This is a genomic window from Nonomuraea sp. NPDC049750 (genome assembly GCF_040659625.1).
Taxonomy (GTDB): Bacteria; Actinomycetota; Actinomycetes; order Streptosporangiales; family Streptosporangiaceae; genus Nonomuraea.
In genome coordinates, this window is sequence record NZ_JBFANB010000053.1 from 1 (window position 1) to 56,959 (window position 56,959).

Here is a 56,959-nt window from a genome sequence, read left to right on the forward strand (position 1 = left end):
CCCGTTGCGTCGAGAGGCGCACGGCGGGTTCGGCGAGCGGCATGAGGAAACGGGTCGAGAGCAATCCCGATACCGCGCCTCATGCCGACTCAACCGGCCCTGCCCGGGCCGCACGCGCCGCCGACGCGGCACGGGCCGGGCACTCCCGCTTGGGCTCCCGCGCCCGACCCGTCACAACGCCGGTCGGCTGGCGCGGACGAAGGGCAGGGCCGCAAGAGGAGCGCACTACTCGGGTCACGGGGCTGAGCTCATCAGCGCACCTGTTGCCGGCGACAGAGCCGGGGTTAGAACATGCCTCCGGCGGGGCGCTCCGGCTCCGGGGCGGCCAAGATCGCCGCGAACGGTGGATGAGTGGTTGAGGTGAAAGCCTGCCCGTCTACCGTCGTCCCAGGGCAAGCCCTAGCAGACCAGCCGCGGGGCCGCCTCCGCTCCATCACGGCCCTGACGCCGAGCGCGCGACCGGGCAGCCCCGCGGCTGGCCCGCTACCCCTGCGGGTGGGACGACGGCAGACGGGCAGCCAGGGCAGAGCAATTGTGGTCGGCAATATCTCCGACATACCTCAAATATACCGCCCCCTCATACGATCTCATCGTTGATATCTCTCGACGAAAGGCGGGATCATGAGGAAACCGGCTAGCCCAGTCATGCGGCGATTCGCTGTGGGACTTGCAACATCCATGATCGCCATTGGCGGAGTAGCGATTACCCCGCAAGCGGCTGCAGCGTCTCCCGGATTCCTGTACACCAAGTGGGGCGCGACATGCAAGCAGGGGACCGCAAAAAAGACCTACGATACCGGAATCTCGCGGTACAAAGTCGGCGAGCAGCACGTCAGCTTCGCATTTGGAATCCCTACGGGGAAAAGCACCACTCGGGAAAAAGCCTACAATCTCGCGGAAGTCGTTGCAATCTGTACTAAAGGAATCGGGCCTAATCTCTGGAAGTGGAGGATGGACTACTACGGCCTTGAGCGCGGGAAGGTCAGTCGACTGAGGTTCGCGAAGCAGTCGTGCAAGCGGGGCGGAACCTGCAGTGGGAAGTCATACGGCATTACGTACGGCGCGTGGCGGGCGGGCTGGACTCACCTAAAGGCCTGACGAAAGGGTTCTCCGCCACAGGAACGACAGATCTGACGCCCAACCTGAGTGACAAAAGGAATGGCATCGAAGACGCTCACGGAAACCTGCCTATGCCCTACGATGCACATGAATAGGGGGGTTGACCAGGCAAAACGCAAGGTCAGGAGATGTCCCCAAAGCTTCGCATCGAAGAATTCAGGATGGTTGACAGCCCCGACGGAAACGTCTGAAGCATGATTGGCCGAAAGGTTGAAGGGGAGCCAGACCGGGAGGCACCCACGATGAACTCGCCTGGACAGGACTGAACATCACTGACCGACACGACCTCGCGCCTGAACCAGCACGAACTAATCAACATCACGAGATTCTGGTTCGAGTCCCATCACGATGGTTCGGAGGACATGCCTTCTTCGCAGGGCACATCCAGGGCACATCGCACCGCAAGATGATGTCAGGCAACGACAAGTGACCACAATGTTCCTGTAGGTCAGACAGCATTTCGTGTGATCCCGTCGCATGTCACGATCACGCCGAATTAGAACCCGGCTTACAGGCCGACTCGTCTCACATTCCTGGCGTCATTTGGCATCAGCCTTCGGGACGATGGCACGCGCCCATGCGGTGAGTCCGTCCACCAGCTTGAGGACGAACTCACGGCCGCATGCGAAGAACGGCAGCACCAAGAAGGCCGGGGTCATGAGGACAATGATCACGGTCAGCGGCAGGATCAGCCCACCCAACGCCACCCGCTGCCATGCGGCTTGTGTCGATATCACGGCCTGCTCCCTGCTCACCCGTTCGGTCGCTACCAGTATCCGACCGGTAGACCACTTGGCGGCATTTGAGGGATGACGTGCTAAAACGCGCGCATGTCGAGTAGACCACTCACCGTTTCAGGAGGGGCGTGAGCGTGGCTGGTCGTCGGCTCAACGCCGCTCCTTGTCGCCGGCGGTAAGAATGACGATGTCGAGGTCGCGGAGCCGGTCCAGATCGGTGTCTATATCGATGCGGGTGATCTTCTCGTCGTCGATGGTGAACGTGATGACGGCTTTCGGCCGGCCGAGGTGCGACCAGACGGCCGCCGGTACCCCGTCGACCAGAGCGAGCCGGGCGGCCTGAGCTCGACCGGCGAAGAAGGCCGCCACCGCCTGGTCGCCGCGGATCTCGCCGATCACGGCGTCCGGATCGAGCAACTCGAGCAGGGCGGCGAAATCCCCGCGCCGGGAGGCGGCGAGGAAGGCCTCGACGATGTCCCGCTTCGTCGAGCGCGCGGCATCGGATGCCCCGGCCGCTCCTTGTACCCGGCGCCGGGCCCGGCTGGCGAGTTGCCGGGCCGCCACCGGGGAGCGGTCGATGATGGGGCCGATCTCGCCGAACGACACGGCGAAGACGTCGTGCAAGACGAACGCGAGCCGCTCGGCGGGAGTCAGCGTGTCCAGCACCACCATCAGCGCGACCCCGACCGAATCGGCCAGCAGCGCCTCGTCCTCAGGGCCGGCGTGATCTGGAGGGTGGATACCCGCGTCCGGTTCGGGCGGTAGTGCCCCGGCCGAGTCTTCACGCCGGCTTCGGCGTGTTTCGAGCATGTTCAGGCAGACCCGGGCGACGACCGTGGTCAGCCACCCGGCCGGATTCTCCACCTGGCCGGTGTCGGCGCGGCTGACCCGCAGCCACGCCTCCTGCACCGCGTCCTCGGCCTCGTTGGGCGAGCCGAGCATCCGGTACGCCATCGCTTGCAAGCGGTCCTGGTGCTCGGCGAACCGCTGGCTCACCCAGTCCTGCTCAGTCATCCGTCACGTTCCTCCGTCCGGGCCTGTCATACCAATTGACCGGCGAAACCACGCCGATGTGACATCCGGGCCCGGCTCGGATGTTCGGGCAACACGTACACCTGACGTACATAGGGAGACAAGGTATGAAAGCGCACGTCAGCTCGATCCTCCTCGGTGTCCGGGACCTGGACCGGGCCAAGCAGTTCTACACCGACGGGCTCGGCTGGAAGATCAAGAACGACTACGGCATCTCGGTGTTCTTCGAATCGGACGGAGCCTCGCCCGTCGGCTTCTACGGCCGCGACGGCTTGGCCGACCAGGTGGGCACGAGCCCGGAAGGCAGCGGTTTCAGCGGGCTGGTTCTCACCTACGTCGTCCGTAGTGAGGCGCGAGTCGACGAGATCATCGCGGAGGCCGAGAAGGCCGGCGCCACGATCCTCAAGCCCGCCGGCGCTCTGCCTTGGGGTGGGTACGGCGGCTCCTTCGCGGACCCGGACGGCTACATCTGGAGTCTCGGCTACAGCGCCCAGGGAAAGGACCAGCCCTACGCGGAGTAACTGCTGAGCAGCGATGCCTCTGGCGCGTGTGGGTGACGCGGCCATTGCCGGGCACGCCGGCCGGACTCCTCTGAACCGAAGGTCCCTCGGCATGACCGGCATGACCGGCATGACCGGCGTGGCCGGTATCGACGAGTAGGTTCGGCGTCGACGCGGGATCGTATCGACGCCGAACCACTGGGTCGGCGACGCGCCGGGGCATGCCGACCGCGAGCGCCTACGCTCCATCGCCGAAGGCGGCCGTCAGGCCATCGGTATGGAAATCAGCCGTCGGGCTGGCGTGACCGGGGATGGCCGGGCGCGGGTACCGGCCGGGCCTCCGCCCGCGCGATGCGCGCCCTGACGTCGCGGAAGTGCAGCCGCATCGCCTCCTGGGCGGCCTCGGTGTCCCGGGCACGAAGCGCCGCCACGATCCGGCGGTGGTTGACGACGATCTCCGCGCTTCGCTCCTCCGGTGGGCCGAGTGTCGGCTCGACCTCGTGGTAGACGTCCCAGAACAGACCGATCAACTGCAGCACCAATTCGTTGCCGCACAACTCGTACAGCAGCGCGTGGAACGCCCGATCGGCTTCCGGGTCCCGATCCATGCCATTGACCAGGGCGTCCAACGCGGCGAGCCGGGGGGCGCTGGTGCTCTGGGCCACCTGGCCGACCAGCCCGGTCTCGAGCAGTTCGCGGACCTCGACCAGATCCTGCAGCGCGCGGATCCCGCCGCCCGGCCCCGAACGCACCCGGAAGGCAAGCGACGGTGTCAGTACGTCGAGCGACGCGTGCCCGACGAACGTCCCATGACCGTGCCGGATCTCGACGATGCCCAACGCCCGCAGGGCCCGCACGGCCTCGCGGACGCTGTTGCGGCTCGCCCCCAGCAGATCCATCAATTGCACTTCGGTCGGCATCGGTGACCCGGGGACCAGTCCGCGCTCGTGGATCATGGCGACGATGCGCTCCTGAAGCGACGTGCCGTCACGCATACGTATGCTGCCCCCAGGCTCGTCGAAGACCGTATGTCCAAACATCCCACCTCTCGATCTCTGAAGGCCAGGCGGGGCAGGAGATTTTACGTCGACGACACAGACAGGCAACCGGACAGACCTTGCTCGTTCTCGCTCCTCGCCGCCTTCAGCCCGGCCGGCGCCAAGGCACGGCGATGACGCCCACGTGACCACGCGAGCGCCATCGCCTAGCGGTTCGTGTCCTCTCAGCTGACGTGATCGAACGGCAGCCGCAGCCCAAGCTGACCGCCAATCGGGGCGTTGAACCGTCGGATCAGGTCCAGTTCGGTGCTCGCGAGGGCGCGCCGGTAGACGCGTACCTCGTCCAGCGTGCCGCGAAAGCGGTCCACACCGTCCAGCCGCTGTCCGACGTGGATCCCCTCAAGTCCGAACTCCTTGCCGAGGGTCACCGAACCGGCCGGCGCCGCCGCCGACGAGACCTGTACGCCGTCCACCAGGAGCCGGAGCTCGCCACGTACCCGCTGGAGCACCACGAAGTGCCACTGCCCGTCGTTGTACGCGCTCGGCGACTGTACGGTCACGTTGAACCGGTCGACGGAGAGGACCGCCCGGATGCGGTTGCTGGCGGGTTCGGCCCGCAGCCACAGCGCCGGCGGGTTGGTGCCCCTGTTCACCCGGTGGAACCAGAGGATCGTGTGCGCGCCGGTCTGCTCCGAATACCGGATCCAGGAGCTCAGCGTGAAGTCCTTCGCGCCGAGGTCGATGCTGTCGTTGAACGGCACCTCCACCCGGTCGTCCACCCGGTCCAGGGCCAGCCCGCTGCCGAACCGCCCATCGGTGGTCTGCGCACCACCGCGGACATACGCCTGGTTGCGGTAGGGCGAGTTGTCCGGCGTCGTCGGGCCGGGCGCGGGGGGCCCGGGGATGCCGGGCGGGGTGCCGTTCGGCGTCTCCAGGTACGCCTCGTTGAACCGGGTGAACCGGATCTGCTCGTACGGCGTGATGTTGCCGGCCTCGTACATCAGGGCCGCCTCGTCGCCGTCCAGGCGCACCATGTCCGAGTACGCCGACGGCCCCCAGTAGAAGACCTTGCCCTCGTCCCACGTCTCGAAGCGGCGCCCCTCGTCGTAGGACGACCGGATCCCCATCGCCTCCCGGGCGCCCGGGTGCATCGGCGCGGAGAAGAGGATGCGCTTGTCGCTGAACCGCAGCAGCGACGCCTGGATGTCGGTCGTCGCCGGCGCCGGCTTGGTGCGGAACGGCGCGTCCCACGTCTCGCCGCCGTCGCTGCTGGTCGCGTACGCCCGGCTGCCCTCGTCGGTGCCGCGCTCGCGGGCCGAGGCGTAGATCCGCCCATCGGTGAGCTCGATGACGGTGACCTCCTGGGCGATGACCGTGCCGTCGTCGCGGGACGTCTCGGCGCCGATGTTCCAGGTCACCCCGCTGTCATCGCTGTAGAGCAAGTGCGTGCCGTAGACGTGCTTGCCGACCCGGTCCCAGCTTTCGAAACTCGCCCCGACGACCAGCCGGCCGGCGTGCGGGCCGAGCTTGAGCTGGATGCCGTGCATCGGGCCGGTGGCGTACCAGAAGTTCCACTCCGGACGCTTGCCCTCGGTCATCTCCCTGGCAGCCGACCAGGTCGCCCCGTGGTCGTCACTGAACTGCACCCAGGGGTCGCGGTCACAGCCGTTCGGGCACGGCTCCCCACCGTTGTGGGTGCTCACCAGCACGACCCGCCCGGTACGCTCGTCAACGATCGGCACCGGGTTGCCGTGGGTCGTACCGTTGCCCTCCGAGATCACCTGCAGTGGTCCCCAGGTCCGCCCGCCGTCGGCGGAACGGCGCAATACGAGGTCGATGTCCTCGTCGTCGCCGCAGTCCTTCACCCGCCCCTCGGCGAACGCCAAGACCATGCCGTTCGTGGCCCGCACCACGGCGGGGATCCGGAAGCAGCCGTATCCGAAGTCGCCCTGCTTGTAGAGCACCTGCTCGTCCACGAACGGCGCGGTGTCACTCGATGTGTCGGCCTGGACGGTCCCTGCCGGCGCCGCGGTCGCCGGCGCGCCTAACCCGCTGACGAGTAAGCCGGCGAGCACCACTACGGCGCCCGCCCGGCGGCGCCAGGAGCGCCCGGTACGGACCTTTGGGGGGTGACCATCGTGCATGTCCTTGCCCTTCCTGACAGGAGACAGTCATGGATGGGACATCCTACGTCCAACGTTGGATGTTTAACAGATGGTGAATGTGGGATGTTCACGAGTGAGCGAATGTGTCCGCGAGCTGATCGTCCGGCTGGCCCGAGAGAATCCACGGCGGGGACATCGGCGCATTCGCGGTGCCCGATCGGAAACGCGGTTTCGTTCTGTGAGCTGGGCTTTGTTGCGCGATCAGGCCTGTGGGGCTCAAGAACTCGAATCACTTCCAGCGCGGAGCCCCTCGTCCGGTGGAATGGCAGGGGTGAGGGCGCAGGCATGGGACATCCCGCTGGCCGGAGTCGAGGTGCCCGAGCATCGGGCGCATCAGTGGCGATGTGCTTGCGGCCACACGACGGCAGCGGCTATGCCCGCCTCGGCGTCCGGCTCGCCGACCTCCCATGGGCCGCACCTGCGCCCTGTTGACGCTCGGGCATGTGCTGCACGCCGATGGGCGCCGGCGCCTGTCTGGCCGTACGCTCCTACCTCGACACGGCCCGCAAGCGCGGGGTGATCCGCCACCGGCTCTTGCCCCTCTGTTGAGCCAACGGCGAGGGCCGGGCGACGGCCCCGGCGGGTCAGTCAGACCGCTTGCGCGAGGCGCTGCTGGGCGCGTACCCCCTACGGGGTAGCGGCGGAGACGATCTGGGAGATGCGCTGGTGAGACAAGCGCATGGCGCTGCCTGCGTCCCTGGTGCTCCATCCCTGGGCGATGAAGAGGCGGGTGGCCTGGCGAACCGCGTCACGCTCGGCGACGTTGCTCTTCACCTCGGCCCAGCTTGCGCCTTGGGCCTGGACGGTATGTCCGCCGGGCAGGTCGGTGGCTGTGGCGGTCCACCGCTTTCCGGTGCGGCTGGCGGTGGCGTAGTAGGTGGTGGGGTCACCTGCGATGTCTCCAGCGGCAGGTCGGCGCAGGTGGGGGTTGTGTCGGTCGATCATCCCGTGGAGCGCCACGCTGCGCAGGCTCTGTCCTGTAGCTTGGCTCGGCCGTCAGTCGAACTCGCCGTCCTTGGCGCCTCCGATGAAGGCATCCCACTCGCCCGAGGTGAAGGTCAGGATGGGTCCGCCGGGGTTCTTGGAGTCGCGTACGGCCCAGCCTCCGTTGGAAAGCGTCGCGACCTCGACACAGTTCTGCCCCTCTGCCGAGCTGCGGGAGGATTTGCGCCAGATAAGTCCGGAGTGGGGGTGATCCATTACTTCCGCCCCTTACTTAAGGTGTTTTGCCAGATCTTCAATGTACGTCGCCGACGCGTCGGCGCTCAGTGCGGATGCACGCAGGTAGCCGTAGCTTTTCCGATAGTGGGCTACATCCTCCGGCTTCTCCAGAAAGAGGTCGCCGGCGGAGCCCACCTCGACATAGATGATGCTCGGATCCTCAGATGCTTGGTAGTCAAGGATGGTGAACCCGCCGGTCATCGAGGTGTGCGCGCCAGTCGCGTCTTGGAGCACCTGGATGCCGATGTTCCGGTGCTCGGCCATCCGGCGCAGGTGGTGGAGTTGCTCGCGCATCACGTCGACGCCGCCGACCTGCTTGCGTAGTGCGGCCTCGTCGATTATGGCCCAGAGAGTCGGCGGGTCTTCGCGATCCAACATCCGTTGACGGGCCAGGCGCGCTTCGGTGAGGCGTTCGATGTCGTCCCTCTCCATCACGCGTCCGCCTTTGAAAACCGCCTTGGCGTAGTCGGCGGTTTGGAGCAGGCCGGGGATCAGTATCGCCTCGAAGGTCTGGATTTCTGACGCCTCCCATTCCAAGCCAACGAGTGCTCCACCCAGGATGTCCTTGAACTCCTCCTCCCACCATCCGCGTCGACGGCTCTCTCGTGCCAGGGCGATGATGGCCTGCCGTCTGGCCTCATCCGTCACGCCATAGACCTCGAGCAGGTCCATGACGTCGTTAACAGTCGGCCGCCGCCATTCATCCCTTTCGATCCTGGTTATTTTGCTGGGCTGCCACCCGAGTCGTCGAGCAGCCTCTTTGGAATCGAGACCTGCGGTCTCGCGGAACTGGCGTAGAGCGTTGGAAAGGCGCCTTCGCCTGACCGTTGGGCTATATGCCACGTGCAGGGCCTCCTTTGCGTATCGCGGCAAATAGTACATAGCGCATCTATAGGCATTGCCGAATTTAGGTATTGCTAGTTGAGCGCATTCAAAGGCATCATGAGGCTAGCTGCTCCGGTCACAGAGAGTGGGCGCTATAGGACGGAAAGTTGCCACGATGGTCACGCCGGAGCGTTTCTAGACCGGCTTGCCCGGTGCGTGGGCGGCCACGGTCAGCATCAAGTCTTCACGTACTACGCATGCCGCCGATCGATGCGCACGTACCTGCTCGACGCGTATTCGGTGAGCGGAGACAACCCCGGCGTCCTCGGGCGTGGTGACGCAACCACCCGCCCGAGGACTGGATCAGGAATACGGAGCCCCCTGACCTATGAAGAACCCTAGCCTCGTGCCCCCGGCCTCCGTGTGGGACGACAAGAACTCATGCGAGATGCGCTGGGTCCTGCCCGCCGACCCCGAGTCGGTAGGTAAGGCGCGGCAACTCGTACGTGAAGCGCTCGCCGGGTGGGGCCTGTCCGCTCTGGCCGAAGACCTGACCATGGTCGTTTCGGAGGTGGCGACCAACGTGGTCGTGCACGCGAGATCGCCGATGACGCTCTCGCTGCGCCGGTACCGGAGGAGCGTTCGGGGGGAGGTGGCCGATCGCAGCCCTGGATGGCCGACCCTGCTGCCGGCCGGCTTCGATGAGGAGCATGGTCGCGGGCTGGCGATCGTCGCGGCCTACGCGGATCGGTGGGGTGTCGATCCCGATCCGGAGGGCAAGACCGTCTGGTTCGTCTGCGGGGAGTGGGAAGCTTCGTGAGTGGCCCGCTGCCCCTGGAGATGTCCGGTGACGTGCGTGTCTGTGCGCGGTGCGGCACCCGCATCGTCACGCTGGCCTCCGCCATGCGCATGATCTGGGCCGACGTCACGGACGACATGATCCCGGCCGACGCCGTCGAGCAGATCACCGCGCCGGTCACCGGCGTCTGGGTCGACGTGTTGTGCAGTCCGCTCTGCCCGCCGGGCAGCCATCAGCCGGACCATAACCGACCGTAATGTCACTGGGCGGTCGATCCGGCGGGACCCGTACAAAGACCTCATCGACCGTTTGTTGCGGGCGGACCTGGACGCGTCCCTCTACAGCAACGCCAGCATCCGTTCCGCCTGAGCCGTCTTGGTCTCTCCCCGGGTCCGCAACAGCCAATACAGCGCGAGAAGGCGGCGGCATTCCGTGAGCCGGGCGGCTTCGTCAGCCGTCAACCCGAACCTCTCCAGCACCGCGGTCATGCCGGCGGCGTCGTTGCGCCACACCGATATGTGCTCGACGACCTCGGCGAGTTCGAAGGCGCGATCGCTGCGGCCGGAAAACTCGAAGTCCACAACGCCGACTTTGGTCCCATCCCACAGATAGTTGGCCAGGTTCCCGTCGCCGGTGCCGAACACCGCAGTGCCGGGCTGCGCCAACAGCACCTCCAACATGGGCTGCTTCATCCAGTTCCCAGCCTCGCGAAACGCGTCCCTGACCACAGGTTCCGCATCAGGAGCCGCCGCCCACCATGATCGAATTTGGTCGAGGAGTTCGACTGGATGCCCGGCCCGAGCGGGGACCCGCTCCAACACATGCTGGGGGATCGTCTGCTGGACTCCGGTGACGGCCTCGGCCAGCGCGTCCGCCAGTTGCCCCTTGATCGGTCCCGCCACGGCGGCGCCGCCGAGTCGAGACATCACCACGGTTGGCGGGTCGGCCTCCAGATCGGCGTTCACGGGCGCCGGCGCAAGCCCAGGGGAGTACTCGTTGAGCAGCTCCAATGCTCGCCATTCCCGCTCAGGCTGGCCATAGTCCAACTGTCGGTATCGCTTGATCACGACATCGGACCGCATTTCGATCGTGTGTTTGCTCGCCTGGGTGTTCATGCACTCTCCGATCTTGTTGAAGATCATCACCCTAAACAGGCGAGGTGGCGCAGCGGTACATTCGGTCACGGGCCGGGCGACGGGTATGGCGGGCCCAGGCTTCACACCCGTACCTTGCCGTCGTTGCCGGCGGAGACCACCACCGGTCGGCCGTCGGTCAATTGGGCGTCGCACCTGGCCGTGGGTGGGCTCGGGACCTGGGCGGTCGGTTATGGGCTCGCGTGGTCCAGCGGCGACCTGGTACGTGCGCGGTCGCCCTGCGTACGCGCCGGAACCCCCTCCCGCCGTGGCAGACTCATCGAACGACCGGACGAACCGGCTGCTCGATCGGCCGTTCTCAACCAGCGAGGGGGATACACGATGGCCAACCTCATCGACAAGATCGCCTGGATCCACCTGCGGGACGGCAGAATCCTCAGCACTCGCTCGCGCGGTAAGGACGTCTACTACCTGCCTGGCGGCAAACGCGAACCCGGCGAAACCGATCTCGACACCCTCGTTCGCGAGATCGATGAGGAACTGTCCGTCGCCATCATCCCCGCCACAGCCACCCACGTGGGCACTTACCTGGCGCAGGCACACGGCCACGCCGACGGCGTTGACGTACAGATGACCTGCTACACAGCCGATCACCAGGGAACACCCACTCCCAGCAGCGAGATCGAAGAAGTCATCTGGCTGACGTACGCCGCCCGCGATCGTGTAGCCCCCGTGGACCAGATCATCTTCGACCACCTGCACGAAACCGGCCAGCTTCACTGAGAACCGCTTCGAAGCGGGTGAGCAACGCGTACGCCCTACGGGGTAGCGGCGAGACGATCTGGGAGATGCGCTAATGAGACAGGCGCATGGCGCTGCCTGCGCGGGTCATGGCTTCGTGACCGCAGTCGGTCACCCTCACCTCCCGACGCGACTCCGGCTTGCGCCCGCGGCGGCCGGCGGACATCCGTACCGGCCACGTGGTCACCACCTGGAGGCCACGTGAGCGGGCCCGAGATCTCGGCGCGGGAGGCCGAGGTGCTGACGACGCTCGGCGCCGGATTGTCCAACGCCCAGATCGCCCGCCGCATGCACATCTCCGTCCGTACGGTCGAGGGCCATGTCTCTTCGCTGCTGCGCAAGTACGGCGTGACCGACCGGCAGGCGCTCGCCGCGCGCGCCGCGACCACCGATGAGACGATCACGCCGCCCGGGACCATCGCCGGCCTGCCGCGCCCGCGGACCAGTTTCGTCGGGCGGCGGGACGAGATCGGCGCCGTGCTGGCGGCCGTGGCGGACGGCCGGCTGGTGACGCTGGCCGGGCCGGGCGGGGTGGGCAAGACCCGGCTCGCCGGGGTGGTCGCGGAGGAGGCGGCGTCGCGATATCGCTACGGCGCGGCGTTCGTCGATCTGGTGCCCGTACGAGACGGCCTGGTCGGGCAGGCGGTCGCCGCCGTGCTGGGCGTGTCCGAGCATGCCGAGCAGCCGGTGGAGCAGGCCGTCGTGGCCCGGTTGCGGCGCGGCCCGTCGCTGCTGGTGCTGGACAACTGCGAGCATGTGCCCGACGCGGTGGCCGAGTTCGCCGAGCGGATCCTGGCCACCTGCCCCACCACGATCCTGGCGACCAGCCGGGAGCGGCTCGGACTCCCCGGCGAGCGGGTACACCCCCTCGCGCCGCTCGCGCTCGGTTCGGACGCCGAAGAGCTGTTCCGGGACCGCGCCGAGCTGGCACACCCCGGCCACCAACTAGACCCGGCGACGGTGACGGATCTGTGCGCCCGGCTGGACGGTCTGCCGCTGGCGATCGAACTGGCCGCGGCGCGCAGCGCCTCGCTGGGCGCCACCGGGATGCTGAGCGGACTGGGCGACTACCTGCGGTTGCTGGCGGGAGGTCGCGGGGCGGTGGTACGGCATCGGTCGCTTCGAGCGGTGATCGGCTGGAGTTACGACCTGCTCGCCGAGGACGAGCGCGCCGTGTTCCGGCGGCTGAGCGTGTTCGTCGGCGACTTCGACCTGCCGGCCGCCATCGCCGTCGTCGGCCTGTCCGCCCCTGACGCCGCCGACATGCTCGGCAGGCTCGTCGACAAGAGCCTGATCCGGCACCGGCAGGGCAACTGGCACCTGCTGGAGACCATCCGCGCGTTCGCCGCCGAGCAGCTCGACGACGACCCGGAGCGCGACCTGGTGCGGCGGCGGTACCTGAGCTGGGCCATCGACACCGCGACCGGCCTCGCGGCGCGGCTCGGCGAGAACTGGCATCCCACCTTCGACAGGGTGGCGGGTGACCTGCGCGCCGCACTGGCGACGGCACCGGACACCCATGGGCTCATCCGGCAGCTGGCCCGGCTCACCTTCGCGCGTGGGTATCTGCGCGCGTCCACCGACTGGTACGAGCGCGCGGCCGGCTGCGCGCCGACGCCGCCGGAGGCGATCGACGATCTCGGCCACGCGGCCGACTGCGCGCAGGTGATCAACGACTCGAGCAGGGCGTACGACCTGTGGCTGGCCGCCGCCGAACGGGCCCGCGCGGCAGGCGACGGCAACGCGCGCGCCGTCACGCTCGCCCGCGCCGTCGAGATGGCCGGTCGGTTCCCGGTCACCTTCCGCAGCCCGATCCCGTACGAGCGGCGCCGCGAACTCCTGGAGGAGGCGACCGCGGCCGGCGATCACGACGATCCGGTCGTCGCCGCCCGGCTGGCCTGCGCGGCCGCCTGGACCGACGGCCCCGAAGTGCTTCAGCCCGATTTCGATCTGGCCGCGGCCGCCGTCAAGGCGGCACGGGTCACCGGAGATCCGATCCTGATCAGCGCCGCCCTGGACGCGGCGCGTACCGTCGCGACCAACGACGGCCGCGGCCGCGAGGCGCATCAGATCACCAGCGAGCGCCTGGAGTTGCTGGCCGGCCTGGACCCGCACAGCCCCGCGTACGTCGCCGAGCTCGACGACGCCCAGGCGCTCGCCTGCCTGGACGCCGTGGCCGCCGGCGACCTGCCGGCCGCGCGTACCATCGCCCGGCTGATCGGTACCGACGACCTGTCCGGCGACAGCGCGTATCTGACCGCCAGCAAGACCATTCCGATGGTCGTCCTCAGCGGCGACCTCGACGAGGCCATCCGGCTCGCCGAGGCCATGTGGGAGGGCTGGCAGCGCGCCGGACGGCCGCGGATGTTCTGGATGCAGGTCACCATGCCGTTCGTCATCCTCGCCCACGGCCTGCGCGAAGACCGGGACAACGTGGAACGGTGGCGGAACCGCGCCGCGCAGAGCGCCGCTCCCCACCAGAACGGCTCATTCCAGTCTCGGCTGGCCCCGCTGACCACCTTCGTCGACGCCAGGATCGCGCTGCACCTCGGTGATCTGCACCGGGCGGCGGAACTGGCCGAGCACGCCTGGCAGTACCGGATGCGGGCCCGATACCTGCCGTTCGCGCGCGCCGCGGCTGTCGAGCTCGCGGTGGCCGCCGAGCTTCCACGTGCGGAAGCCGACCTGGCCGCGGCCGCCGCGGACACCGGGGAAAACGACTGGGTCGCGGCCACGGTGTTGCGGGCGACCGGTCGGCAGTACGCCAACCTCGACGCGCTGTCCCGCGCGGCCGAGTTGTGGGCCCGGATGGGCGCCCGCTTCGAGCACACCTGCACGCTGAAGCTCTCCGCGCGCGACCTGTAGGGGCCTTTTTCAGCTAAGGACCGCGCCCGCCTGCTCGATGACGACCACCGGGATCTCCCTGGGCGCCTTTCGCTGGTAGCCCGTGTAGTGCGGCCATATCGCGGTCATCGTCTCCCACAGGTGGGGCCGCTCGTCCGCGGTCGCCGGGCGGGCCACCGCGTCGAACACATCGGCGCCCACCTGCACCCTGACCCGCGGCTGGGCGAGCAGGTTGTGGAACCAGAGCGGATGGTCGGCCGCGCCCGCGTTGGAGGCGACCACGAGGTAACGGTCGCCGTCGCGGCCGTAGATGAGCGCGGTGCGGCGCGGTAGTCCTGAACGGCGGCCGATGGTGGTGATCAGCAGAGTGGGCGCGCCGTGGAAGAGGTGGCCCCGGGCGCCGCCGGACTCGACGTAGCTGTTGACGTGCCTGGCCACCCACCTGGTCGGACTGTCGGTCGGCTCGTGGCTCATTGAGCCGCTCCGTTTGTTGCTCCGTGGGCCGACGCCCCGCCCACGCGGCGGTCGACCCACTCGCGGGCCTGCGCGAACCAGTGGGGCGCGGTGCGGTGCGCGTTCAGTACGTGCCCGGTGCCGGGGACCACGATGGTCTCCAGCCTCGCGCGCGGGCCGTAGAAGGGGGCCTCCTGCCTGCGGAGCGCGGAGGAGGAGCGGGCTCCGGCCAGCAGCTTGTCATGCTCGCCGTTGACGATCAGTACGGGTGCCTGGATGCTCTTGTTGATCGAGGGCGGGGTATAGGAGTCGCCGGGCGGGAAGACATCGGTGGTCTTGGCGGCCTCGTCGGCGGCGATGACCTCGGGGTCGGCGTTGGGCCGGTGGTAGAACCAGGTGGCCCGAAGGCCCGGCCGGGTGGTGAGGTAGCCGTCGTCGAGCCCGCGGTCGGCGAAGCGCGGATCGTCGGCGGCCCGGTAGATCCCCGCGCCCATCTGCTCGAACGCGGCCTCGTTGGGCACGCTCGACTCGCCGGTCAGGATGACGCCGTCCACCTCCGCCGGATGCGCGGCGGCCAGGGTACGGGCAAGGGTCGAGCCGAGCGAGTGGCCGACCAGGACGACCTTGGCGAAGCGCGGCCCGCCGAGGCGACCCTCGCGCAGTTGCCGGATGAGCTGGCGGATGACGATCTGGTGGGTGTCCTGCTGGAAGCGGGCGCTGGGCGGGTACGAGCTCGCGCCCGTGCCGAGGCGGTCGATGGCCAGCGTGGCGTACCCGGCGGCGGTCATCGTCTCGACGAACGAGGGCCGCTGCCGGTCCCCGCGCATCTGCCAGTAGGCCTGACCATAGAAGCCGCCGGGGATGAGCAGTTGAACGCTGGTGGCGCGGCCGCGCGGCAGGCACAGGGTGCCGGCCACGCGCTGGTCGGCGGCGCCACCGGCGGTCATCGCCACCTTGGCGCTGACGGTCCTGCAGGTGGTGGCGCTGTTCGCCGCCGCCGGGGTCGTGGTCGTGGTCGTGGTCACGGGAATCGAGATCAGCGCCAGTAACGCTGCTGCCGCGATGCGCATGGAACTCCTTCGTTGATAGCCAAATTTGGTTAACCAAATTTGGGTATCGAACTATGGCTTATCGGCCTCCCCACCGTCAACTCGAATCCCGGTCGCTCAGGCCGGTTCGTCGCCCCGTTCCAACCTGCTCATCAGGCCACGGGTCCACGCCGCGTCGTTCGCCGCCTGCGCCGCGCGCAGGCCGAACAGCTCCCTCAGATGCGTTGGCCGCTCTTGCTCGTCCATCGCGGCGACAATCCGCGCCTGCTCGACCTCCAGCGCTCGCAAGCGCTCCTTGAGCAGCCCCAGCGCCTCCTTCTCAGGCAGCGCGGGCAGTAGGGCGAGGGCCGCGCCGAGCAGCTCCGGGCGTCGGTCCGGCACGCTCAGGGCACTTCTCAGCAGCCCGAAGAACTCCGCCTCGCCCTTGTCGTTGATGGCGTAGTCGATGCGGCCCGGCCACTCGTGCACCTCGGTGGCGTCCAGCAGGCCGTCCTTGGCCAGCTGACGGAGAGCGTGGTAGATCGAGCCCGACCTGAGCCCCGCCCACTGTGCGACCTCCCACGAATCCAGCTCGGATCCGACCAGGTAGCCGTGTGCCTGACCGTGCAGCCGTACCACGCCGAGGACCAGCAGTCGCGTCGCCGACATCGTCTCCCTCACTCGCCGTGGGCACGTCGTACCCACCGATCGCGCGCCCGCCCCAGGCTAGCTTCCGTGGAGCGGGGCCGGGACGGTGCTCCTTCAGGCCACTGATCCAGCGCCAGCGGTTCGGCGCGGGGCCTTGCCATCCCTGTGAGGGTTGCGCCCGTTCGCCAAGTCGGGTGACGACCCTGGCCGGGGAAGGGAGGATGACGCGCTGAAGTACACGACCGACACCGATGGCGCGACTCGGGGCAAGGGCGCCGCCCCGAGCTACGCGCGGGAGCACCGAGCGGCATGGTGTCTAGTCTCAAGACCGGACTGGAAGCCGACACAAGGCAGGCCCGTACGACCACAGTCTGACCTGAAAGTATGGCCCGTACTCCGACGACGCGGCGCATGCGGCTGCAGCATCGTTGGCCCATGACTTTCCCGACTCCCTCAATCGCCGTTTCGAGTCCTGTCCTGCCGGGACGCTGGGTGGGCGGCGCCTCCCTCGTCGTCGGCCCCCTGCTACTGCTCGCTGGGGTCCTGCTTCGCCTGCGCTACGACTTCTTCTTCCCTGCGCAACTGAGCGCTTATGAGCACGATCCGGAACTCATGACGGCCTCCTACAGCCTTGTCGCCGCCGGGTGGGTGCTGCTCTGGCCGGGAGTCGTGCTTCTCGCTGTCAGGATCGGCGAAGGCTTCCGGGAGCTGGCTGTATGGGGCGGCACCTTAACGGTCCTCGGTTTGTTCGCCCGAGCGTTTCATGCCGGTGTCGACCACCTGGACTTCCAGCTGGTGACCGTTCAGGGGGCGGCATCGGCGACGCGAACGGTGAGCGAGACCTATAGCGCGTTCCACGTCTTCAGCGCACTGAACGCCGCCATCATGGGCGGTTGGATTCTGCTGGCCGTCGGCGCCTACCGCTCGGGGGTGTTCGGACCGCTACGTGCCTTGGCTCTCGGCTTGGCATCGGCGATGCCGCTGGGGGTGCTGAAGGGAACGACTCCTTGGTCGATCGCCGCCGCTGCGGGACTGTGTGTCGCGCTCGTTCCTCTGGGCGTGGCCACATTGCGCACCGGGCCGGTCCCGCGAACGGCCACGGTGGCCGGAAGGCTCCTCCTGGTCGGCGTTGTGGGCATCGCCATGTTCCTCTTCGGACAGGCCGGATGATGGGGCGTCTTGGGGCGGGTCGGATGGTGGGGCGTCTTGGGGTGGGCCGGATGGTGGGGCTGCTTCGGGCAGGCCCGATGAAAGGGCGTCTGGGGCAGGCGGTATGGGCGTGGATCTTCGGGGAGGGCGGATGAGCGGGCATCGATATCGTCGTGCGATGCACATAGCCCAGTGGCGCCTGCGGGCACGCGAGCACCTGCGGACACGTTGGCACCTGGGGACACGCGTTCACTTGGGGACACGTGCGCACCTGCTGGCGCTCGACGCCTGCCTGGCCGCCGCCGTGGTGGCCGTGCACGTGTCACTGGCCGGCCAAGACGACTTGGACGGCTTGCCGCGGTTCTCCGGTCCGTGGTGGCTGGGCTGGCTGGTGGCCGTCTGCGTGGGAGTGCCGGTGGCTGTGCGGCGCCTGTGGCCTCTGCCTGCCCTGGCCGTGGTTCTGGGCGCTTCGGCAGCGGCGACATTCCTCGACATCACCCGCGATCCCTACGTTTCCACGGCCCTGGCCGCCTACGTGGTGGCGCTCGTCGAGCCGGTACGCCGGGCTTCGGCGGCGCTGGCCCTGACCCTGGTGGTCTCGGCAGCCGCGGTCATCACAGGTGAGGCGGTCATGACCCCATCCGGTCCGTGGTCGGAAGCCGTCGGTACCGCGGCGCTCGTCTGGCTGCTCATCGGCGCAGCGTGGGCCGCCGGCCGTGTCGTGCGCCAACGGAGAGCCCGAGCCGCCCGACAGGAGCGGCGCCTGGCCGAAGAGGCGCTGAGCGAGGAGCGTTTACGCATCGCCAGGGAGCTGCACGACATCGTCTCGCACAGCCTCAGCGTGATCGTGGTCAAGGCAGCGGTCGCCAACCATGTGGCCGAGGAACGCCCCCAAGAGACGCGCGACGCCGTTCAGACGATCGAGCAGACCGGCCGGGAGGCACTCGCTGAGATGCGGCGTGCCCTGGGGGTGCTGCGCGGCGAAACCGCCGGTCAGCGCGCGGGAGAGCCCAGCTCGGCGAAGATGGCTCCCCTTCCCGGACTGGATGACCTGCCGGCCCTCATCCAACGCGCCGAACAGGCGGGAGTCCGTACCAAACTCCGCACTCAGCTGGCCGTCCACCTCCCCGCAGGCCCGGCGCTGGCCATCTACCGGATCGTGCAGGAGGCACTGACGAACGTGGTCAAGCACGCCGGCGCCGGAACCCACTGCCTGGTGACGATCACCGTCGACTCACGAGGAGACGCGCATGTCGAGGTGGTCGACGACGGAGCCGGCAACACGGTGGTGTCGGACGGGGCGGAGCTCAAGGGCGGGCACGGACTCGTGGGGATGCGCGAACGCGTGATGATGTACGGGGGGACGTTGGCAGTCGGCCCGCGACCCGGCGGTGGCTTCGCCGTGTCAGCTCGTCTCCCGCCCGAACCCGAGCACAACACGGCCACGAGCCGGAAAGAGGGAGCCGCGTGACCGAACCGATCCGGGTAGAGCCGATCCGGGCGGAAGGGGCCGTGACCGAACCGATCCGGGTACTCGTCGCTGATGACCAGTCGCTGCTCCGAGGCAGCTTCCGGGTTCTTATCGACGCCGCCCCTGGGCTGACCGCAGTGGGTGAGGCGAGCAACGGTGCGGAAGCCGTCGAGAGCGCACGACGACTCTGCCCTGATGTAGTGCTGATGGATATCAGGATGCCTGGAATGGATGGCATCGAGGCGACCCGGAAAATTGCCAGATCTCCCGAGACAGCTGGGACACGCGTTCTCATCCTCACCACCTTCGACCTCGACGAGTACGTATACGGTGCGCTGCGGGCCGGGGCGGCCGGGTTCCTCCTCAAAGACACCTCTCCCGATGTCCTGCTGGCAGGCATCCGCACGGTCGCCGCTGGTGAGGCCCTTCTCGCACCATCGGTGACCCGACGCCTGATCGCCGAGTTCGCGCGCCTTCCCCATGGACACCAGGCGCCGGGCACCTCGCTGGACGACCTCACGGAGCGCGAGCGTGAGATTCTGGTGCTCGTGGCACGTGGGCTCTCCAACGCCGACATCTCCGAATACCTGCACCGCAGCACCGGCACGGTCAAAACGTACATCGGCCGGCTGCTGAGCAAGCTGGGGGCGCGGGACCGCGCGCAGTTGGTGATCAGCGCTTACGAGTCAGGGCTGGTGAGCGCCGCTCATCCATCGACCGATTCCTGAACCGACCCGGTCGCACGTGTGATGTTCGACGTTCGCCCGCGCGATGCTCGGTGTACGCAGCGGTCAGTAGGCCAACCGCAATATGCAGTGGGCAGCGTGGGACAGCGGCTCAGCTCGCGGTACGCAGCGGCAGCAGGGGCAGTAGGGCAGCCAGCAGCACACGCGGGCAGCAACGGCCAGTAGGGGCAGTAGGCCAGCCAGCAGCACACGCGGGCAGCAACGGCCAGCAGCGGTTAGCAGCGGTCAGCAGCCAGTCCCGCAGCCCGCAGCCCGCAGCCCGCGGCATGAGCAGTGGGCAGAAGCCCGCAGCCCACAGCACGAGCAGTGGGCATCCGATTCGGCGCTGAGGCTTGCCACCGCTGACCATTGGTCGGCATGCATCGCTTCGGGTTAAATCAAGCAATTGACTTAATTCGCCAGTGAGAGTTTACTGACAATGCAGGGGAGCCGGTTCGGGAGGAGTCCTGGTGAGGCGCGATGACATTCCGATGTGCCAGTGAGGTGTGCCGGTGAGCATGGCCGGGCGGGCTGAGCGGGCCAACGCGACCCGTGCGCACATTCTGGTAGCGGCCGAGCGGCTCTTCGCCGAGCACGGCGTGTACGTGGTGTCCAACCGTCAGATCAGCGAAGCCGCCGGTCAGGGCAACAACGCCGCCGTCACGTACCACTTCGGCACGAAGGCCGAGCTGGTGCGCGCCATCGCCCGCAAGCACGGCAGGCAGATCGAACGTGTCCGCGAGCGGATGCTCGAGAGGCCCCCCGGCTCGGACGACGTACGGGACTGGCAGTCTTCCGGTTTCGGCGAGGTGTGTGATTGGCAGTCTTCCGGCTCGGACGACGTGCGTGACTGCCAGGGTTCCGGTTCCGGCGAGGTGCGTGATTGGCAGTCTTCCGGTTCCGACGACGTGCGTGGCTGGGTGGCCTGCCTGGTGCGTCCGGTCACCGAGCATCTGGCCGCCTTGGGTAACCCCACCTGGTTCGCCCGCTTCGGTGCCCAAGTGATGACCGACCCGGCCCTGCATGAGATCATGATCGACGAGGCGCTCACCTCTCCCTCGCTCGTACGGATCCTGGACGGCCTGAACCGTTGCCTTCCCGATCTGCCGCTGCCGGTACGAGCCGAGCGCAAGCACATGACCAGCACCCTGATGATGCACACGTGCGCCGACCGCGAACGGGCACTGGCCGAGGGCCGCACCACGCCCCGCGTCAGCTGGCACGGCGCGGCGACCGGCCTGATCGACGCGATCGTCGCAATATGGACGGCGCCCGTGACGCGTGAGTCGAACAACGTGGACCCGATACCGGAACCGAAGCCCAGCGTGGCCTCGCTCCAGCCCTGTGCGGAAGGACGTAAGTCATGACCGAGATCTTGAGTCAGCCCGAAGTTCCGGAATTCCCCGGCACGAGGGCGGCGCGCTGCCCGTTCGACCCGCCGCCGAACCTGCACGCTCTGCAGAAGGAGGGCCCGCTGGCCAAGGTACGGCTGTGGGACGGCAGCACGCCGTGGATGGTGACCACGTACGCCGAGCAGCGGGCACTGCTGGCCGACCCCAGGGTCAGCGCCGAGTTCTCCCGGCCCGGCTACCCGAGGCAGGGTCCCTTCACCGGCTCGTTCGCCAGTTTCATCATGATGGACGACCCCGAGCACCACCGGCTGCGCCGCATGGTGCAGGCTCCGTTCACCGTCAGGCGGGTGGAGGGGATGCGGCCGGCCGTACAGAAGATCGTGGACGATCTGATCGACGACCTGCTGGCCGGGCCGAAGCCGGTGGATCTGGTCGAGGCGTTCGCGCTGCCGGTCCCGTCGCTGGTGATCTGCGAGCTGCTCGGCGTCCCGTACGCCGATCATGACTTCTTCCAGGACAACAGCAAGGTCATGATCAACCGGGGCACCGCCCCCGAGGTCCGCGCCGCCGCCAGCGCCCGGCTGGCCGAATACCTGAACGCCCTGGTGGGCGAGAAACTCGCCAACCCCGCAGGCGACCTGCTGTCCCGGCTGGCCGAGCGGGTCAAGACCGGCGAGCTGTCGCAGCTGGAAGCCGCGCAGATGGGAGTTCTCCTGCTCATCGCCGGGCACGAGACCACCGCGAACATGATCGCGCTCGGCACGTGCGCCCTGCTGCAGAACCCCGACCAGCTCGCGCTGCTGCGGGCCGGCGACGACCCGGACCTGGTCGCCGGGGCCGTGGAAGAGCTGCTGCGCTACCTCAACATCACCCACAGCGGACGCCGCCGGGTCGCCCTGGAGGACATCGAGATCTCCGGCCAGACCATCCGGGCGGGCGAGGGGCTGATCATGCCGAACGACATCGGCAACCGCGACCCCGAGATCTTCCCCAACCCCGACGAGCTGGACATCCGCCGCGACGCCCGCCGCCACGTGGCCTTCGGCTTCGGCGTCCACCAGTGCCTGGGCCAGCCGCTGGCCCGGATGGAACTGCAGGTCGCCTACAGCACCCTCTACAAGCGCATTCCCACGCTGCGCCTGGCGGCCGACCTGGAGCAGATCCCGTTCAAGCACGATGGGGCGGTGTACGGCGTCTACGAGCTGCCGGTCACCTGGTAAACCCACCCCCACCGGCGGCAGTAATGGTGTGCCCCGGCCGGCATCCAGGCCCGCGCCCTGCGCATGCGGCCCTGGCGGCTCGACCACCACACGCATGACAGGTTAGGCGTGGTCGGCATGCTCCTGGGCTGTCGTTAGGGGGGCGTCACGGCTCAGGGTGTCCCCAGGCCCGGACGAACGTCTCCACGGCGGTGCGGGCCATGGTCCGCAGTTCCGAGTCGGTGATCTGCTGCGTCCCCATCCGGGTGCGGGCCTCCAGGGGGCCGGTCAGCAGGGCCATGAACTGCTCGGCCGCCAGGTCGGGGTCGGTGGTGCGCAGGCGTCCGGAGAGCGCGAGCCGGGCCAGCCGGTCGGCCAGGGCCTGGTTGAGCCGGTGCGGGCCGCTGTCCAGGACGAGGTCGAGAGCGTCGGGGAACGTGGTGATCTCCGAGTAGAGCAGCCGTTTCAGCGAGCATGAGCGCTGGTCGGTGTGCAGCCGGAGCAGCTCGTACGCGACGCACTCCAGCGTGGCGGTCAGGTCGTCGCCAGACGCGGCGAGCGGGTCGAGGGCGGCCAGCCGCTCACTCAGCACGGTCCGCGCGGCGGCCTCTAGGGCGTGCCTGAAAAGGGTGGCCTTGTCGGTCATGTGGTTGTACACCGTCGGCTTGGCCACGCCCGCCTCGGCGGCGATGTCCTGTACGCCCGCCTGCGCGTAGCCCAGCCGGGCGAACACCGTGAACGCGCCCTCCAGGATCGCCTGCCGCTTGTCGATCCGCCCGCGCGTGGTGCTCATGCCATCGATTGTACTCGCCAGTTCAACTTCGTGGACCTATGGGTTGCATGCGTACGCATGGGGTCACTACTTTGAACCCATGAGTTCAAATCCTTCGGCCGATGACCGGCTGGACCCACAACTGCTGGGCACGATCGCCGTGATCCTGCTCGGCGGGCTGCTGGGGATCCTCAACAGCACCATGGCGGCCGTCGCCACGGACACCCTGGCCGCGGCCTTCGACACCTCGCTCAGCACGATCGGCTGGGCGTCCACCGGCTTCCTGCTCGCCGTGACGGCCACCATCCCGTTCACCACCTGGGCCGTGGACCGGTTCGGCGGCAAGCGGCTGTGGGTGGCCGGTCTGCTGATCTTCTTGATCGGCTCGCTCGCCGCCGGGCTGTCCTGGAACGTCGGCAGCCTGATCGCGTTCCGGGTGCTGCAGGGGTTCGGGGCGGGCCTGCTCGATCCGCTCGTACTGATCCTGCTGGCCCGCGCCGCCGGGCCGCGCCGCGCCGGGCGGGTGATGGGGCTGATGGGGGTGGTGCTGTCCCTCGGGCCCGTGCTCGGGCCGATCGCGGGCGGCGCGATACTCGACGCCTTCGAGTGGCGGTGGATGTTCCTGATCGGCGTGCTCGTCGGCGTGGCCGCCCTCGTGCTCGCGCTGCGGATCATCCCCGCCGACGGACCCGGCGAAAGTGGCGGGGCGCGGCTGGACGTCCTGGGGCTGGCGCTGCTCGGACCGGGCTTCGCGGTGGTGGTGCTGGCTCTGTCGCAGGTGGCCGAGCAGGGCGCGTTCGCCGCCTGGCAGGTGCTGCTCCCGCTGGGCGTGGGCGCGGCCGTCCTGATCGGGTACGCCGGGCACGCGCTTCACACCACAGCGCCGTTGATCGACCTGAGGTTGTTCGCCAATCGGGGCTTCACGGCGAGTGTCACGATCATGGGCCTCGGCGGGATGGCGGTCTTCGCCTCCCTGTTCGCGCTGCCCCTGTACTACCAGCAGGCGCACGGGCACGGCGTACTGGCCGCCGGGCTGCTGATGGCCCCGGTCGGGCTCGGCGGCTCGATCGCCATGCCGGTGGCCGGGCGGCTGTCGGACCGGCTCGGCCCCCGCGGGCTGGCCACCGGCGGCGCCCTCTTGGCGGCCCTGAGCGGGCTGGCGCTCACCCGGATCGGCGCGGACACCCCCGAGATCTCGCCGGTGCTGGCCTCACTCGGGATCGGGCTGGGCATGGGCTGCTTCAGCGCGCCGGCGATGGGCTCGCTCTACCGGGCGCTGCCGCCGGAGATGGTGGCGCAGGGCAGCTCCGTGCTCTACATGCTCAACCAGCTCGGCGCGGCACTCGGCGTCGCGCTGGTCACACTCATCTTCCAGACCTCGGGCGACCCGATCGGCGGTGTCCACGGGGTCTACTGGTTCGCCGTGGGCATGATCGTGATCGTCATGGTCCTGATCCCGCTCCTGCCAGGCCGGCCGCGGACGCCGGTCGTACAGGATGAGCTCACGAGGACCTCGTGAGCACTGGTGGCATGGACGGGATGGGCCGGATACCGAACGACCTGATCCTGGCCGGAACCTGAGCCGTCCGATCCCACTCACACCGACCCGGGAGATAACGACGTGAACGAGCTGCTGGCCAAACTGTGGCGCATGGGCAAGCCCTTGCAGTGGCGCTTGCTGTGGCTCGTGAACGCCAAGTTCATGTGCGGGATCACCGGGGTCACCCGCACCGAGGACGGCCAAGTTCTCCTGCTGCGCCACCGGCTGTGGCCTGCCGACCGGCAATGGGGCTTTCCCACCGGCTACGCCAAGAGGGGCGAGAAGCACGAGGACACCATCGTTCGAGAGGTGCGCGAAGAGACCGGCCTGACGGTGAAGGTCGGCCGCCTTCTCCAGGTGAACAGCGGCTTCAAGCTTCGCATCGAGATCTTCTACGAGGCCACCCTGATTGGCGGGCTCGACAACCTTGCCGTGGACGGCAGGGAGGTCATTGACGCCAGACTGTTCGCCGTGAACGCGTTGCCCGATGGGATGCCCGAGGCCCACAAGAGGCTCATCCGGGGAACCTGACCGCGAGGCCCGCCACCCAGGCGCTGCTGCATCACAAAGCCGGCGCCGCGCACGCCACTTCTAGGGCAGAGCGTGTTTCCCCGGTGTTATCCCGGTCTTCGGAACTCCCTCGGCGGAGGGAGGTGTGAAGCCACGGTCATCCACGACAGTCGTGGAGTTAGTTCACGTTGCGAGCGTTGGAGAAACGTCGTGATCAAAATCCTGTGCCACACCGTTGGGGTCCTCGTGCTGGCCACCGCCACTCCTCAGGTCGGCGTCGCGGTCGCGGCCGTCACGTCGAGCGAAGCCGTGTCGGCCGCCAGTGCGACCACCGCGTCCATCAAGGGATGGGCGCGGATGTACTTCCCGGCTCCAGGAAACGACGTCCAGGTCACGGTCGATGCCCATGGTGAATTCACCGCGGAGAGCCCCGTCTTTCCCACCCGTGCGTGGGGTACGTTTCGCATCTATCACGCCGTAAAAGAGCCAGGTAAGCCACCGCAGGCGAACTGGGGAGAGGTCGAGGTCGACTGCCTGACGACCGGCGGCCCTACCGCGACCGTCACAGGAACACTCGTCCGAGCCACCCCGGGCGGCCCATGGGAAGACCTGGTGAGACGGAAGGTTCGCATGGGTGTGAGCTTCTACGTCGCCGGCAAGGGTGCAGGGCCCAGCCGCATCGGTCTGAGCGGGGCGACATTGCCGGAACAACCACCGCTGACCAAATGCATGGCCCCTGCCCCGAACGCGCCGGTGATACGGGGCGGCTACGTTCTCAAGGACAAGGGCCCGCTCACATGAGGCGCCCCTCGGCGCCGGCGAAGATGAGGCCGAATTCGTAGGCCAGAACCGCCGCCTGGGTGCGGTCGCGGGCCCCGAGCTTCTCCAGGACGTGGCGGACGTGCGTCTTGACCGTCTCTACGGACACGTACAGGGTCGCGGCGATCTCCGCGTTGTTCTGCCCGTACGCGATGTGCCGCAGTACGTCCAGCTCACGCGGGGTCAGCTCGACCGGCACGCGCGGCTTCGACCTACCGGCATGTGGTGAGGCGATGCGGCGCAGCGCGTCGGGGAAGAGCACCGCGTCGCGGGAGTGCACGAGCCGGATGGCATCCACCAGCTCCTCCGCGGGCGCGCGCTTGAGTACGTAACCGGCCGCGCCGGCGCGCAGCGCACCCCAGACCAGCTGGTCGTTCTCGAACGTCGTGACCACGATGACCCGCGTCGCCGGGGAGCGGCGGGCGAGCTCCTGGGTGGCGGTCAGGCCGTCGAGGCGGGGCATGCGGATGTCCATCAGCACGACGTCCGCGCCACCGCCGGCTTCGACGGCCGCACGACCGTCGGCTGCCTCGCCGGCGACCTCGATGTCGTCGTGGAAGGAGAGCATCGTCGACCAACCCGAACGGATCAGCGCCTCGTCGTCGGCCAGGACGACGCGGATCACAGCGGCAGCGTCGCCTGGATGCGCCACGTGCCCTCCATCTTCTTGTGTACGAACGTGCCGCCGGCCAAACGGGCCCGCATGCGCATGCCGGTGAGGCCGCGCCCTTCCCGGCCGGGTTGCGGGGAGGTGTCGGCCGTTCTGTTGTCCACGGTGAGGATCAGATTGTCGCCGGTGGCGACGTCGATCACGATCGGGCCCTGCCCGTGACGCAGAGCGTTGGTGAGCGCCTCCCTGGCGATGGCGAAGGCCACGCGCGAGGTGGCGGCCGGAACCCGGTCGAGGCGGCCGACGTTCGCGCGCACGTCGAGGCCGCAGATCAGCTCGCGGAGGGAGTCGAGTGTGGGTGTCTCGGCCGGGTCGCCGTCGTCGAGTACGCGCAGCAGTACGTCGAGGTCCTGCTGGGCGTTTCGGGCGGCGCTCGTCAGATGGCTGAGCGAGTCGCCGACCTCCGGCACGCGCGCCTTCCGCAGCGCCGCTTGAGCGGCCATCGCCTGTACGAGGACGACGCTGAGGGCATGACCGACCGAGTCGTGCAGTTCCATGGCCAGGCTCTGGCGGCGGCCGAGTTCCTCGATGACGCGGGACGGCTCGGCACCCAGCAGCCGGCGCGCCGCCCACCGCTGGCCGAGCCCGGCCGCGACCATCGCGGCCAGTGTGACCGCCGCGAGGACGCACACCTGGGTCAACTCACCTGGAGCCGCGCGCCACCGCGATACGTCGCCCAGCCGGACCAGCCCGGGAGACAGCAGCAACACCCCCGCGCCAAGGGTGGCGCCGCCGTACAGGTGCAGGCTTGTCAGGGCCGCCAGATAGAGCCGATCGGCCTGCTCGGGCACATCGACGCCGAGCAGTTCCGACAGCGCGGCCCTCTCAAGGCGCCGCATCAACGGCACCGCGGCCAGCAGCATCGAGGCAGGCAGGCACGCGGCCCACAACGCGAACACCCGCACCGGAGTCTGCTCCGCCAGGATGACCAGGCCGAGAGCCACGGCCACCGGGGTCAGCAGCGCGGCCCCCAGCAGCTGGTAAATCCCGGCCCGCACAGCTCGGGCGAAGCGACCTTTCACGGGGACCGACGTTAGCCGACGGCCCGCCGCCCGGCCTCCCTCGTGCGGGGGATGAGCAGGCTCGGGACAGGTGTGATCCTCGAAGGCACCACCCATTGAGGAGAATCTTCATGACCGCTGACACCCTGTGGAGCAGACTGCATGGCCGGACCTCGGCGGGCGTCCCCCGCTGGGCCGTGCTGGCCGCCTACGCCATTCCGCTGGCCGTGCTGCCCTCCAGCCTGTGGCGCATCGCCGCCTTCATCTTGGATGTGCCGCTGCTGGAGCCCGGCTCGACGCCTGCTGGGCAGGAACAGCTGAACGGCTGGTGGTACATCCTTCTGCTCAGCGTGGTGAGTGAAGGGGCGGCCCTTCTCGCCGTCGGGCTGGTCAGCGAGTGGGGTGAGGTGTGGCCGCGTTGGGTGCCGGTCCTGCGTGGCCGCCGGGTGCCGGTCATGGCCGCGGTCATCCCCGCTGGTCTTGGCGCGCTCGCGCTGCTGGTCTTCCCCGCTGCGATGATCAGCATCAGTCTTGGGGTGAAGTTCAACGGTGACCCGACCGGATTGGTCACGCACGGCTGGCAGACAGTGGTCTTCCATGTCATGTACTGGCCGCTGGCCGTCTGGAGTCCGCTGCTCGCCCTGCTGACGGTGCACTACTATCGCCGCCGCAGCACTGTCCCACCCCGCGGCCGCACCCTGGTGCCATCCCGATGAACCTGCCCTTGGATGGTCGGCGATCGCGCTTGTGTGACGGCTGACAGCGTGCTGGGTGCGGTTTGTGAGCGGTGGGTTGGAGGGTGGGGCCGTTCACGTCACCCATCACTCATGAGGAACGGGTCAATGTCCCCACGTGTTATTCCGTCGGATCGTGCGGTGCGGCCACGGTGGCTGCGTACGGTCACGGCGTCGGCATCGGCGCTGGTCGTGAGTCTGGCCGCAGCCGCGGCGTTCCCGGCCGACGCCGCCGCCATACGGTCCGCGGCGTTTCCGCTCGGCACCGCCGCCATACCGTCCGCGGCGTTTCCGCTCGGCACCGCGGCCACACCGTCCGGAGTCTGGAGCGGCACCGAGGCGCGGCGCGCTCAGTTACAGCGGTTGGCGCGCGAGCTGGTGGACGCCGGGGCGCCCGGTGTGGTCGTGCGGGTGGACGACGGCCGCGACCGGCCGGTCGAGATCGCCGAGCAGGCCCCCTGGACCAGGCGGGATCATCTGCTCAAGGTGGGGGACGAGTTCCGGATGGCGTCCAACACCAAGACCATGATGGCCACGCTCGTGCTGCTCCTGGTCGCGGAGGGCAAGCTCGCCCTGACCGACCCGGTGGAGAGGTGGCTGCCGGGCAAGGTGCCCAACGGCGAGGCGATCACGTTGCGCATGCTGCTGAACCACACCAGCGGCCTGTTCGACTACACCGAGGACGCCACGGTCCGGCCGTCTATCCTCGGCGCGGATCGGCGGCGGTGGACCTCGGCGGAGCTGCTCGCCGTGGGGGTCAAGCACGATCCGCTGTTCGCGCCGGGTGCGAAGTGGTCGTACAGCAATACCAACTACGTCGCGATCGGCGCCGTCCTGGAGCAGGTCACCGGGGTGAGCCTGGCCGATCTGGTCCGGGACCGGATCGCCCGGCCGCTCGGCCTCAAGCACACCTACTACGCCACGGCCTCCACCTGGCGTGGCTCCCATGCCCACGGCTACGAACCGGATGCCGCCCACATGCCACCAGGCGTGCCGGCCGAGTACAGGCGCTTCGCCGGGGCGCACCGCCACGGCCACGTGGACGTCTCCGACAACGATCCCAGCGTGGGCGGGGCGGCAGGGGCGGTGGTGTCCACCGCGCGGGACTGGTCCCGGTTCTACATCGCGTTGATGTCCGGCAAGCTGCTGCCCGCCGCCCAGCTGGCACAGCTGCGTACCACGGTGCCGGTGGACTCACGGCAGCCGGACGGGCCCGGCTACGGGCTGGGCATCCAGACCGGTGCCGGCCCGTGCGGTACGTTCTGGGGTCACGACGGCGGCATGCCCGGCTACCTGTCCACCAACCTCACTGACCGCACCGGCAGCCGTACGGCGACCGTCCTCATCTCGGCGGAGCTCTGGGCCGAGTTCGAGGCCGACCCGAAGATCGCCAAGGCCGCCCACGCGCTGCAGACCGCCGTGACCTGCACGATGTTCGGCAAGCCCGTACCGACCGCGGCTCACGCCGGCTGAGCGGCGCGGTCGGCTTCGGGGGTGGTGATGATCGCGGACACCAGGTCTTCGGCCTCGGCTCGCGACATCGCCACACCCGCGGCGTGCGCGGCCGCGAACCCGGCGGCGCCCAGGGCGGCCGTGGCCTGCTTTGTGACCATCCGTACGTCTACGTCGCGGAGGTCGGCCCAGCCTCGCAGCACGGTGGCGGCCCCGAGCAGCCGTCCCGCCAACTTCGGTCGATCGCGGCTCAGCTCGATCGCGGCGACCACGACCGCGATCGAGGCCGCGACCGGTGTACGCCAGGTCAGCGTCAGGTGCACAGCCGGGTGGTCGAGCCGGCGTACCGCCTCGTCGGGGGATCCCTCCGCGACGTCCACCTGGGCGAGTACGCTCAGCAGCAACGCGGTCAGGTGCGGCGCGGTCGACCGGCCGGGTGACGCCTCGGCCGAGCCGGCCTGGGCGTGTTCGCGGGCCGGCCCCGGTTGCCCGGCCCACCACTCCAGCCGTGCCAAGCCCAGGCGTACCTGAGTCCGGGACTCCGCCGATCCACTCCGCTCGGCCTGGTCGAGCAGGTCCGCCAGTTGCCGCCGCCCGCCGTCCGCGTCGCCGGCCTGAGCCCGGTGCAGCGCGGACGCCACGTCGTTCTCCATGGTGTGCTCGGGCATGCCGAGTTCACGGAGGTAACGGGTGGCACGTTCGGACAGTGTCGGCGGACCGGTCGTTTCGCTGGCCCGATGCCGTGCCGAATTCAGGGAGTTCAGCGTGATCGCCAGGCTCCACCGCTCGCCGAGCTGCTCGAAGCCGGTCAGCGCGCGCGAGAGCAAGTGGGTCGCCTCGGTGGCGTGCCCGGTGTTCATGGCCAGCACGCCTCGAACCAGCAGCGCCAGCGACCGACTCCACGGATCCGTCCGCACGTCCGGGGAAGCGAGCGTGTCTGGGGGAGCGAGCGTGTCCGGGGGAGCGAGTGTGTCCGGTGTGGCTTGATCGCCTCCCGAGGCTATGGCGAGCGCCAACCGGGCCATCTCCAGGATGGGGTGGGCGCCGGGGGTGACGCGCTCCAGCGCCGTCCTGATCCGGTCGAAGGTCGCTGCCGCCTCGTCCGGCCGGCTGATGGCCTCAGCGGTGGCGAGCGCGTGCGCGATGACGACCAGCGCGCGTGTCTGCGGCTCGGTCGAGCCGCGGACCTGGAGCACCTGGCCGAGCTGGTCCAGCGACTCCGGCGGGAAGTCCCGCAGGAACCAGAACCAGCACAGCGCGACGCCGAACCGTACCGCCAGGTCGGCGTCGCCGGACTCGACCGCCCAGCGGATCGCCGCCGACAGGTTGTCCCGTTCCGCGGACAGGGCGGAAGTACCGGGTGCAGGGTCTCGCCGTCGATCCGCAGGGGTTCGCGGCCAGTGGCCAGCACGCGCAGCCTCGGGCACCGGCCGAGCAGGGTTCCGGCGAGCGTCGCGGCGGCCTCGACCACGTGCTCGCAGTTGTCCAGCACCAGGACCAGGTCGTCCTCCGCGACCGTCTCGACCAGCTGGTCCAGTACCGCCTCCGGGGTGACAGGACGCGGCGGCACGTTCTCCTCGCGTACCCGCAACAGGTCGAGCAGCACGCGGGGCACATCGTCCGCGCCGACCGGGGCCAGCGAGACGAACCACACCCCGCCGGACGGCGTGAGCTGCCGGCCGATGGTGTTGGCCAGCCGGGTCTTGCCCGCCCCGCCGGGACCGACCAGGGTGACCAGCCGAGTACGACCGAGCAGGTCGACCACGCGGCGGATCTCGTCGTGGCGGCCCACGAAGCTGGTGAGCGGGACGTCCAGGTTGCCGTGCGATCGGCGGGTCCGGCTGCCGTGCGATCGGTGGGGCCGGTTATCGTGCGATTGGTGGGGCTGGTTGCCGTGCGGTTGGCGGGACCGGGGGAGGTCACCGCGCAACACCGCCAGATGGGCCTCCTGAAGATGCGGTCCGGGATCGCCGCCGAAACTGTCCGCCAGCAGGTCACGGATCCGCTGGTAGGCGACCAACGCCTCGGCGCCACGGCCGTTGAGCGCCAGGGCTCGGATCAGCTGGGCGTGCAGCCGTTCGCGCAACGGGTGCGCGGCGGTCAGCGACTCAAGCTCGGCGACCAGGTCGAAGTCGGTGCCCGGCGCGAACTCGCCAGTCAGGTCGAGACCGGTGCCCGGCGCGAGATCGACGGCCAGGTCGAGGCCGGTGCCCAGCGCGAGATCGGCTTCGATCCGGTCCTCCAAGGCGGCCAACCGGCCCCGCTCAAGCCGTTCGGCCTCGGCGGCGGCGAACGGTGCCTCGCGTACGTCCGCCAAAGCAGGGCCGCGCCACAGGCTCAGAGCCTCGCGCAAGATGGCGGCCGCCTCGGCGGGCCGGGCCTGCGCGTGCGAGCGCCGACCCGCGCGGGCCAGCCGCTCGAACCGGGCGGCGTCGACCGCGTCCGTCTCGACCGCCAACCGGTACCCGTCCGGGCCTGAGGTGAGCAGCCCGGGGTCGCCCAGGACCCGCCGCAACCGGGACACCAGCGATTGCAACGCGTGCAGGTGATCGGCCGACGCCGTCTCGCCCCACAACCCGTCGATCAGGGTCGCCGGCCGGACGGCACGCCCGGCGTCCAGCACCAGCCGGGCCAGCAACGCCCGCAGCCGCGCACCCCCGACCGGCGTCGGGCCGGTAGCGGTTTCCAGCACCAGGGAACCGAGAATGCCGACGCGCACCCGCCCACTATCCCAGCCCGACCTGTTGGACCGCCAAGTCACTCATCGGTCCGCTTCCTGAGGTGGTCATCGCATTGGCAGACCTGGCGGCTTCGCTCGTGTTCGCCGAACAAGACTGTGGTTGGATCCCCGCGTGAATATGATTCGAGCGTTTTCGCCGGAGCAGTACGAGCGCGCCCTGAAGGCGTGGCAGTGGGCCGATATCGGAGACAAGGTCCCGCTCTTCGCGTCCCCGTTCGGGGACGTCTTCCTCCGCTCCGACGACGGCTGCTGGTTCCTCAGCATCGTGCATGGCACGCTGACCCGGTGCTGGGACGGCGTCGAGGCGCTGCGAGCGGAGCTGGACACGCCGGAGGGCCAGGAGCGGTATCTGATGGCCGGGCTGGCCCAGGAGGCCGAACGCGCCGGGATCGTCCTCGACGCCGAACAGGTCTACGACTTCAAGCACCCGCCGGTCGCCGGTGGTCGGGTCGCGGTCGACAACCTCGACGCCATCGACTTCGTGGTCAGCGTCAACGTCGCCGGCCAGATCCACGGACAGGTGAAGGACCTACCGGAAGGGACCCAGATCTCCATCTCCACGGACCTGGAGGCGGTCGGCTGGGCGGCGATCGAGACGGCCTTGCACGATCTCTACGGCGACACCGAACCGGTGGGCACCTTCGCGCCCGATGTGCCGTACTCGGCCGGCGGTCCCGATCCGTTGGACGCGATCCGGATCTACGCTCGGGACGAGCCGCGACCGCACTGGCACCTCGTGAGCTTCGGGATGTCCGAGCTCTACGAGAAGGTGACCGACGACCCGGAGGAGTCGGGCTGGGGGATCGAGTTCAGCATCCGGGTGGCCCGTGGTCCACAGGACGAAGCGCCGCCGAAGTGGCCGGCCGTGCTGTTGCAGATGCTGGCCAGGTACGTCTTCGCGGAGCGGCCGTTCGCGCCCGGCCACACGATCCACGTGGCCCGGGGAACGTTCAACGACCGGCCGGACCAGGATGAGGACAATCCAACCGAACTCGCGGCGCTCGCGTTCGCCGTCGACCCGCAGTTGGCTGTGCTGGACACCCCGCACGGCCGTGTGACGTTCCTGCAGGTCGTCGCGCTGACTGAGGCGGAGTACGCCGCGGCCAAGGGCGGTAACGCGGCCGCTGTGCTGGAGCGGGTCGAGCGGGACGTACCGTTGCACATCGTGGACCGGGACAGGCGCTAACGATCTTTGTGTGGTGCCGTCACGGACAGTGGTCGAGCGTCTCGCCGGTCACCAGCACGGCGACAAGATCGCTTCGCTGGTGTACGAGCTCTTCAAACCCCGCGACCCGGCCCCCGGACCGTCACACCGCCGAGGCGCCGGTGAGCGGTCGCTCGTCGAGTTTGGCCGCCTGCATGACGGTCAGCCGATGGACATAGAGAGCCGCGACGACCACTGCCGGCACAACCAGCACGTGCACTGCCATGCTGAACCAGGTCAGCAGCTGGAAGTCGTACCAGGAGGGCTGGTCCCCGTCGGGATATCGCATCTTGCCCGTCTCCATCCATGGGGTCCAGTAGAGAGGCCAGGTCAAGAAGGTAGCCAGCCAGACGAACCACCAGGCGTGCAGCAGACCAGCGGGGCCCATGCCACCGCCCCGGCCGGGCGGGCTGGAGGCATGCCAAACGTCGTTGGCGATCTGCTTGGGGAGGAAGAGGTTCCCCACCGGGATGAACCAGCCGACCACCGCCATGGACTCGCGGTAGCGCAGTTGCCCGGGCGCGAGCCGCTCGGCGACGGCGCGTACTCGGACGAACCAGATCAGCCAGCCCACCACCAGCCCGACGCCGAAGAGGACCTGGGCGCCCAACAGGACGTAGGAGATGTCCTCGATTGCTGACCGCGATTCCCATAAGGCGAATAGCCCGTCCTGGTGTACTCCGCCGACGACGACACCGAGCTGCTGGACGACTGTGAGTACGGAGACCAAGGCAAAGAGGGCAAGGAGCCAGTAGACCGCGGCCCGGTACCCGTCAGCCGGCAGCGTAAGGCCGCGCGCGCGGCGGCGTTCGTCGACCAGCCGAAGTTGTGGTGCCTCCGACCGCACAGCTCCGGCAGCCTGCTGATGCGGCTGATCGCCGGCGACAGGGGCCTTGGAATCAGCCAAAGTCATGGTGAGCCTGGCAGTGAGCGGTTGCGGTGAGACGGCCGGGGTCACGGTCATCGCTTCGGCGACTGGGTCCGCGCCGGGTGCGGCGCCCGCGGCGATGATCATCCGGGTGCGGGGATCCTCCTGCTCCAGCAGTTGCACCGCTTCCTGGCCCAGCCGGGCCAGCACCTCCGACGGCAACCATGGCTCCAGCGAGCGGTACTGGGTCTCTTCCCGTGCCCGCAGCTCGTTCAGGGTCGGCCGGTCAGCCGGGTCCTTGGCCAAGCAGTCCTTGATCAGCCCCAGCAGTGGCTCTGGCACGCCGATGAGGTCCGGCGGCTCGTGTACCACCCGGTACATCAGAGCGTGTAACTGGCTGTCCTGCGCGTCGAACGGCAGCCGCCCGGTGGCAGCGAAGGCCAGCACCGTACCCAGCGAGAAGATGTCGCTCGCCCCGGTCAGTTTCTCGCCCCGGATCTGTTCCGGTGACATGAAGCCGGGAGAGCCGATCACCGCGCCGGTGGCGGTGAGGCCCCCGGTGGTGGAGGCGTCCAAGGCGCGGACGATGCCGAAGTCGATCACCTTCGGTCCGTTGATGGTCACCATCACGTTCGACGGCTTCAGGTCACGGTGGATGAGCCCGGCGTCGTGGATGTCGCCCAGTGCCTGGCACAATCCGGAGGCCAATCCACGCACCGAGTTTTCTGGCAGCGGCCCGCCCTGCTCCGCCACCACCTGATGCAGAGTCGGCCCGGCGACGTACGCCGTGGCCACCCAGGGCAATGCCGCATCGGGATCGGCGGCCAGCACGGCGGCCGTCCACTTCCCGCCGACCCGTCGCGCCACGGCGATCTCCTCGGCGAACCGGCGGCGGAAATCCAGGGCCGCCGCCAGTTCAGCGCGGATGATCTTCACCGCCACCATTCGGCCACGCGGCGACCGGGCGAGGTAGACCACGCCCATGCCGCCTTCCCCCAGCCTGCCGATGAGCCGGTAGTCGGCGATCCGGTCGGGATCCTGTTCTTGCAGAGACTGCACAGCTGGTGGTTCCCTCCCCTTGAGCATCGCGCGGCTGATCAAGCCTAGTGCAGGCCTGCTGAGGTCCTTGATGGCTTCAGATGATCACTCCGGGGGTTCTTTCGGTTTGGGGAGATAGAGGGCGCATGCGCAGTCGCGTGCCTCGATCGGCGTTCCGGTCATCGCTCCGCTGGGCAGGTCGGTACCGAGGGGCTTCAGCTTGGGAGCAGGCGGACTTCGGCGCTGGGCAACTGCTTGGTCCACCAGTGGGCGTAGCGGCGATAGACGGTGGTCCCGCGATCCGCCAGGAAGGCCGCCAATGCCTCGGCCTCCGCTGCGAGCCCCCTCCACACCTCCTCGTCCAGCCGGTGGAATGCCGTCGCTTCGATGCCGCCCTGGACCGGGCGCCACACACCGGCGACGAAGCCGTCGACGAGCAGGGTCGGCAGGACGTCGCCGTTGCGCCGGATGACGATCGGGCGGTATTCGGGGGGAATGACGCGGCTGCGATCGGAGTAGGCGAGCAGGACGCTGTCCCACATGGGCAGCAGGCGGGGTGGGGCAGCAGTGTCCTCAGCGGGGAGCGGCGCGCCGGGCACATCGAACAGTGCCGCTCCATCCGGCCCTTCCAGCTCCTCGACCTGGCCGGCCAGAGCCCGCACAGCCGGCCGCAGCACCGACCGCTTGACCAGGGTGAACTGCGCCATGTCCGGCACCGTGGCAGGGCCGAACGCTTGTAGGTAACGCAGGACCAGTCGCTGTACGGACTCGTCCTCAGATTCCGGACCTGAGGTGATGCCTGCGTCGAGGAACGAAGACCGCGCACCGAACGACCACGGCCCACCGGTCGGCGCATGGTGCAGAGGCGCGAACGTCCGCAGCGCCCACCACGCACCCCGCTTGGGCTCCCCGTACCTGCCCTTAAGGAAGTCCTCGATCTCGGCGCTGGTACGCGGACTGGCCACGAACTCCGCGAGATGGGGGAGGAGGGCGTCAGCGTCGGCGATGGACAGTCCGCTCGAGGTGAAGCGGGAGTCGCCCAGCCGCGCGGCCCGTAGGCTGCGCCGCATCGCGTTATGGAACGCCCCGTAGTCCTCGGCGTGTACCGCGTGCAAAGTGATGCGCAGCAGCGTGGCCTTGACCACCTCGCGGTCGGCGAACGCGACGTCCAGCTCTTTCGCCTCGAAGCCGGTGAGCCGGTTCCACAGGGCGACATACGGTGACGGGGCCTCCTGCGCCTGCAGGGCGACGAGCCGGCGGACGGCGTCGGCCACGGTCAGCGATTCGCGCCGTAACAGGAGTTGCCGGGCGAGCGTGGCCCGATTGAGCTGTCGGGCGGTGAGTCTCATCTCCCCGTTTCTTGTTTTCGACGGCGGGCGGCCATCAGCGCCTGTCGTCATCCAGCGACGGGGAGCGTGATGCGGATGATTTTAGGGCAGAAGGGGGAAGTCGCCGGACTTGAGGCCGGTGATGAATGTCCGCCACTCGGCGGGGGTGAAGATCAGCTTGGGGCCTTCCGGGTCCTTGCTGTCGCGAACCGCGACTACGCCGGGAAGATTCGTGGCGACTTCAACGCACTGGCCGCCGTTGTCTGAAGAGCGCGACGACTTCCGCCACGCAGCAGTGCTCAGGTCCATGCGTGTCTCGCTTCCTCGATCATCTTGAGGGATATGCGCTCAGGATAAGCCCATAGCCGTATCGCCTCATAGCGCTGCCAAATTGAGGTGACAATGTCATGGTCCGTTGTGATGTGCGCCTGTGTCGGTGAGTCCGAGCTGACGACATCGGGCTGGTCGTTCGGGAGCTTGGCGATCATAAAGGCCCCTGCCAGGCCCGCAACGCATTCCGGATCAACGACCTGGATAAAGACGGCAGGCCGCCGGGACAGCTCCAGCAGATGGCCGAGTTGCTCACACATCACCTCGGGACCGCCGATTCTGCGGCGCAGTACACCCGCATCGACGAGTGCCAGGAGCATGGGCGGCTTCTTCCGGTCAAGGATGTGTTGCCGCCGCATGCGGGCTTCGACGCGTTCATCCACCTCTTCGGGTGTGACCTGCGGTCCCTGACTGAAGACATGGCGGGCGTATGCCTCGGTCTGCAGGAGCCCTGGGATGAGCAGGGGATCCCAGGAGCGCAGGACGAGGAGGGTGGGCTCGATCTCCTCGGCCCAACTCCGGAACCAGATCGGGCTGCCGGACTGGGCGGTGATGCTCTGATGAAGCCGGGTGAAGGAGACGCCTTCGGCCATCCCGAAGAGCTGGTCCAGCCGTTCGGCGTCGGACCGCGACGGCGTACGGGTCGCCTTCTCCAGTCTGCTCACCTGCGTCTGCGTACACCCGAGCCGGGACGCCACGGCGGCCTGCGACAGCTCGGCGGCCTCCCGGAGCCGCCGCATCTCGGAGCCGAATCGCACGCGAGGGGACCCCGGGTCGAGAGACGGCACAACGTGCATCACATTTCCTCTCTAATCAGAGAAAAACGGAAACCTTCTTTGAGTGGCTACACCATTTAAACCACGCCTGACCAGCGGCTGTCATTATGCGTGCTGCCTTGGCTTGGTGACTCGGTCGCCGACTCGGCGCCATGAAGGCACGCTGAAGCACAGCCTCTCTTTTCTGGCAGCAGATAAAGAAGGTTACCCATGACTTTCTATGGTCGGGAGAGAAATGACGGCGCGCGAACAGTACGAGAGATTCGACCATCTGGCCCGGCTGGGCTGGGACCTGCACTGTCTTGGCATCCGCGTCTCGCTGGTCGTTCCCGTGAGCGGCCAGCCGGTTCTGGAGATGCTTTCGGAGAGCGGTGCCAAGGTCCACATCGCCGCCGTCCGCCGTTACTGCGGCTGGGTTTTCACCTGGCGGCCATGGTGGGCGCGGTTGTGGCGGCGTGACAAATGGGTGGTGGCCTGCGCGGCCAATGTCGCCGACATCATCGCAGCGGAGGTGAACGCATGAGAAGGTCGCTCCGTCATTGCGACGACTCGCCCAAGACGCCATTCACGCACGCCACCTGGCGCAGGGAATTCCCGGCGATGGCGGTATCCGTTCCCGAGGCCCGTGAATGGGTGGGTTCCCTGCTGTCCGTCGGCGTCCCGTCCCCGTTGCTCGACGATGTGCTCCTGTTGCTGAGCGAGGTCGTCACCAACGCCATCACCCACTCCGACTCCGCCCACGCCCTCGGCGGCCAGGTGACGGTCCAGATCACCCGTACCGGCACGACCGTGCGGGTGGAGGTGACCGACGCCGGCTCCGCCACCACCGCGCCCGCCGTACGCGCCCCGAATCTAGAGGACGACGGAGGCCGGGGCCTGTGGCTGGTGGCCCTGCTGGCCGAGGAATGGGGGTTCCACCGCGACGAGACCGGCGGATCGGTCTGGTTCCGATTGGCCGAGGGCGATTGACCATGTCCCGGATGGAGCCCCACATCCGTGATGAGAAAGACAGTCAAAACTGTACAGTTTGGACTGAGCGACTTAAGGTGGAGACGTGGGTGACAAGACCGAGGACGCCTCCGCCGTCCGCACCGCGCGCGCCATCCGGGTGACCATCGGCCGCCTGCGCCGCCGCATCCTGAATGTGAACGACGCCGCGGACATCACCCTCTCCCAGGCGTCCGTCCTTGCCCGGCTTTCCCAGAACGGGCCCGCCACGGCGAGTGATCTCGCGGCTGTGGAAGGCGTACGCCCGCAGTCCATGGCCACCACGGTCGCGGCGCTCTCCCGCCTCGGGCTCGTGGAGCGTCACCCCGATCCCGATGACGGCCGCAAGCGGCTTGTCACCCTCACCGACCCCGGTCGCGAACGTGCCGAGGGCGACCGTGCGGCCCGCCAGGCCTGGCTGGCGCGCGTCCTGGAGGAGCGGTGCACCGAGAGTGAGCGGCAGATGATCGTGAAGGCGATGGCCGTCCTGGAGAAGCTGATCGAACCATGAGCGACGACAACAAGCCCCCGGCAACCACCGACGCGACGCCGCACACAGGCGGCAGCGCAAGGGGCGACCCGGGCAGGCGGTTCGATCGTCGCCTGATACCGCCGATGATCCTCGGTTCGGTGCTCAACCCGATCAACTCGACGATCATCGCTGTCGCGCTCGTCCCCATCGGCGTCGCCTTCGGGGCCCCGCCCTCGGAGACCGCCTGGCTCGTCTCGGCGCTCTATTTCGCCACCGCGCTCGGGCAGCCGGTCGTCGGGCGCCTCATCGACCTCTTCGGGTCGCGCCGCCTCTTCCTGATCGGCGCCGCCCTCGTCGGCGTCGCGGGCGTCGTCGGGATGTACGCCCCCAACCTGGGCGTCCTCATCGCGGCCCGGGTGGTGCTCGGCTTCGGCACCTGCGCCGGATACCCGGCCGCGATGTCGCTGCTGCGCCGCGAGGCGGACCGTACCGGGAACGACAATCCTCGCGGGGTGCTCACCACACTCGCCGTCGCCACCCAGACCGTCGCGGTCATCGGCCCCGCGCTCGGCGGTCTGCTGATCCGCGTCGGCGGCTGGCGGGCCACCTTCGCCCTGAACATCCCGCTCGCCGCCGGTGCGCTGATCCTCGGCGCGCTGCGGCTGCCGAAAACTCCGCCCAGCAGCCGCGGCGGCATCGCCGCGCGACTGGATCTCCCCGGCGCCGGGCTGTTCACGGTAATGCTCATGGCGTTGCTGCTGTTCCTGATGAACCTGAGCGTCGGGGCGCTGTACCTGCTCGCCATCGCCGCCGCGGCGGCCGCCGCGTTCGTGTGGCGCGAATTGCGCGCCTTCGAGCCGTTCATCGACCTGCGAGTGCTCGGCGGCAACCGCCCCCTGCTCGCCACCTACGCGCGTGCCCTGGTCGCGTACGTCGTCGCCTACGCCTTCCTCTTCGGCTTCACCCAGTGGGTGGAGGAGGGCCGCGGCCTGTCCGCCTCCCAGGCCGGGCTCGTACAGCTGCCGATGTTCCTGCTGGCCATCGTCGTCTCCACGCTCACCGGCCGCCGCAAGGGAGTGTGGGGCAAGCTCGTCGTCGGCGCGGTCGGACAGATCGTCGCGTGCGTGCTGATGCTGTTCCTGTACGCGGACAGCCCGGTCTGGACGTTGCTCGTCGTCGCCTTGGTGTTCGGCGTGCCGCAGGGGCTCAACAACCTCGGGCTGCAGAACTCGGTGTACCGGCAGGCCGATCCGGAGCGCATGGGCGCCTCGTCCGGGCTGCTCCGTACCTTCTCGTACATGGGCTCGATGGTCGCGTCCGCGTCCGCGTTCGCCTTCGGCCGGCACGCCGACACCGGCGGCATGCACGTGCTGGCCTGGGTCATGATCGGCGCCGCGACGCTGTTCCTGCTGATCACGGTCGTCGACCGCGGCCTGGGGCGACTCGCCGTCTGAGACTTTCAAGCTGAAGACGATGGCGTATGAATGCCAGACTTTTAGGCATTGGCCATCTCATCTGTTCCTCCTACGGTTGACCATCAGTAGGACCACTGATGGGAGGCGCACGATGCCGCAAAGGATTCTGGTCACCGGGGCGACCGGTACGGTCGGTCGTCAGGTGATGGCACAGCTGGTGGAAATCGGGGTCGAGGTTCGCGCGCTGACCCGGGAACCGGTCGATCTGCCACCGACCGTCGAGGGCGTGCGCGGTGACCTGTCGGTCCCTGATTCTCTGCGCGCCGCTTTCGACGGGGTCGAGGCGGTGTTCCTGGTCTGGCCGTTCGCCTCGGCCGAGGGGCTGGAGATGGTGCTCAAGCTGATGGCCGCGACCCGCAGAGTGGTGTACCTGTCGTCGGCGGCTGTGCGTGATCATGAACGGCGGGCCGAGCGGCTGATCGAACGGTCTGGGCGGCAATGGACGATCCTGCGCCCGCATGCCTTCGCGGCCAACGCCCTGCGCTGGGCCGAGCAGATCCGCGGCGGGGGAGTGGTGCGGGAGCCGTACGGTCAGGCCGCGATGTCCCTCGTGCACGAGCGGGACATCGCCGCGGTCGCGGTGCGGGCACTGACCCAGGACCGGCATGCCGGCTCCGTGTACGAGCTGACCGGGCCGCACTCCCTGACCCAGGCCGAGCAGGTACGCGTCATCGGCGAGGTGATCGGCCACCCCGTGCGCTGGGAGGAGACCTCGCCGGAGGACGCGCGGCGGCAGATGCTGGCCCGCCGCTGGCCGGCGGCGGCCGTGGACGGCATCCTGCGCGCCCAGGCCGAGATGACGCTCGGCCCGGCGCCGGTCACCGCCACTGTGGAGGAGGTGGCCGCGACCGCGGCGCGCACGTTCCGCTCGTGGGCGGCCGAGCACGCGCACGCCTTCGAGCCGCTCGTCCGTGACGAGTAGGAGCCGAACCGACGGCCGCCGGTGGAACAGGCCAACGGCCGCGGCGCCTTGACCGGCCTGATAGGGCTTCCCCGTAAAGCCCGTTTCGGAGACGGGCTACTGAACAAACTGGCTCAAGTGGGTCATTTATCCCCAAAGCGGTGGACACTGGCGGTTGGGGAAACTACCTTCCTCGCTCGAGGACATTTCTTCGCTATAGCCCCAAATGTCCCAGCATCATCAGGAGGGGGGACTGCATGGAGATCACGATTGCCGAGATAGAGGCAGTGGAGCTCACGTGCGGTAACAGCAACAGCTGATACTCATCGCGGGATTGGTGGCCACCCGGGTCGCCGATCCCGCGCCTTTTTCTGACGTGGAGCGGATAATTGTCGCGCGTTCTGGTCAACCCGGCGTTTCCCCTGTTCATTGAGGACCGCCGCGAACTAGTCCGGCTGGGCGACCTGCCGGGCACCGGAAAGGTGCTCAAGTCCGCCTCTCCGGCCCTACGCGAGCTGGTACGGCGGTGCGCCTCCACCGCCCTGCCCCGCGAGGAACTGGTCAGCCTCACGGCGGGGATCGGCGGCGTCACGGCGGCCGAGGTGGACCAGGCCATCACCGCTCTGCTCGCGGCCCGGATCCTGGTCGAGGAGCAGGACGTCGAGCTGCTGACGCGCCACGTTCCCACGTCGCGGCAGGCCCTGTTCTTCTCCATGTTCCAGCCCGCGTCACGGGCCGCCGAGATGGCCGGGGACCTCGCCGGGCGTACGGTGGCCGTCCTCGGCGTCGGCGGGATCGGCGGCTTCGTCGCCCTGCAACTGGCGACCGCCGGGGTGGGGCGGCTACGGCTCGTCGACCAGGACGACGTCGACGAGTCCAACCTCCACCGCCAATACCTCTATTCGGCGGAGGACGTCGGGAGCCCGAAGGTGTACACGGCCGCCCGCAGGCTCGCCGAGCACAGCCCGGAGGTCAAGGTGGAGACACACCACCGCACGCTGACCGGCGCCGGGGACGTCGCGGACCTGGTCGCGGACGCGGACCTGGTCATCGCCACGGCCGACAGCCCGCAGCCGCAGATCCGCCAATGGATGAACGCCGGCTGCGTGGCCGCCGGGGTGCCGCTCCTGCCGGGCGGGTTCAGCCAGCACCTGGGCATCGCGGGACCGCTGGTCGTGCCGGGGAGCTCGGCCTGCCTGGCCTGCCTGGAGGAGGAGCTGCGGGTCCGCAACGATGGGTGGGAGCTGCCCGCCATACTGAACCAGGGGCGGAGCATTCCGGCGTTCGGCCCGCTCTGCGCCATCGTGGCCGGGTTCGTCGCCGCCGAGGCGGTCCGCTATCTCACCGGCGTGGTCCCGCCGGCCCTGGTCGGCCGGGTGGTCCACTTCGACCTCCTGACGATGGCGACGACGGAGCAGCCCATCACCCGGCTCGACACCTGCCAGGTCTGCGGGGATCCCGCCTGACGGGCGAGGCCGGGATCCTACGGGGCGGGCGAGGTTGCGTTCGGCGGGGATCTTCGGGGCGGGCGAGGTTGCGAAACGTCCTGTATCGGCCACGTGACGTGGCGGCGCGCGCTTGAGAGGCTTCCCCCATGCGCGTGATCCCGACCATCGACGACATGGCCGCGTTACTGCGGGAGCTGTGCGACCGGTTCCCCGCGACCTGCCGCAGACGCCTCGTTGGCGCCTCCCGGCGGGGCGAGCCGCTGGAACTGGTCTCGATCGGGGACGGGTCCCAGAACGCCCTGGTGTTCGGCGGCCCCCACGCCAACGAGCCCGCCGGCTTCCTGACCGTGCTCCGCCTGGCCTCTGTGCTGTGCGAGAACGCGGCGGAGCGGAGCGGGTTCACCTGGCACTTCATCGCGTGCGTGGATCCCGACGGCGCCCGGCTGAACGAGGGCTGGTACGCGGGCCCGTACACGATCAGCCACTACCACCGCCACTTCTACCGGCCGTCCATGAGCGACCAGCCCGAATGGACCTTTCCCATCCATGCCGGGCGCAAGCAGTTCGACCGGCCGCTGCCGGAGACCCTGGCGTTGATGCGGGTCATCGACGAGCTGCGGCCCGTGTTCATGCTGTCGCTGCACAACGCCGACTTCGGCGGCGCGTACTTCCAGATCACCCGCGACGTGCCCGGTCTGGCCGCCGAGCTGGCCTCGATCGCCGCGAGCCAGGGCGTCCCGCTGGACCTGGGGCCCATCGACACCGTCGGCTACCAGGTCGCGGGTCCCGGCGTCACGCTGCTGCCGCCGGCCGAGCACATCGACTTCGTGGAGACGGGCGGCGACGCGCGCGCGCCTCGTACGTACGGGGCGTCGAGCTGGCACTACGCCGACCGCTACGGCACGTTCACGCTGATCGCCGAGGTGCCCCTGTGGACCACTCCGGGGTGCGACGACCCCTCGGACGCCGGGCTCTCCTTCGGCCACCTGGTCAAGGCGGCCGCGGTACGGCTGCGCGAGGAGATCGAGCCGCTGGCCCGCGCGCGTATGGACGTCCGGCCGCGGTGCGTCGCGCACACCCCGTTCCACGCGGCGGTGGACGACACGCTCGCCGTCTGCGACCTGCTGGTCTCCTCGCTCGAAGGCGCGGTGGACCGGGAGGACGCCGCCAGGACCGTCACGCGGGCCGAGGCGAGCGGCATGCACGACACGGTGCGCCGCCTGCCGCTACGGGCCTGCGCCATGTTCCTGCGGCTGCTGGCGGCCGAGGCGGCGGCGGGCAACCGCCCGGCCGACCTGACGGCCGTCCGGGCCGCGCTGGAGGAGCGCATGGGGCGCCTCTGCGCGGAGGCCGAGGGCCAGCTGGTCCAGCTCGCCGACCCGCTCGACCGGATCGTCACCATCCAGACGGAGGCCGCCCTGGCCGCCGCCCGCCGCCTGCGCTGAGCTTCATACGGGCAGCCGCCAGTTCGCCGTCCACAGGCGGGAGCCGGTGCGGCGGTCGAGGCGGCGCAGGAACGACAGGACGCCGGACGCACCCGTCGCCCAGGTGTAGCCGGGCTTGTCGAGGTCGTTGCCGGTGAAGACCGGTGCCGAGAGCTCGCCGCCGGCGCGCATCAGCATCAGCTCGACGATCTCTTCGGCGCCGCGCCAGTAGGAGTCGTCGCCGGTGGCCATCGCCAGGTCGATCAGCGCCTCGCCGATGCCAGCCAGGCCGCAGCACTGGGACACGACCCATGCCTGCGGCGCGATGGCCAGGCTCGCGCGGGCGCCCCGCTCCGCCAGGTCGAGGTAGCGGTCCTCGCCGTACGTGGTGGCCGCGTGCGCCAGCGGGCCGAGGATGCCGGAGACGCCCTGGCACCAGGACGCGCCCATGGCCTTGGCGTCCGGCCCGGTGAGCTCGCCGAGCATGGCCTCGGTGGCGGTGGCCAGCGACTCGAAGCGTTCCCTGGCCGCCTGTCCGGCGTCGTGGTCGCCGGTGGCCTCGTGGTAGGAGAGCAGGAACTCCGCGCAGCCGGCGGCGCCGTGGGCGAAGGCCATCTCCACGTTGACGCCCGAACCCGCCTGGGCCGGTGCCACCGCGTCCTTGGAGTCCGTCACCTCGCCGGAGACGAGCAGCCTGGCGCACTCGGCGGCCACTTCCAGGTGGCGCGGATCCTGTTCCAGCGCGGCCAGCGAGAGGTGCCCCGCGCCGATGCCGGCGACGCCGTGCGCCTGGTCCGCGCGTTGCTCGCCCTCCAGAACGATCGGGCCGGGGTCCGGCAGTTCGGGGACGGCGGTCAGTCGCGCGGCGGCCAGGAACAGCGCCGTTCCCGTGCGGCCGAAGTACAGCGCCGGGGGAAGCTTGGTCGGCGGCATGACGCGCGCCGTCCAGCGGGCCAGGTCGGCGGCGACGGTCTTGGCCTCGGGGTGGTGCAGCAGCTCCATGCCGACCCCGGCCGACCCGCCGTAGACGTTCGTCACCGGCGGGCTCGACGTCCGGGCGTCGGCCGGGCCGTCCATCAGGCCCTCCGCGAACCGTACGCACACGCGGGTGGTGTGATCCAGGACCTGCGACAGCAGCGCACCGCTGAACCGCACCCCGTCAGACCGCGACACCGTACGACCCGCCCGCCCTGCCTCGGCGTCGGCGCTCACACCGGCCCTCACGTCAGCCCTCATGTCGGCCGCGGCCGCCACCCGCTCCTCGGCGTCGAGGCTGAACAGGCGCGGCAGCAGCCCGACGACGCCCGTCGTGACGCCGGGGAACATCCGCGCCAGGCACATCAGCGTCCGTTCGACGTTCCTGGCCGGGTCGGGGTCGATCATGATGGGGTTCATCCCGGTCGCCGAGAAGAACAGCGTCGCCCCGAGCGAGAAGTAGTCGTCGGCGGGCTCGGAGGGGCGGTCCGCCTGCTGGCCGGGCACGCTGTAGCCACGGCTCCATCCGGGCAGTTGCAGCCCCTCGTACCTGCTGTTGCCGAAGTCGATCAGCGTGCAGCGGCCGTCCTCGCCGAGCACCACGTTCTTGGGGGAGAAGTCCCTGACGACGACGCCGCGCGCGTGCACGGCGTCCAGCACCTCCAGCAGCCGCCCCGCCAGCGCGGTGAGGTCCCGGTCGCCGCCGTTCTCGGTGAAGCGGCCCCGCTCGCCGACGAACCGGTTGAGGTCCAGACTGCCGGCGTCGGTCATGACAAGGAACTCGTCCTCGCCGTGCCGGAAGTGGTCGATCGGCGTGGGGATGCCCGCGACGCCGTCCAGGGCCTTGAGGATGCGAAGGTCGTTGCGCAGGTACATGCGCAGGTCCCAGCCCTCGGCGTTCTCGCCCACGTAGGCGCGGGCCTCCTTGACCACGACCGGCCGGCCGTCGGCGTCCTCGGCCCGGTAGACGTTGCCGCGCGGGCCGCGCGCGACACCGGATGTGATGCGGTACCGGTTGCCGATGAGCCTGGCGGGCGCCTCTGCGGCGTCCAACCCGATCGCCCGAGGCGCGTCGGGGACGCCGTCCTGCGGGCGGAACGGGTCGGTCGCCCACGGCGGGCAGGAGAACTCGGGTCCCGCCGCGCCCGGCAGGTGCTCGCCGTCGGGGCTGACGATGATCAGCTCGAAGTCGCCGTTCTCGTCCACGCGGTACTGGGGGGCGAAGGGGGCGTACCGGTAATAGACCGGCGCGTCGCGGCGCACCTGGCGATCGCTGACGATGCGCGGCGCGGCCAGCCCCGCCAGCGCCTCGGCCAGCCGGTGACCGAGGGGGACGACCTCTTCGGGCCGCGGGTAGACGGTGATGGCCTTGCCGACCGCGCCAGGGTCGAGGTCTCCGGAGTTGAGCTCCGCGAGCTTCTCGGGCGAGCAGGCGACCTTGAAGTCGCAGGACACGTCGGCCAGGACGGGCAGGACCCGGTCGAGCGTGTCGCCCAGGGTGCCGGGACGGGCGGAGACGTGCAGCTTCCAGCCCTGGTTGGGGGTGGTGGCACGCGGGTCGTGGACGCTGACCCAGGTGTCGCCCTCATAGATTTCCCTAGTGTTCGACTCGGCAAAATGGGTAAGGGAAACAATCACATTTACCGTCAACGAGAAAACCCTTCTGCACCGACCGGCCGGATGCCCGAAGAAAGGCCACCGGAAGTGCACCGATGGCCTTTCCACAGCGGTACGGCGCAAGGAGCGCGCCGCCGCGGAACGCCGTACGCGTTACCGCCCGATTACACGATCGAAGGGCAGCAGGGGAACGTCGAGCAAACGGTACGCTTGCAGGTGTTCACGCAGGCCTGAGGGCCATGGAGCAGCGCGGTGAGCTCGCCTTCGAAGTCGACGGCGAGGTCCTCGTACTCCAGAACGCCCGCGTCGCGGGGCTCCAGTGTAAGAACGGACATGAGGGCTCCTTCCTTGGCCACCGGTAGGCGGCCGATGTGGGGCTTGAGCCTCGGGACGGCGCTGGATAAGTGCCGTTACCCGTGCCTTGACCGCGATGGGAATCGCCTGTCGCGGCCAAACGGACGCATTATGTTCACAACTCATCAAATATGTCCAGGCGTCACGGAACAGGATTCCTTGCCCCAGCAGTGCGGAGGCGGAATCGTTTACAACAGGGCTTTACGGCGACACAACGGTCACTTAGATTGGCTGGGTGATCCCCTGGCTTCCCGCATGAAAGCGTTCTGGAAGAAGCGTCCCCCGGACGTCGCGGCGGACAGGTCGGGGCTGGCGCTCGCCTACTGGGAGAGCCATGGCGACGAACTCCTGACGGCGAGCATGGCGAAGATCGCGCGTCGCCTGCCATACCTGGTGATGTCCGCGCTGCGCATGGCATGGGAGGCGCACCGCCGCGACACGATCATCGCGCTGGCCGGGAACCTGGCGGCCGGCATCTTCACCGTCTACGGCCTGGTCGCGACGTCCGACGTGCTCGCCTCGCTGTTCGCCGGCGGGCCCACGCCCGAGCGCGTCCGGGCGGCGCTGCCCTCGCTGGCGCTGGTCGCGGCCGCCGCCGCGCTGCGCGGGGCGCTGCTGACCGCCGCCACCTGGGCCCAGGCGCGGCTCAAGGTAGAGGTCGAACGGCTGGCCGAGACGCGGCTCTTCGAGCTGACCACCCAGGTGGAGCTGACCGCGTTCGACGACGACGAGTTCCACAACGCGATGCGCAGAGCCCGCGACAGCGGCGTGCCCGATGCCGCGGGCGTGGTCGAGGCGACGATCGCCGTGATCGGCGGCGCCGTCGGCGTGCTGGCCTCGGCCGTGGCGCTCGGCCTCATGCACCCGCTCCTGACGCCGCTGCTGCTGGTCACGGTCGTACCCGCGGGCTGGGCCGCGGTGCGGGCGGCGCGCCTGCAGTACCAGGGGTACTACCGGCTGTCGGCCGCGCGGCGGCGCAAGTTCATGCTGTCGGACCTGATGGCCGAGCGGCTGCCCGCCGCCGAGGTGCGCGCGTTCGCGCTGCGCGACTTCCTGCTCGGCGAGTACGCGAACGTCGCCGACCTCGAACAGGACGTGCAGCTCGACGTCGCGCGCCGCCGTGCCGTCACCAAAGCCGCAGGCGACGTGCTGACCGGCGCCGCGACCGTCGCCGTCTACGCCGCGCTCGCCGGGCTGCTGGCCGTCGGCGTCATCCCGCTCTCGGTGGCGGGCGCGGCCGTGCTGGCCATCCGCGCCGGCCAGATGTCGCTCGCCGCGCTGGTGCAGATGATGAACCGGTTGTACGAGGCGGGCCTCTACTTCGGCGACTACCTGTCCTTCCGCGAGCTGGCCGCCTCACGCGTGCGACAGCCATCCGGTACGGCGGCGCCGGAACCGTCCGGGCGGCTGGCCGCCGACCAGGTGACCTTCAGCTACCCGGGGGCGAGCGGTCCCACGCTCAACGGGATCAGCGTCGAGGTGGGGTTCGGCGAGGTCATCGCGCTGGTCGGGGAGAACGGCTCCGGCAAGACCACGCTGGCCAAACTGCTGGCCGGACTGTACCGGCCGGACTCGGGGACGATCCGCTGGGACGGCGCCGACCTGGCCGACCTCGACACCCGCGGGCTCATCTCGGTGATCGCCCAGGACCACACCCGCTGGCCGCTGACCCTTCGCGAGAACATCCTCATGGGCCGCCCGCTGGACGAAGGCCGCTTGGCCGCCGCCGCGGCCGCCGCCGGGGCCGACGCAGTGGTGGCCGGACTGTCGCAGGGGTACGACTCGCTGCTCGACCAGCGCTTTCGAGGCGGCCACGACCTGTCGGGCGGGCAGTGGCAGCGGATCGCCGTGGCCCGCGGCTTCTACCGCGACGCCGCCCTGGTGATCTTCGACGAGCCCACCTCCGCGCTGGACGCCCGCGCCGAACACGCCCTGTTCGAGCGCATCCGCAAGTACGCCGACGGCCGCTCCATCGTCCTCATCACGCACCGGCTGGCCAGCGTCCGGTACGCCGACCGCATCTACGTTCTCGACCATGGGCGGGTGGCCCAGCAGGGCACGCATGCCGAGCTCATGGAGGAGGGCGGCCTCTACGCCGACATGTACACCCTGCAGGCCCAGGCCTACCGGGACGCGGCCACATGATCGTTCTGTCGTCGGCCTATTCGGCGCTGATCGCGGTCCTGCTGTACGCGGCCGTGAGCAAGGCCCGTGACCTGGCAGGATTCGCCGCCGACATCGCGGGTTACCGGCTGATCCCGCGGCGGCTCACGGTCGTCGCCGCCGTCGCGGTGGTGATGGCGGAGCTGGCGGCGGCGGGGCTGCTCATCGCGCCACCCACCCGGCGCTGGGGCGCGCTGCTCGCGGCGGCGCTGTTCGCCGTCTTCCTCGCCGCGATGGCGTCCGTGCTGTGGCGCGGGCTGAGCGTCGGTTGCGGCTGCTTCGGCGACCACGGCCTCGTCGGCACCGCCACCATGACGCGTACCGGCCTGCTCGCGGTGCTGGCGGTCATGGCCGCCGTCGCGGGACCTTCCCCGTTCGCCCCCGTCCACCTGCTCGTGGGAGCGGCGTACCTCGTGCTGACCTTCGTACCGGCCCGGTTGATCGGAGCCGTGGAGCGCGGCCGCGTCGGCCCCCGCCCCGGCACCCACTGGGACGTGACCCCACCTGCGGTGGCCCTCGCCTCCGAAGGGCCCGGCGCCGCTGAAAGGCCCGGCACCTCTGAACGGCCCGGCGTCCTTTACGCGCTGATCGCGCCGACCTGCGGTCTCTGCGGCGCCATGCTGCCCGCCTTCGTCGCGGCGGAGCAGGTGGATGTCGTCCTGGTGAGCGCTGCGGAGGAGGGGCAGGTCCGCGACTACCTGGCGGCGCAGGGGGTCGGGTTACCGTTGGTCATCGATCCCGGGGTGTTCGACCGTCACGGCATCCCCTGGCCGCCGTACGCCGTACTGACCGACCGGCAGGGCGTCGTCCTGGCGGCGGGCGGCGCGGCCGAGCCCGCCGCTCTCGACGCCTTGTTGGCCCACGTCCCCTCGGCTCCTGGCCGAACCAGGACTTGAGTATGAGCCGCCGTGCGTGGTGAGGGGCGGAGGTGACCACCCGGCTGTCCCGCTACCACTGACAGCGGATACCTCCGCCCCTCCGGCCCCTGGGATTGAGGACCGGCCGCCGCGCCGGGCCAGGGTGGGGGACCAAGGACTGCCAAGCGCGACACCATAGACGCTAACCCGCCGCCGCCCAGCGGTCTGTGGACGATTACGCAGAACGGGCGCTCCGCGGCCTGTGGACGACTACGCAGAGCGGGCGGCCCAAGCGGCCAGCACCGCCGCCTCCTTCTCGGGCGCGATGCCGTGCAGCGCCTTGGCCCCGTACGACCGCTCCGCCTCGGGCACGTCACGCAGCCACGCCCACGTGTCCCGCACCGTCTCCGCCACCGGCCGTACGCGCAGCCCGGCCGCCTCGGCCTTGGCCGTGGGCACGCTCCAGAAGTTGGCGATCTCCTCCGACGGCGGCCCGCCCCACAACGGCAGCTCCACGAACGTCCCCACCCCCTGATCGACGAGGAACCGATCGTCCACCCAGACGAACTCCGCGTCCGACCTGGTCGCCTCCTTGCCCAGCTCCAGCCACTCGCCGTACGTGGTGTTGCCCGCGGGCCCGGTCACCGCGAACCGGTCGGCCGTACCGAGCTCCGCCTGGTCCAGGGTGAAGACGGCGATGTCCCGCGCGTCCACGAGCTGCATCGGCGTGCCCGGATCACCCGGCGCGAGCACCTGGCCGCCCTGGGAGATCCGGTTCAGCCACCACGGCAGCCTGCCGACGTTCTCGTACGGGCCGAGGATCAGGCCCGGCTGCACGATCAGCGCGTTGCCGTCGAACCCCTGCTCCACGGCCCGCTCGCAGCCGCCCTTCAGCACCCCGTAGTCACCGTCGTCAGGACCGGCGTCCGGCGCGCAGTCCCACACCCCCGAGCCCTCGGTGGCGGGCTTGCCGGGGAAGCCGTCGATGGCGGAGACCGAGGAGATGAACGCGTATGTCCCCACATGTCCCGATAGCGCCCGCGCCGACTCACCGACGACCCGCGGTACATAGCCGGAGGTGTCGACCACGAAGTCCCACGCGTGCCCGTCGGCCAGTCGTTCGAGGTCCGCGGTCACCTCGCGGTCACCCCGGATGGCCTCCACACCCGGCAGATCCGCCCCGCTCTGCCCCCTGTTGAACGTCGTGACCTGATGCCCCCGCGCCAGCGCCTCCTCGACGATGGTTCGTCCCAGAAATCTCGTCCCGCCGATGACCAGTACTCTCATGCCGACATTCTTCGCGTACGACCAACAAACCGGTCATATCTTCACGGAGAGCGTAGACGAGAGGGGCGGCAGCATGTGCACCCTGGCGGAGCTGATGTCGAAGTACAGGCCCACCAGCTCCAGCTGCCCGGCCCGCACCTGCTCGTCGACCTTGCGGTAGGTCCGCAGGTTCTCCAGCTGCTGCTGCACGTTGACCTTGCACAGCCGGTCCAGCGCCCCGCCGTCGAGCGGTTCGTCGGCGGTCTCGATGAACGTGGCCAGGCTGTGGTAGCCGTGCCGCAGCCAGCGCCGCATCCCCGGCAGGCTGCCCGCCTTCACCCCGCCGCTGAGCAGCCCGCACATCGCCCCGCAGCCCGAATGCCCGCAGACCGTGATCGTGTGCACGCCCAGGACCTGCGTCGCGTACTCGATGGCCGCCACCACCGAGTCGTCGTGCGGCTCGGCGCCCCTGCGCGGCACCAGGTTGCCGATGTTGCGCACGGTGAACAGGTCGCCGGGGCCGCTCGCGGTGATCAGGCTGGGGATGACCCGTGAGTCGGCGCAGGTGATGAACAGGTGCGTGGGCTGCTGCTTGCGGGCCAGCTCGGTGAAGATGGGCCGCACCAGCGGAGCCGTACGCCGGTGATACTCCCGCGCGCCCGCCGTCAGCTGGCACTCCACGCTGGCTGGACGGGGGTTGCCCGGAGCCGAGGCGCCGTGCCGGGCGGGGCGGTGGTGGCGTTGCGACCACGGCAGCCACCACCGCTCCGGCGTCCGCGGCGGCGTCTTGGTCCGGGACAGGCGGGTCCCGCTGGCCGCCATCGCGTACCACTCGTCGTGCAGCTCGTCGATGTCGACGCTGCCGCCCAGCCGCTCGTGGTTCAGCCGCCAGGAGTGGATCGCCTCGAAGGCGGCGTTGTCCATGAAGTCGATGTTCAGGTCGAGGTCCACGGCCGTGCCGGGCGGGATGGCGCGCAGCTCGTGGGTGAGCCTGGGCACGCCCAGGAAGGTGAGCGAGCCGGAGATCGTCGCGTGGACGCGCCCGTCCTGCTCCGGCCGCGTCTTGACGGTGACCCAGGTCAGCCGCCGCAGCGCGAGCAGCGCGGCCAGCGCGAGACCGGCCAGCACCCCCTCGGCCAGCCCGAGGACCAGCACGGCCCCCATCGTCACCAGGTAGACCGGCACCTCGCCGTGGCCGTGCACCTTCCTGACATGGCCCAGGTTGACCATCTGCACGCCGATGAAGACGAGCAGCGCCGCCAGCGCCTCCATCGGGATCAGCTTGATCGTCCAGCCGAACCCGAGGACGAACACCACCACCCACACCCCGTGCAGGACCGCCGAGAACCGGCTGCGCCCGCCCGCCTGTACGTTCGCGGTGCTGCGGACGATCACCCCCGCAACCGGCAGCCCGCCCAGCGCGCCCGAGACCATGTTGGCCACGCCCTGACCGCTCAGCTCCTGGTCGAGGTCGGTGCGGGGGCCGTCGTGCATGCCGTCGACCGCGACCGAGCAGAGCAGCGACTCGACCCCGGCCAGCAGCGCGACGAGCACCACAGCCGCCACGATCCGATGCCAGTCGCCGGACGGCAGCACGGGGAAGGCCCAGGAGGTGACGGCGTTGGACAGGTCGATGCGGGTGACGTCCCAGTCGAACGCCCACGCGGTCACGCCGGCCACCAGCAGCGCGGCCAGCGGCGCCGGCACGGCCTTGATCCGTTTGGGCAGGCGCGTCCACAACGCCAGCACGGCGATCGTGAGCAGGCCCACCGCCACCGTGTGGCCGTGCATATCGGCCAGCTGCGCGGGCAGCTCCACGATGTTGGCCAGGGCCGAGCGCTGCGGTCTGCCGCCGAGCACGACGTGCAGCTGGGAGAGCGCGATGACCACGCCGACGCCCGCGAGCATGCCGTGGATGACCGCCGGCGAGACCGCCAGCGCCGCCCTGGCCGCCCGGAAGACCCCGAGCACCAGCTGCACCGCCCCCGCGATCAGAGTGATCATGCAGGTGGCCCGCCAGCCGTACGTCTGCACGAGATCCGCGACGACCAGGGACAGGCCCGCCGCGGGCCCGCTCACCTGTACGGCGGAGCCGCCGAGCGCGCCCGCCACGATGCCGCCCACCATGGCGGCGATCAACCCGGCGGCCAGGGGGGCACCCGAGGCCATCGAGATGCCCAGCGAGAGGGGCACCGCGATGAGGAAGACCACGAGCGAGGCAGGTACGTCGTACCTGAGCGTGCTCAGCACGCGACTCAGAGTGCCGATCATACGTCGAACCCTATTGCCCCGCGTGCCGGGGGCTTAAGGGGTCATCGGCGGCTTTACAGATTAATGAGTGGCCGCCGTCACTCGTCCGCCGTCCGGCGGTCGGCGTGGGAGCCGCCGATCAGCGGTAGTAGTCGGGGAATTCCTGCTCGGGGGTGGAGCGACGGTGCCCGCCGCTGTTGCCCTGGGCGCCGCCGTTGCGGCCGCCCTGCCGGGCACCCGCCTCGGGCGTGCCGCCGTAGTTGGGCCAGGCGGCGTTGTTCGCCGGCGGCTCGCCCCAGCCCGCCGGCATCTGGCCGGGCGGAATGCTGGTGATGTCGCCGGTCTCGTACGCGAAGGTCTGCGCGATCTGGCCGGGCGGGAGGCTGGTGATGTCACCCGTCTCGTACGCGAAGTGCTGCGGCGCCGGCTGCATGGGCGGGGCCGAGAGCACGTCGTCGTAGGCCGAGACCGCCCGCGCGGGCGCCGTGGGGGTGCCGGTGGCGGGGGAGGGGCCGGTCAGCGGGTCGGAGTCGTCGGCCACGGCCCAACCTGCCCGTACCTCATATGAGGCCGGATAGGAGGAGCGGGGGGCGGCGGCGGGCTGCTGCGGCTCGAAGGCCGGCCAGGAGTCGCTCGACGGGGCGGCGGGAGCCGGGTCGTCGAGGATGTCGTGGTGCTGCAGCGCGGGCCACGAGCCCGACGCCGTCGGCACGATCGGCGGGTTGGTCCAGGTGGTTTCCAGCGGGTCGGTGTTGGCGCCGTAGACCGTGAACGGGACGCCGGCCTGCGCGCCGCCGATCGGGGAGACCGGCGCGGCGGGGGCCGGTGTGGCGGGGAACGAGCCGCTGCCGCCGACAGCGGGGAAGGACCCGCTGGTGGCCGGCGTGGCTGGGAACGAACCGCTGGTGGTGGCCGGGCTGTTCGTGCTCAGCGAGGTGCCGCCGCCGACCGCCGGGAAGGAACCGCTGCCCGCCCCGGGCTGGGGCGGCGTCACCTGCTGCGCGCCCACGCCGAGGATGCTCATCACGTCGGGCGGCGTCGGCGCGGAGAACGTCATCGTGCGCTGGTCGGCCAGCTCGGCGGCCGTCGGTGCCGGACGCTGCGCCGACTCCACGAGGTCTGCCAGACCGGACGAACCGGACGAGGCGGCCGCGGCGGCGGGCCGCTGGGAACGCGAACGCTGGGATCGCCCGGGAAGCGGCGCCTGGACGGTGGCCGCGTTGGGGTCGACGGCGGTGACGGGCTCGCGCTTGGCGGGCTCCCGCTTGCCGGACCGCTCCCGCTTGGTGGCGGGGCGCTGCTGCTCGCGCTGGGCGCTGGGCTGCTTCTCTCGCTCCCGCTCCCGCTCGGCGGCGGCTCGGGCGGAGGGGGTACGCGCGGCGGGCCTTTGGGCGGGCTTTTCCGCGGGCCGTTCGGAGGGGCGCTCTGAAGGACGCTCTGAAGGACGCTCGACGGGGCGGGAGGCGCCCTTGCGCGCCGCGACCGTGCCGCCGGCGCCGAAGCCGCCCTCTTCCGCGTCGCTGCGGATGTTGGCCCAGAACTCCTCGTCCTCGACGTCGGTGTGCGGGTTGCCCCACTCGTCCACACCGCGCTTGCCGCGCTGGCCGGTGCGTACCGGTTTGGCCTTGGCCTCGCCGATAGGACTGAAGTCAGGGCTGAAGTTGTTCATGCGCGGTTCGCTCTTGGAGAACTCATCCGTGGAACGCGTCTGAGTCCTCTCATCCTTCTCGGCCATCTGCTTCAGCCGCTCGGGAGGCAGAGAGCTCTCCCGACGGTTCATGGAACGCATGCCCAGTGCCACGACGACGAGCACGAGGAGCACGACAGCGACCAAGCTGACTACGACCGCGATCATTGCACCACCCTCAAAGCCATGGCCTCCCTGCGGCACCGGTGAGATCGCGCGGCCATCGACGCGACCTTCCCCCTTTGATCACCAGCACCTAGCGATTGGATCTGATTGTGTCGGACCACTATGAGCGTTGTCACACCCTACGTGAAGAATTGGTAACTATTACTACGTTTAGTGAGCGGTGTCTCACTGGATGTTCACCACCGTGAGCCGGCCGCGGGCAATGGTCTGGTCCGCGATCTTTCTCAAGACCTCGGAGAGGGGGGCGCCCTCCTGGACATCGACCTTGCCGTTCAGCGAGTAGACGCTGAAGCGGTAGCTGCCCTTCTCCACGCAGGGGGGCTGGTAGCCCGCCTTGCCGCTGGTCACCTTGGCCTGGCTCGCGCCTTCCGGCGGGCTCGCGGCGGCGTTCGGCCCCAGCTCGGTCGTCGTCGCGGGGATGTTGTAGAGCACCCACTGGACGGCGGATTCTGATGGTGAGAGAGAGTCGACCACGATCGCGATCGACTTGGCGTCGGACAGAGGCTCGCTGGACCAACGCAGAGGCGGACTGCCCTGAGCGCCCTTGCAGGAGTATTCGCGCGGCAGCGGTTCGCCCGCGCGCAACTCCGGGCTCGAGACGTTGATCTCGGCGATCTCCTTGGCCTGGGACCTTCCGATGAGGAAGTCGCAACCGGACGACGCGAGCACGACAGCCACCGCTGTCACAGAGACAGCGATGTGTCTCACGCGTCTTGCCGTGCTACACAGCCCCATGCCGCATGATGCTACGCGGCTATCCGCCGTGCGCCGACCGTTTCGCGAGGGTCGGTGGTCGGTAAAGGACCGTAAAGCGGGTGCAATGCGGGCAAGATAGGAGTGAACTTCGCCACATCCATGACCTTCGCCGCCCTCGGCCCGCAGGTGGCTCGGCAGGGCCGGGAATCGCGGGGATCGCCGGGGAACCGGGTCTCGGCCTGCTGGTTCTCCTCGCCGT

General features: G+C 69.4%; 51 protein-coding genes. 25 read left to right on the plus strand and 26 right to left on the minus strand.

What is annotated here, in order from left to right; translation table 11 throughout:
• Positions 1–1,658 precede the first annotated feature (1,658 nt).
• Together AB0J16_RS56920 and AB0J16_RS56925 are read right to left on the minus strand one after the other, a co-directional pair.
• The gene (locus AB0J16_RS56920; protein WP_358556961.1) at positions 1,659–1,874 is read right to left on the minus strand and encodes a hypothetical protein; all 216 of its coding nucleotides are present in this window, start codon (positions 1,872–1,874) and stop codon (positions 1,659–1,661) included.
• Positions 1,875–2,006: 132 nt separating this feature from the next.
• Complete coding sequence (locus AB0J16_RS56925; protein WP_358556964.1) at positions 2,007–2,870, minus strand: sigma-70 family RNA polymerase sigma factor; 864 nt, start codon at positions 2,868–2,870, stop codon at positions 2,007–2,009.
• A 125-nt stretch (positions 2,871–2,995) separates the two neighbouring features.
• On the opposite strand from AB0J16_RS56925, the gene AB0J16_RS56930 reads away from it, so the two are divergent.
• The gene (locus AB0J16_RS56930) at positions 2,996–3,409 is read left to right on the plus strand and encodes a VOC family protein (RefSeq protein WP_358556967.1); all 414 of its coding nucleotides are present in this window, start codon (positions 2,996–2,998) and stop codon (positions 3,407–3,409) included.
• 263 nt (positions 3,410–3,672) lie between these two features.
• Here AB0J16_RS56930 and AB0J16_RS56935 read toward each other — a convergent pair whose 3' ends face one another.
• The 5 genes from AB0J16_RS56935 to AB0J16_RS56955 all read right to left on the minus strand — a co-directional run bounded on the left by AB0J16_RS56935 (position 3,673) and on the right by AB0J16_RS56955 (position 8,654).
• Positions 3,673–4,383, minus strand: a complete 711-nt coding sequence (locus tag AB0J16_RS56935) for a FadR/GntR family transcriptional regulator (protein WP_358556969.1) — start codon at positions 4,381–4,383, stop codon at positions 3,673–3,675.
• Between the two features lie 227 nt (positions 4,384–4,610).
• On the minus strand, positions 4,611–6,530 hold the full coding sequence (locus AB0J16_RS56940) for a sialidase family protein (RefSeq protein WP_358556972.1): 1,920 nt from the start codon (positions 6,528–6,530) through the stop codon (positions 4,611–4,613).
• Between the two features lie 648 nt (positions 6,531–7,178).
• The gene (locus tag AB0J16_RS56945) at positions 7,179–7,511 is read right to left on the minus strand and encodes a hypothetical protein (RefSeq protein WP_358556975.1); all 333 of its coding nucleotides are present in this window, start codon (positions 7,509–7,511) and stop codon (positions 7,179–7,181) included.
• 36 nt (positions 7,512–7,547) lie between these two features.
• Entirely contained in the window at positions 7,548–7,751 is a 204-nt protein-coding gene (locus AB0J16_RS56950; protein WP_358556978.1) for a DUF397 domain-containing protein, read from the minus strand.
• A gap of 12 nt (positions 7,752–7,763) precedes the next feature.
• Positions 7,764–8,654 carry a helix-turn-helix transcriptional regulator gene (locus tag AB0J16_RS56955; protein WP_358556980.1) on the minus strand — a complete coding sequence of 297 codons (891 nt, stop codon included), beginning with the start codon at positions 8,652–8,654 and terminating at the stop codon, positions 7,764–7,766.
• A gap of 331 nt (positions 8,655–8,985) precedes the next feature.
• Between AB0J16_RS56955 and AB0J16_RS56960 the strand changes: the two genes are divergently transcribed.
• Both AB0J16_RS56960 and AB0J16_RS56965 read left to right on the plus strand, forming a co-directional pair.
• Positions 8,986–9,417, plus strand: a complete 432-nt coding sequence (locus AB0J16_RS56960; protein ID WP_358556983.1) for an ATP-binding protein — start codon at positions 8,986–8,988, stop codon at positions 9,415–9,417.
• Positions 9,414–9,653: a hypothetical protein gene (locus AB0J16_RS56965; protein ID WP_358556986.1), complete on the plus strand. Its 240-nt coding sequence runs from the start codon at positions 9,414–9,416 to the stop codon at positions 9,651–9,653. Before AB0J16_RS56960 ends, AB0J16_RS56965 begins: the two co-directional genes overlap by 4 nt.
• Before the next feature lie 81 nt (positions 9,654–9,734).
• On the opposite strand, the gene AB0J16_RS56970 is transcribed toward AB0J16_RS56965, so the two are convergent.
• Positions 9,735–10,538, minus strand: a complete 804-nt coding sequence (locus AB0J16_RS56970) for an aminoglycoside phosphotransferase family protein (RefSeq protein ID WP_358556988.1) — start codon at positions 10,536–10,538, stop codon at positions 9,735–9,737.
• A 333-nt stretch (positions 10,539–10,871) separates the two neighbouring features.
• Between AB0J16_RS56970 and AB0J16_RS56975 the strand changes: the two genes are divergently transcribed.
• On the plus strand, positions 10,872–11,273 hold the full coding sequence (locus AB0J16_RS56975) for an NUDIX domain-containing protein (RefSeq protein ID WP_358556991.1): 402 nt from the start codon (positions 10,872–10,874) through the stop codon (positions 11,271–11,273).
• A 219-nt stretch (positions 11,274–11,492) separates the two neighbouring features.
• Positions 11,493–14,156 (plus strand): LuxR C-terminal-related transcriptional regulator, encoded by a 2,664-nt coding sequence (locus AB0J16_RS56980; RefSeq protein ID WP_358556994.1) that lies wholly within the window; start codon positions 11,493–11,495, stop codon positions 14,154–14,156.
• A 9-nt stretch (positions 14,157–14,165) separates the two neighbouring features.
• Here the strand turns inward: AB0J16_RS56980 and AB0J16_RS56985 are convergent, their stop codons facing one another.
• The 3 genes from AB0J16_RS56985 to AB0J16_RS56995 all read right to left on the minus strand — a co-directional run bounded on the left by AB0J16_RS56985 (position 14,166) and on the right by AB0J16_RS56995 (position 16,285).
• On the minus strand, positions 14,166–14,609 hold the full coding sequence (locus AB0J16_RS56985; protein WP_358556997.1) for a nitroreductase family deazaflavin-dependent oxidoreductase: 444 nt from the start codon (positions 14,607–14,609) through the stop codon (positions 14,166–14,168).
• Entirely contained in the window at positions 14,606–15,658 is a 1,053-nt protein-coding gene (locus AB0J16_RS56990; protein WP_358557000.1) for an alpha/beta fold hydrolase, read from the minus strand. Before AB0J16_RS56990 ends, AB0J16_RS56985 begins: the two co-directional genes overlap by 4 nt.
• A gap of 96 nt (positions 15,659–15,754) precedes the next feature.
• Positions 15,755–16,285, minus strand: a complete 531-nt coding sequence (locus tag AB0J16_RS56995) for a PadR family transcriptional regulator (protein ID WP_358557003.1) — start codon at positions 16,283–16,285, stop codon at positions 15,755–15,757.
• Positions 16,286–16,699: 414 nt separating this feature from the next.
• On the opposite strand from AB0J16_RS56995, the gene AB0J16_RS57000 reads away from it, so the two are divergent.
• The 5 genes from AB0J16_RS57000 to AB0J16_RS57020 all read left to right on the plus strand — a co-directional run bounded on the left by AB0J16_RS57000 (position 16,700) and on the right by AB0J16_RS57020 (position 22,181).
• Entirely contained in the window at positions 16,700–17,434 is a 735-nt protein-coding gene (locus tag AB0J16_RS57000; protein ID WP_358557005.1) for a hypothetical protein, read from the plus strand.
• Between the two features lie 232 nt (positions 17,435–17,666).
• Complete coding sequence (locus AB0J16_RS57005; protein WP_358557008.1) at positions 17,667–18,884, plus strand: sensor histidine kinase; 1,218 nt, start codon at positions 17,667–17,669, stop codon at positions 18,882–18,884.
• Complete coding sequence (locus tag AB0J16_RS57010) at positions 18,881–19,612, plus strand: response regulator transcription factor (protein ID WP_358557011.1); 732 nt, start codon at positions 18,881–18,883, stop codon at positions 19,610–19,612. Before AB0J16_RS57005 ends, AB0J16_RS57010 begins: the two co-directional genes overlap by 4 nt.
• 515 nt (positions 19,613–20,127) lie before the next feature.
• Positions 20,128–20,976 carry a TetR/AcrR family transcriptional regulator gene (locus tag AB0J16_RS57015; protein ID WP_358557100.1) on the plus strand — a complete coding sequence of 283 codons (849 nt, stop codon included), beginning with the start codon at positions 20,128–20,130 and terminating at the stop codon, positions 20,974–20,976.
• Positions 20,973–22,181: a cytochrome P450 gene (locus AB0J16_RS57020; RefSeq protein ID WP_358557014.1), complete on the plus strand. Its 1,209-nt coding sequence runs from the start codon at positions 20,973–20,975 to the stop codon at positions 22,179–22,181. Before AB0J16_RS57015 ends, AB0J16_RS57020 begins: the two co-directional genes overlap by 4 nt.
• 145 nt (positions 22,182–22,326) lie before the next feature.
• On the opposite strand, the gene AB0J16_RS57025 is transcribed toward AB0J16_RS57020, so the two are convergent.
• The gene (locus AB0J16_RS57025; protein WP_358557016.1) at positions 22,327–22,953 is read right to left on the minus strand and encodes a TetR/AcrR family transcriptional regulator; all 627 of its coding nucleotides are present in this window, start codon (positions 22,951–22,953) and stop codon (positions 22,327–22,329) included.
• 79 nt (positions 22,954–23,032) lie between these two features.
• Between AB0J16_RS57025 and AB0J16_RS57030 the strand changes: the two genes are divergently transcribed.
• The 3 genes from AB0J16_RS57030 (at position 23,033) to AB0J16_RS57040 (ending at position 25,783) form a co-directional block, all read left to right on the plus strand.
• Complete coding sequence (locus tag AB0J16_RS57030) at positions 23,033–24,451, plus strand: DHA2 family efflux MFS transporter permease subunit (protein ID WP_358557019.1); 1,419 nt, start codon at positions 23,033–23,035, stop codon at positions 24,449–24,451.
• Positions 24,452–24,553: 102 nt separating this feature from the next.
• Positions 24,554–25,003 (plus strand): NUDIX domain-containing protein, encoded by a 450-nt coding sequence (locus tag AB0J16_RS57035; protein ID WP_358557022.1) that lies wholly within the window; start codon positions 24,554–24,556, stop codon positions 25,001–25,003.
• Between the two features lie 189 nt (positions 25,004–25,192).
• Positions 25,193–25,783, plus strand: a complete 591-nt coding sequence (locus tag AB0J16_RS57040) for a hypothetical protein (protein WP_358557025.1) — start codon at positions 25,193–25,195, stop codon at positions 25,781–25,783.
• Here AB0J16_RS57040 and AB0J16_RS57045 read toward each other — a convergent pair.
• Together AB0J16_RS57045 and AB0J16_RS57050 are read right to left on the minus strand one after the other, a co-directional pair.
• Positions 25,776–26,426 carry a response regulator transcription factor gene (locus AB0J16_RS57045; protein WP_358557028.1) on the minus strand — a complete coding sequence of 217 codons (651 nt, stop codon included), beginning with the start codon at positions 26,424–26,426 and terminating at the stop codon, positions 25,776–25,778. The two genes, AB0J16_RS57040 and AB0J16_RS57045, sit on opposite strands and share 8 nt — an antisense overlap.
• Complete coding sequence (locus AB0J16_RS57050; RefSeq protein WP_358557031.1) at positions 26,423–27,493, minus strand: histidine kinase; 1,071 nt, start codon at positions 27,491–27,493, stop codon at positions 26,423–26,425. Before AB0J16_RS57050 ends, AB0J16_RS57045 begins: the two co-directional genes overlap by 4 nt.
• Before the next feature lie 110 nt (positions 27,494–27,603).
• On the opposite strand from AB0J16_RS57050, the gene AB0J16_RS57055 reads away from it, so the two are divergent.
• Entirely contained in the window at positions 27,604–28,188 is a 585-nt protein-coding gene (locus AB0J16_RS57055) for a hypothetical protein (RefSeq protein WP_358557034.1), read from the plus strand.
• Between the two features lie 126 nt (positions 28,189–28,314).
• A complete protein-coding gene (locus AB0J16_RS57060) occupies positions 28,315–29,679 on the plus strand; it encodes a serine hydrolase domain-containing protein (protein ID WP_358557037.1) in 1,365 nt (454 codons plus the stop codon).
• Here the strand turns inward: AB0J16_RS57060 and AB0J16_RS57065 are convergent.
• Together AB0J16_RS57065 and AB0J16_RS57070 are read right to left on the minus strand one after the other, a co-directional pair.
• On the minus strand, positions 29,667–30,575 hold the full coding sequence (locus tag AB0J16_RS57065; RefSeq protein WP_358557040.1) for a hypothetical protein: 909 nt from the start codon (positions 30,573–30,575) through the stop codon (positions 29,667–29,669). The genes AB0J16_RS57060 and AB0J16_RS57065 overlap by 13 nt on opposite strands.
• Before the next feature lie 83 nt (positions 30,576–30,658).
• Positions 30,659–32,377, minus strand: a complete 1,719-nt coding sequence (locus AB0J16_RS57070; RefSeq protein ID WP_358557042.1) for a BTAD domain-containing putative transcriptional regulator — start codon at positions 32,375–32,377, stop codon at positions 30,659–30,661.
• A 139-nt stretch (positions 32,378–32,516) separates the two neighbouring features.
• Here AB0J16_RS57070 and AB0J16_RS57075 point away from each other — a divergent pair, with 139 nt between their 5' ends.
• Entirely contained in the window at positions 32,517–33,584 is a 1,068-nt protein-coding gene (locus AB0J16_RS57075; protein WP_358557103.1) for a suppressor of fused domain protein, read from the plus strand.
• A gap of 121 nt (positions 33,585–33,705) precedes the next feature.
• Here AB0J16_RS57075 and AB0J16_RS57080 read toward each other — a convergent pair whose 3' ends face one another.
• The 4 genes from AB0J16_RS57080 to AB0J16_RS57095 all read right to left on the minus strand — a co-directional run bounded on the left by AB0J16_RS57080 (position 33,706) and on the right by AB0J16_RS57095 (position 37,963).
• Positions 33,706–35,529, minus strand: a complete 1,824-nt coding sequence (locus tag AB0J16_RS57080; protein ID WP_358557045.1) for a protein kinase — start codon at positions 35,527–35,529, stop codon at positions 33,706–33,708.
• A 194-nt stretch (positions 35,530–35,723) separates the two neighbouring features.
• A complete protein-coding gene (locus AB0J16_RS57085; RefSeq protein WP_358557048.1) occupies positions 35,724–36,857 on the minus strand; it encodes a winged helix DNA-binding domain-containing protein in 1,134 nt (377 codons plus the stop codon).
• 81 nt (positions 36,858–36,938) lie between these two features.
• Positions 36,939–37,145, minus strand: coding sequence for a DUF397 domain-containing protein (locus tag AB0J16_RS57090; protein WP_358557051.1), 207 nt, complete (start codon positions 37,143–37,145; stop codon positions 36,939–36,941).
• Positions 37,136–37,963: a helix-turn-helix transcriptional regulator gene (locus AB0J16_RS57095; RefSeq protein ID WP_358557054.1), complete on the minus strand. Its 828-nt coding sequence runs from the start codon at positions 37,961–37,963 to the stop codon at positions 37,136–37,138. Before AB0J16_RS57095 ends, AB0J16_RS57090 begins: the two co-directional genes overlap by 10 nt.
• A gap of 214 nt (positions 37,964–38,177) precedes the next feature.
• Between AB0J16_RS57095 and AB0J16_RS57100 the strand changes: the two genes are divergently transcribed.
• From AB0J16_RS57100 to AB0J16_RS57130, 7 genes are all read left to right on the plus strand, one after another.
• Positions 38,178–38,465 carry a hypothetical protein gene (locus AB0J16_RS57100; RefSeq protein WP_358557057.1) on the plus strand — a complete coding sequence of 96 codons (288 nt, stop codon included), beginning with the start codon at positions 38,178–38,180 and terminating at the stop codon, positions 38,463–38,465.
• Complete coding sequence (locus tag AB0J16_RS57105) at positions 38,462–38,911, plus strand: ATP-binding protein (RefSeq protein WP_358557060.1); 450 nt, start codon at positions 38,462–38,464, stop codon at positions 38,909–38,911. The genes AB0J16_RS57100 and AB0J16_RS57105 overlap by 4 nt, the downstream gene beginning before the upstream one ends.
• Before the next feature lie 85 nt (positions 38,912–38,996).
• Positions 38,997–39,440: a MarR family transcriptional regulator gene (locus AB0J16_RS57110; RefSeq protein WP_358557063.1), complete on the plus strand. Its 444-nt coding sequence runs from the start codon at positions 38,997–38,999 to the stop codon at positions 39,438–39,440.
• Positions 39,437–40,855, plus strand: a complete 1,419-nt coding sequence (locus tag AB0J16_RS57115; RefSeq protein WP_358557065.1) for an MFS transporter — start codon at positions 39,437–39,439, stop codon at positions 40,853–40,855. The genes AB0J16_RS57110 and AB0J16_RS57115 overlap by 4 nt, the downstream gene beginning before the upstream one ends.
• 112 nt (positions 40,856–40,967) lie before the next feature.
• Entirely contained in the window at positions 40,968–41,798 is an 831-nt protein-coding gene (locus AB0J16_RS57120; protein WP_358557068.1) for an NAD(P)H-binding protein, read from the plus strand.
• A 368-nt stretch (positions 41,799–42,166) separates the two neighbouring features.
• Entirely contained in the window at positions 42,167–43,243 is a 1,077-nt protein-coding gene (locus AB0J16_RS57125) for a TOMM precursor leader peptide-binding protein (RefSeq protein WP_358557070.1), read from the plus strand.
• Between the two features lie 128 nt (positions 43,244–43,371).
• On the plus strand, positions 43,372–44,670 hold the full coding sequence (locus AB0J16_RS57130; protein ID WP_358557073.1) for a M14 family zinc carboxypeptidase: 1,299 nt from the start codon (positions 43,372–43,374) through the stop codon (positions 44,668–44,670).
• Positions 44,671–44,673: 3 nt separating this feature from the next.
• Here AB0J16_RS57130 and lanL read toward each other — a convergent pair whose 3' ends face one another.
• Positions 44,674–47,262, minus strand: coding sequence for a class IV lanthionine synthetase LanL (gene lanL / locus AB0J16_RS57135; RefSeq protein WP_358557075.1), 2,589 nt, complete (start codon positions 47,260–47,262; stop codon positions 44,674–44,676).
• A 143-nt stretch (positions 47,263–47,405) separates the two neighbouring features.
• The gene (locus tag AB0J16_RS57140; protein WP_225289182.1) at positions 47,406–47,576 is read right to left on the minus strand and encodes an SflA family class IV lanthipeptide; all 171 of its coding nucleotides are present in this window, start codon (positions 47,574–47,576) and stop codon (positions 47,406–47,408) included.
• Between the two features lie 274 nt (positions 47,577–47,850).
• On the opposite strand from AB0J16_RS57140, the gene AB0J16_RS57145 reads away from it, so the two are divergent.
• Together AB0J16_RS57145 and AB0J16_RS57150 are read left to right on the plus strand one after the other, a co-directional pair.
• On the plus strand, positions 47,851–49,740 hold the full coding sequence (locus tag AB0J16_RS57145; protein WP_358557078.1) for an ABC transporter ATP-binding protein: 1,890 nt from the start codon (positions 47,851–47,853) through the stop codon (positions 49,738–49,740).
• Positions 49,737–50,654: a MauE/DoxX family redox-associated membrane protein gene (locus AB0J16_RS57150; protein ID WP_358557080.1), complete on the plus strand. Its 918-nt coding sequence runs from the start codon at positions 49,737–49,739 to the stop codon at positions 50,652–50,654. Before AB0J16_RS57145 ends, AB0J16_RS57150 begins: the two co-directional genes overlap by 4 nt.
• Positions 50,655–50,885: 231 nt before the next feature.
• On the opposite strand, the gene AB0J16_RS57155 is transcribed toward AB0J16_RS57150, so the two are convergent.
• The 4 genes from AB0J16_RS57155 to AB0J16_RS57170 form a co-directional block, all read right to left on the minus strand.
• Positions 50,886–51,902, minus strand: coding sequence for an NAD-dependent epimerase/dehydratase family protein (locus tag AB0J16_RS57155; RefSeq protein WP_358557083.1), 1,017 nt, complete (start codon positions 51,900–51,902; stop codon positions 50,886–50,888).
• Between the two features lie 33 nt (positions 51,903–51,935).
• The gene (locus AB0J16_RS57160) at positions 51,936–54,152 is read right to left on the minus strand and encodes a bifunctional SulP family inorganic anion transporter/carbonic anhydrase (RefSeq protein WP_358557086.1); all 2,217 of its coding nucleotides are present in this window, start codon (positions 54,150–54,152) and stop codon (positions 51,936–51,938) included.
• A 118-nt stretch (positions 54,153–54,270) separates the two neighbouring features.
• A complete protein-coding gene (locus tag AB0J16_RS57165) occupies positions 54,271–55,986 on the minus strand; it encodes a hypothetical protein (RefSeq protein ID WP_358557089.1) in 1,716 nt (571 codons plus the stop codon).
• A 183-nt stretch (positions 55,987–56,169) separates the two neighbouring features.
• Positions 56,170–56,691 carry a YbhB/YbcL family Raf kinase inhibitor-like protein gene (locus tag AB0J16_RS57170; RefSeq protein ID WP_358557091.1) on the minus strand — a complete coding sequence of 174 codons (522 nt, stop codon included), beginning with the start codon at positions 56,689–56,691 and terminating at the stop codon, positions 56,170–56,172.
• Positions 56,692–56,959: the final 268 nt, after the last annotated feature.

What these genes read in the sequence shown, in the direction of transcription:
- AB0J16_RS56925 (WP_358556964.1), bottom strand. Translation starts at nt 2,870, where the DNA reads ATGACTGAGCAGGACTGGGTGAGCCAGCGGTTCGCCGAGCACCAGGAC.
- AB0J16_RS56930 (WP_358556967.1), top strand. Translation starts at nt 2,996, where the DNA reads ATGAAAGCGCACGTCAGCTCGATCCTCCTCGGTGTCCGGGACCTGGAC.
- AB0J16_RS56935 (WP_358556969.1), bottom strand. Translation starts at nt 4,383, where the DNA reads ATGCGTGACGGCACGTCGCTTCAGGAGCGCATCGTCGCCATGATCCAC.
- AB0J16_RS56940 (WP_358556972.1), bottom strand. Translation starts at nt 6,530, where the DNA reads ATGCACGATGGTCACCCCCCAAAGGTCCGTACCGGGCGCTCCTGGCGC.
- AB0J16_RS56950 (WP_358556978.1), bottom strand. Translation starts at nt 7,751, where the DNA reads ATGGATCACCCCCACTCCGGACTTATCTGGCGCAAATCCTCCCGCAGC.
- AB0J16_RS56955 (WP_358556980.1), bottom strand. Translation starts at nt 8,654, where the DNA reads ATGTACTATTTGCCGCGATACGCAAAGGAGGCCCTGCACGTGGCATAT.
- AB0J16_RS56960 (WP_358556983.1), top strand. Translation starts at nt 8,986, where the DNA reads ATGAAGAACCCTAGCCTCGTGCCCCCGGCCTCCGTGTGGGACGACAAG.
- AB0J16_RS56970 (WP_358556988.1), bottom strand. Translation starts at nt 10,538, where the DNA reads ATGATCTTCAACAAGATCGGAGAGTGCATGAACACCCAGGCGAGCAAA.
- AB0J16_RS56975 (WP_358556991.1), top strand. Translation starts at nt 10,872, where the DNA reads ATGGCCAACCTCATCGACAAGATCGCCTGGATCCACCTGCGGGACGGC.
- AB0J16_RS56985 (WP_358556997.1), bottom strand. Translation starts at nt 14,609, where the DNA reads ATGAGCCACGAGCCGACCGACAGTCCGACCAGGTGGGTGGCCAGGCAC.
- AB0J16_RS56990 (WP_358557000.1), bottom strand. Translation starts at nt 15,658, where the DNA reads ATGCGCATCGCGGCAGCAGCGTTACTGGCGCTGATCTCGATTCCCGTG.
- AB0J16_RS56995 (WP_358557003.1), bottom strand. Translation starts at nt 16,285, where the DNA reads ATGTCGGCGACGCGACTGCTGGTCCTCGGCGTGGTACGGCTGCACGGT.
- AB0J16_RS57000 (WP_358557005.1), top strand. Translation starts at nt 16,700, where the DNA reads ATGACTTTCCCGACTCCCTCAATCGCCGTTTCGAGTCCTGTCCTGCCG.
- AB0J16_RS57015 (WP_358557100.1), top strand. Translation starts at nt 20,128, where the DNA reads ATGGCCGGGCGGGCTGAGCGGGCCAACGCGACCCGTGCGCACATTCTG.
- AB0J16_RS57020 (WP_358557014.1), top strand. Translation starts at nt 20,973, where the DNA reads ATGACCGAGATCTTGAGTCAGCCCGAAGTTCCGGAATTCCCCGGCACG.
- AB0J16_RS57025 (WP_358557016.1), bottom strand. Translation starts at nt 22,953, where the DNA reads ATGAGCACCACGCGCGGGCGGATCGACAAGCGGCAGGCGATCCTGGAG.
- AB0J16_RS57030 (WP_358557019.1), top strand. Translation starts at nt 23,033, where the DNA reads ATGAGTTCAAATCCTTCGGCCGATGACCGGCTGGACCCACAACTGCTG.
- AB0J16_RS57055 (WP_358557034.1), top strand. Translation starts at nt 27,604, where the DNA reads ATGACCGCTGACACCCTGTGGAGCAGACTGCATGGCCGGACCTCGGCG.
- AB0J16_RS57060 (WP_358557037.1), top strand. Translation starts at nt 28,315, where the DNA reads ATGTCCCCACGTGTTATTCCGTCGGATCGTGCGGTGCGGCCACGGTGG.
- AB0J16_RS57075 (WP_358557103.1), top strand. Translation starts at nt 32,517, where the DNA reads ATGATTCGAGCGTTTTCGCCGGAGCAGTACGAGCGCGCCCTGAAGGCG.
- AB0J16_RS57085 (WP_358557048.1), bottom strand. Translation starts at nt 36,857, where the DNA reads ATGAGACTCACCGCCCGACAGCTCAATCGGGCCACGCTCGCCCGGCAA.
- AB0J16_RS57090 (WP_358557051.1), bottom strand. Translation starts at nt 37,145, where the DNA reads ATGGACCTGAGCACTGCTGCGTGGCGGAAGTCGTCGCGCTCTTCAGAC.
- AB0J16_RS57095 (WP_358557054.1), bottom strand. Translation starts at nt 37,963, where the DNA reads ATGCACGTTGTGCCGTCTCTCGACCCGGGGTCCCCTCGCGTGCGATTC.
- AB0J16_RS57100 (WP_358557057.1), top strand. Translation starts at nt 38,178, where the DNA reads ATGACGGCGCGCGAACAGTACGAGAGATTCGACCATCTGGCCCGGCTG.
- AB0J16_RS57105 (WP_358557060.1), top strand. Translation starts at nt 38,462, where the DNA reads ATGAGAAGGTCGCTCCGTCATTGCGACGACTCGCCCAAGACGCCATTC.
- AB0J16_RS57115 (WP_358557065.1), top strand. Translation starts at nt 39,437, where the DNA reads ATGAGCGACGACAACAAGCCCCCGGCAACCACCGACGCGACGCCGCAC.
- AB0J16_RS57120 (WP_358557068.1), top strand. Translation starts at nt 40,968, where the DNA reads ATGCCGCAAAGGATTCTGGTCACCGGGGCGACCGGTACGGTCGGTCGT.
- AB0J16_RS57130 (WP_358557073.1), top strand. Translation starts at nt 43,372, where the DNA reads ATGCGCGTGATCCCGACCATCGACGACATGGCCGCGTTACTGCGGGAG.
- AB0J16_RS57140 (WP_225289182.1), bottom strand. Translation starts at nt 47,576, where the DNA reads ATGTCCGTTCTTACACTGGAGCCCCGCGACGCGGGCGTTCTGGAGTAC.
- AB0J16_RS57145 (WP_358557078.1), top strand. Translation starts at nt 47,851, where the DNA reads ATGAAAGCGTTCTGGAAGAAGCGTCCCCCGGACGTCGCGGCGGACAGG.
- AB0J16_RS57150 (WP_358557080.1), top strand. Translation starts at nt 49,737, where the DNA reads ATGATCGTTCTGTCGTCGGCCTATTCGGCGCTGATCGCGGTCCTGCTG.
- AB0J16_RS57155 (WP_358557083.1), bottom strand. Translation starts at nt 51,902, where the DNA reads ATGAGAGTACTGGTCATCGGCGGGACGAGATTTCTGGGACGAACCATC.
- AB0J16_RS57160 (WP_358557086.1), bottom strand. Translation starts at nt 54,152, where the DNA reads ATGATCGGCACTCTGAGTCGCGTGCTGAGCACGCTCAGGTACGACGTA.
- AB0J16_RS57165 (WP_358557089.1), bottom strand. Translation starts at nt 55,986, where the DNA reads ATGATCGCGGTCGTAGTCAGCTTGGTCGCTGTCGTGCTCCTCGTGCTC.